Here is a 57,335-nt window from a genome sequence, read left to right as displayed (position 1 = left end):
AACAAAATGTGATGCAAATTAGAATCAGAATAATTCTAGTGGAATCTATCTCAGATAGTTCCTACCTGTGGAATCTCCCGACTTCCCACAGGAATGGACGAACCAATGTACGTCAAACAGATATCCGGATTATTCGCCGCAGGCCTGCTGCTTTCGATGACGGGGCAGGCGGTGGCCGAGACACGCCCCACCATGACCCAAGACAGCGGGGCACCGGTCGGCGACAACCAGAACTCCAAGACCGCCGGCGCGTTCGGTGGTGTGTTGCTCGAGGACTTTCATCTGATCGAAAAGCTCGCGCGCTTTGACCGGGAGCGCATTCCCGAGCGGGTGGTGCATGCCCGCGGCATCGGCGCGCACGGTGAGTTCGTCGCCAGTCGCGACTTCTCGGAATTCACCAAGGCTTCCCTCTTCGAAGAAGGCAAGACCACGCCGGTCTTTGTCCGCTTCTCAACCGTGATTCATCCCAAAGGTTCGCCCGAGGCCTTGCGGGATCCGCGCGGTTTCGCAGTGAAGTTCTACACCGATGAGGGCAACTGGGATCTGGTGGGCAACAACCTGCCCGTCTTCTTCATCCGCGATGCCATCAAGTTTCCCGACATGGTGCATTCCCTGAAGCCGTCTCCGGTGCGCAACGTCCAGGACCCGAACCGCTTCTTCGACTTCTTCTCCCATATCCCCGAATCGACACACATGCTGACGCTGGTCTATTCGGACCTGGGCACGCCGGCTTCACTGCGCGAAATGGACGGTCACGGCGTACATGCTTTGCGGCTGGTCAACGCCGGAGGAGAAACGGTCTTCGCGAAGTTCAAGTGGACCAGCCTTCAGGGTGTACGGACGCTGAATGCGCAAGAAGCCGCGGCTGCCGAATTCAACTACGCGACCAGGGATCTCTACGAAAACATTACGGCAGGCAACTTCCCCAAGTGGGAGCTTTCCGCCCAGATCCTGCGGCCGGAAGATATCGCGGAGCTGGACTTCAACCCCTTCGACGCCACCAAGATCTGGCCCGGAATTGAAGAAATCAAGCTCGGCACCATGACCTTGAACCGCGTGCCCGACAACTTCTTCCAGGCCACCGAACTGTCCGCTTTTGCGCCGGGTGTCATGGTCCCGGGCATTGAGGCCTCGCCGGACCGCCTTCTGCAGGGCCGCCTGTTCTCTTACGCCGATACCCAGCGCTACCGCATCGGCGGGAACTACCAATCCCTGCCGATCAATGCGCCAAAGGTAGAGGTCAGAAACCATACCCAGGACGGCAAGATGAGCTTCGTGCCCCAATCGGGCGAGATTAACTTCCAGCCGTCACGTGCGCAGAACGACAATGTCTTCGTCGATGACAACAGCAAGCGTCAAAGCCGGTACCCGCTTGAAGGCCTGACCCAGCAACTTGCGATCAAGAAGCCGCAACCCTTCAAGCAGGCGGGAGAGGCCTATCGCGCCTTCACGCCGGAACAGCAAGGCAATCTGATTTCGAACCTGGCCGGCGACCTGGGTCAGGTGGTCAATCAGGAGGTCAGGGAGATCATGGTCGGCCACTTCTATGCGGCGGACAGTGACTTCGGCGAACGTCTCGCCAAGGCCGTCGATGTCGACATCGAGCGGGTGCGGCAGGCAAGACTTCAATAGAGCTGACGGGACGCCGGCCGGGCCCGGACAGTAGTGCTTCCGGGCCCGGCGGTTTCTTCACCAATGCCGACACGACACTCCAATCAAACTCAAAGGTCTCTTGCCATGCCGTATTTCAAATCAGTCTTCGCCGTTTTTACCCTGCTGCTGTTCATGGTTCCGGCGGGTGCGAGAGCCGAGAGCCGGAGCTTCACGGCAGAAGAGATTTCGGCGATCTACTTCGATGCGGCACGCAGTGGCCGGACCGATATCCTGAATGACCTGCTGGACGCGGGCGCTGAAATTGAAGCGCGCAACAGTGCCGGCTTCACGGCCTTCGTACTCGCTGCCTACAGCGGTCACATCGAGACGGTCGATTTCCTGTCCGAACGTGGCGCAGACGCCTGCGCGTCGGACCATCAGGGTAACACCGCTCAGATGGGTGCGGCCTTCAGGGGCGACGACACCATGGCGGCCCGTTTGCTGGAAACCGCCTGTGACGTGAATGCGACCAACGCCTCGGGGCAAACGGCCCTCATGATGGCGGCACTCTTCAACCGGACCGTTCAGGTCGATCTCCTGCTGGCCCAAGGCGCCGATCCTGATGTTCAGGACGCCGCCGGCAACACCGCGCGGAGCCTGGCCGAGCAACAGGGAAATGCGCAGATGGCGTCAAGGCTTGCGAAAGACGCGAACTGACCGGAGAGCTTCAAGGTCAGCTGGCGGCGGAGACGGGAATGATACGCGCTGTTGACGCACGCGGTAGACCGGAAGCAGTGAAGCGAAACGTATGAACGGGTTTGTGTGCCATCTGAGTCATGGTTGAATTTTTATCACATAAACGAATCTTTTAGGTTGAACTATCTGCTCCGTTGAGTCACTGTCGATTTAAGAACAAAAAGTGAACATTAGGTGTGGTGAAATGGCAGATCAGAGAACACAGGATGCGATCAGACGTAAAGCACGCTCCGAGAGCCTGCTTGAGGCACAGGGTCTGCCGGTCAACCGGGCTCTGCCTTTGATTGGCGTTGATGACGGCGAGAGACCGCGCCAGGTCGAAGAGATCGCTTACCGGGCTTTGTGCCTTTTACCGATCTCGGGACGCGGTTGCGGACTGGAGCCGGAGGACGAAGCCTGGATGATTCAAAATCACGGCCTGACGGCGCATTTTACGCCGGCGGAACAGGCCTACATTAAAGATTCATCGCCTCCGGACCCGGTCCGGGTCCAGTTTTGCTGGCATTTCGAATCCGCCTGGGTGCTGCTTTGGGCGCTGGGTTATGTCGAGGAGGGACTATCTCCGCCAAAGGAGGTTTGCGACGTGCACCGCGCTTATCAGATGGCTGCGGACCGGCCCGGGGGCGACTTCCTGGCTGAAGCCAAGCCGGTCGCTTTCACGGAGATATTGGATCAGGCTGATCTTGCATATCGTATGCACTGGGCAGTGCGCCAATCCTGGATAACCGGCGAGGACCTGCCCGATGACATCAACCCGAGCATTGTCTACGAGCGGAACTATGCCCTCAACTGGTTGATTGAACCTGACGTCAATTGGGACGAGGTCGAGACCGATACCTAGATCAGGCTTGCAGGGGCGATATATCACCCTCGGCAATGCCATCTAAACGTGAGTTGATCTTCTGCAGATCAGCGGCAGGCGGACCCGGTTCTTGGTCTCGGCGGGCTGCGTGAGTTCGATCCGGTCTCGAGCGAACGCAGTTTCCCGCCACGACAGGACTGGTTTGGAAGCTTCTTCCATCCCCGGCCTTTCTGCACGGCGATGCCCGGCCGCGCTCTAGGGGCAAAACCGCGCTTCCGACCGGCCTGGTATTCGATTCAGTTATCTAATTTTCTATGTATCACGGTGCTTTACTGCCCCTGCCTTGGGTTGGGCCGGGCAAACCTGCGGTGCCAGACCGCCCCGCCATTTTTTATTGAACCAATCCGGCGAACCTCCCGACAGATCTGCAACCGCCCGGTTTACTTATACCGCGCGCTCTATGAACAGAACTATGGAGTACGCTATGTCCGATCGGACCAGCCCAGGCGCTCAGCGCCTTCATCAGCCCTTGCCAACCCCCTGTCATACGCACACCGCGTGGCGCCGCGGTCTGTGTGCGGCGACCGCCGTCGGCGCAGTCTTTGCAATGACCGGGTCCGCGGTCGCGGACCATGCGGATGCGTTCGTCACGCAATTGAACGCTCCGCCGATCGTCGTGCAAAGTCAAGGATCGGCGTATACCCAAGTCTCGTCCCCGGCGATCCCTATAGAAGGCACGATTAGTCTTGAGGTCGATGCCGGAGTGTCCGGCCGGGTCAAGCGCTGGAAAGCCTGGCCCATGCTGGTTTTGCCAGACGGTGTTTCCAGATTGGATTTCAGGGATGCCGGGGGGGCCATGAACTACCAGAGACCCTACCCGAAGGCTGTCGATAGGGATCAGGACTTCGTTATTTCAAAGACGGACTATAGCTCCACAATGGCAACAGCCTGTATCCGGCATTCCGAGCGACTGAGGGCGCAGGGCCTGAGCAATACCCAGATCTTTGGCCAGGACCGGCAGGTTGAAGTGGCCGTTAAAGGTATCGTTGAGTATGAGACGACGGGTATTGTGGGGGCTCCAGTCCCGCCTGAAGTCCGGCCCGCCGACCCAACGGTTACGGTAAACTGCAAGGGTCACGAGCCGGTTGAAACGTCAAGCCTTGAGGTTGTCGAACAAGCTTTTATCGCTGGTGTCTGCAGGTTGCGTCTTAACGGTCGCATCGTCACCACGCGGCCGAATGAGGAGGTCAGTTTCCGCTACGCCGATGAAGTGGGTAATCAGAGTTCGGTCATCACGGTCCGGACGAATGGCACCAGGTTTGCGACGTTCAGTCATACCGACAAGCTGCCGAGTGGTCCCAACAGCGGCCGAGTCCGCATCATCGGCGTCAGTTCCGTCTTCAATACGCCCTGGCAGGACTATAACCTGGACTGTAACCAGGCCACAGGCATCACAACGGTCATGCCGCAGGCTGTTCCCCAACCCCCGGAAGCCTCGGTAGCGGGCTCGGTAGTGAGCGAGAGAGTCTTTCAGGGCTTCGTCTGCCCGGACCGGATTAGCATTGACGGCACGATCACCGCGCGTGGCTTGATGGCTACGGGCAGTGCCGCCATCTTGCTGGACAATCGCCACAAGTTACGGCAGGACTTCAGCGTTTCCGAGGATGGCACCGAGACGGTGAGGTATCTTGACAGTCTGACCTGGGGAAATCCCAGTGGTGGTCTCACGCTCGGTGCCGGCAGCAACACGGAGCCGCCGAAGAAGAGCGTCATGATGCATTTCAAGATCACTGATGCTCAGGGGCGTATCATCGATACGGCCTTTCGCAGGCACAGCTTCGCCTGCCGTCCGTCAACCCAATCGGGACAGATCGCCGGCAACCGTCTTGTGACGCCTCAGCAGGGAAGCGGTCATCAAATGGTCCGGCCGGGCGGCACGGCCAACGCCCAGCTTGCGCGTCCGGGAGCTGCGGTATCAGGCTTCGCGATCCAGGCGCCCCAGGGCCGGGTGCGAAAGGGTGAGATTCGTCTTTCCGGCGGCCAGGCCAATGCGAACTATAGCTTGCGCTTCTACCGCAAGACCGGCGGCAGCTTTCAGCCTGTCCGCTCGGCTCAACTGCCGGGACGGATGAGAGGCACGCGGGCCAACTTCGATCTGGGGGCGCTGAGCGGCAGCCGGGTCTGGCGAATTGAAATCTGTCCGGCGGGATCCACGGGCATCGCGAACGCCCAGAGCTGCAAGACGTCGGATTTCCGCCTGCCGAGAATGGGTGGAGCACGCTCGGGTGCCGATGCCCCGGTCAAGGAAGGCAAGACCCGGCGTCTTGCGCCACGCAACGCAAACTGAGGCCTGCGTGGATAAAGCCAGGAATGCGTTCACTGCGCATTCCTGGTTCAGCGCATCAAATGCGAAATCCAGACCGGCCGGCGGGTGGCGAGACCCAGGGCACCAATCCCCAGGAGTAACAGCGCCAGTCCGGATCCGCCGCCAAGATCCGCGGAGCGTGGATCCGGATAGGGCGTAACCTTGGGGGCATAGTAATCGGCCAGGGTGCCGCAGATGATAACTCCGGCCTTTCGCTGGGGCAGCCAGCCCCGGGAAAAGGCGCAGGGATCGCTGCTGACGTACTGCGGGCGCGATGGCGTTTTGAGGGGATAAAGCTCACGCAATGTGAAGCTGTCCTGTCCTCCAATTCCCATCTGTCTTCTTTCCCGGGTCACCAGCTCAGGACGCAGAAGCTCATTGTCAAAATGCTGCACGGGGATCGCGTCTGCCGGGCGGGACCCGGCTCCAAGTGAAAAACAGACAAGGAGAGCAGCGGCAAAGAGAGGACGTATCGGCAACGGCGGGCCTTCAGGGAAGCGGAGAAGATGGCAATTCCTGTGCCGGAGCCCGGCAACAGGGAACGATTAGAACCATGTTCCAGCGTGCCGAAGAAGTTGGGAGATTCCCGTATTCGCTTCAGAAGCCGTGACCAGATTGAGGTCTTAAAGTTTTTCTATGCTGTGCCTACGCGTGCAAGCTTGTCCGGATTGCGCACGATATAAATCCGGGAGGCTTTCAAGTCTTTATCGTAATCGAAGGACACGACGGCGACCGTCCGGCCTGCCTCTCTCGCGACCAGCGCACGGCGGGCATTCAGCTCGCTCGTAAAGACTTCTAGGTTTTGCCAGGCAGGGGAGAGAACTCTCGCGATGAAGGAGAGGACAGCGTCCGCACCTTCAAGCGTCTGCCGGATTGCGGTGACCTTGCCGCCGCTGTCGGCGCTCAGGGTTGCATCGCTGGCGAGCAGATCCGTCAGCTGGGCGACGGAGCCCTCCACGATCGCCGTTTTAAAGGCGGTTACCAGCTCATCCTGCCGATCAAGGGGCACGCTGTGCGCGCTCTGGCTTTTGCGAAGGTTCGCGCGAGCGCGCGAAACCAGTTTACGGCAGGCCGCTTCGGAGATCCGAAGGCCTTCGGCGAGCTCGGCATAGTCCATGGCGAAGACGTCGCGCAGCAGGAAGGCGGCCCGCTCCTTGGGCGCGAGACGTTCCAGCACCAGCAGAAACGCAGTGGTCACATTCTGCGACAACGCCAGCTCACTCTCCGGTGTCTCAAGAACCCGGGTATGGATCGGTTCAGGCAACCAGGTCCCGACGTAATTCGTGCGGGCGTGGTGTGCCGAGCGCAGGCTGTCTATGGCTTTGCGCGTGCAGACCGTCGCCAGCCAGCTGGATGGCCGCTCTATGCCGCTTCGCGCAGCCGCCATCCAGCTTAAGTAAGTATCCTGTACGACGTCTTCGGCCTCGGCCATCGACCCGAGGATCCGGTAGGCCAGACCCGTCAGCATAGGTCTGGCCGCCTCGAAGGCATCGTTGCTTCTGGTGAACTGCACCATCAGTGGTTCGAAATCTGGATGCGGTTCCAGAGGTTGATCATGGCGACGATCGACGTCAGGCTCGCAATCTCATGCTCGGAAAAGTGTTTTTTCAGCTCGCCGCGCAGAGCGTCGAGATCCGGTACCTTATGCAGCTCCGTGAGGGCTTCGGTCCAGGCGAAGGCGGCTTTCTCGCGTGCCGTAAAGTCGTTCACGCACTTCCAGACAATCAAATGATCCAGGCGCCTGTCGGTTTCACCGGCTTCTCTGGCATCGCTGGTATGCATCCTGACGCAGAAGGCGCAGCCATTGATCTGCGACGCGCGCAGCAGAACCAGGTGGTGCAGGGACGGCTCTATGCCGCGCTTCGCGATGACGCCTTCGACGTTCTCTAGGGCGCCGAGCACATCGGCGGATTCTTCGAGATAATTAATGGTATTTGCACTCGTCACGTTTCGTTCCTTCATTGACGTTTGTTTCGCTGTCAAAAAGGAGACGTTTGAGGCGCGCGTTTTGTGACACCTCTGCTGAAATTAATTTCATGAAATTAATTTCCTGTATGGGGTTTGCCGATGCCGGTATCGAGATAGGCCTTCAGGCTATCGGCAAAGAAGAAATCCCAACCCTGCCGGCAGATGTCGTAGCAGAGCAGTTCCGGCTTGAGGCCGATATGCTCCAGGGCGATCTCGGTCCTGTCACCTTCCCGCCAGATCTGCCAGATGACCTTGGTGCCGAGCCATTCCTGTTCGATTTCGCGCGGCTGGCCTTCGTGCAGGTGCAGGGCTTCGACGCACTTCATTTCCACCCGTTCGCCCGGGATAAGCGTCACCGCCTCGAAGGTCCAGTAGGACTTTCCGGGAGGAAAGGTGAATTTCGCACGGTCGCCGACCTTGGCAATGGGGTGGTCCGGCTTGGTCCACCACTGCGCAATGCCTTGCGTCAAAGCGTGATAGGCCGCCTCGGGGTTTGCGCTGACCGAGATGCATTCACTGTAGTTTTCCATCGTCATGTTTTTGCTCCTACTCTTCCTTTGCAAGGCACCAGTTGTCATGAAGACCGCACAGCCTTTCCAGGAGAGGTGCATATTTGGCGCGCAGGCCGTCGGCCTTGGGCGTCGGCAGCATGAACATCATGTAGCCGTGCGGGCCGCTGTCTCTGCCGCCATGGTTGAGAACAAAGGGGCCGCCGTTCATTGGCGTATCGTTGCCCAGTTGCGCCGGTGTGACATAGGGGGCATAGGGCATGTAGTGCGGCATGCTGACTGTGATCATCTCGTCAGAGGCTTCCGGCGCCATGTAGGCGCGATGGATCGGCGCAAGCATATAGGAGAGCCCGCCCTTCACCGGCGCCTTGTAGAAACCGTCGCGAAAATCCCGCTGAAGTCTTGTCTTGGCGTCTTTTGCGGATACGCCCTCAGCCCGCATTTTCGCGATAGCGAACCAGGGCCGCATGTGATGTTCGATGCCGACGCTGTCGAATGCCATCGGAATCAGCTGATCGGCGGGGTAGCTGTACGGCCATGCCGCGCTGTAAAAGCGTATGCTGGTGCGTGCCACGAAGGTCGCGAAGCCGTTCTTTCCCTCGCGGTGGAGCACATAGCCCTTTGACGGATCCAGCCTGTAGACGGTCGAGTCCGCCTGCAGGCGTTCCGGCAACGCACTTAGAGCCAGCTCGATCTCCAGATCCTGTGGCAGGTCGATCATGTCCTCAGCTGACGCTGCGGACGGCATTCCCATCGCGGAGAGAGTGAAGAGTGAGAGAAACACGGCGCATAGATCGCTGCGGGTTCGGGATACTCTCATTTTTGGCCTCTCGGGTTTTGTCATGCGGCGGGCTGCGCCTTCCAATGCGCGGGAAGGGTTTTTTCGAAGCCGGGAACTGCGGCAATGCGGTCCATCCAGGCGGCGAGTTTCGGATAGCTGAAGGGCAGGTTTGCAAATCCGATCGCCGACATCAGGGCCTGCCGGATCTCAATGCCGCGCTGTATGAGCCGGATTTCGGGAAACGCCACCGCGTCCGCGGCGCTTGGCCGCTCGCCCGCCAGGAAGGCTTGATCGCCAAGCAGACCTTCCAGAGCGCGGCATTCCGCGTGCAGACTGGCCGCTGCCTCCGAGAGCGCGGTCATCTCGTGGCTGCCGTCCACCGGCACGCTGCCGTCGCTGTTAAAGACGACGGAGAGCACGTCATGGATCGCGTCCCGCAGGTAGTGACAGGATTCCGATGTGCTTTGCCAGATCCTGGTGGCTTCTTCCGGTGTCTCGCCGAAGATGGGCTTCTCGGGATGCTGTCGTTCGAGCCAGGTCAGGATTGCCAGCGACTCCCGCAGGACGATGTCACCGCCGACCGCAAGAACGGGGACCTTGCCCCTGGGGTTCAGGGCAAGAAATTCCGCGGAGCGCTGCTCCTGTGCCGATGCCTGCAGATAGCGAATATCATAGTCCAGGCCCTTGAAGGTCAGGGCGAGCAGAATCCGCCAGCCGCGCGGGGCACCGCTGATCGTGTGAACTGTGAGTGTCATGTCTTTCCCTTCCGGCTCTTGGCAAACGCGGGAGGGCCTATGCCGTCCCGCAATCAGACTGCGGGAAAGGTGATCTTCTTGGTTTGTTTTCACAAGAAGGCAGAATTTTCGTAGATAGTATGCTTTTCAATACTATTGTGGGAAAACCGCCATAAATTTCTTCCCATGAAATTCGATGAGATCGCGCACTCCAGATCCAACCGGAGTCGTTTCTTGTGGCCGTCGGTTGATATTTGCCTTCCCAGCGGTTTCATGTCGTTATAGAACAAAGAAAGAACATTTGATTGTCTGCTGAGGGTGCTATGAAAATCGATTATGTGGAAATGCCGTCGTCGGATTTTGCCGCGACCAAGGCCTTTTATACTTCCGCTTTTGGCTGGGAGTTTGAGGAGTGGGGCGAGGAATATCTCGCCTTCTCCAACGCCGGTCTCGAGGGTGGATTCCGCAGGGCCGAGGGGCCGCCGCCGCGTGGCGGCAGTCTAATCATTCTCCTGGCGGAGGACCTGGGTGCGGCGGAGAAAGCCGTCACCGGTGCGGGAGGCGAAATTATCGAGCGGCACGAATTTCCCGGTGGCAAACGCTTTCATTTTACCGACCCATCCGGAAATGAACTGGCGGTCTGGACCAAGCTGCCTCTTTGAGGGGAAGGTCATTCAGGCTCCGGGCCGCTTCATCTCGGGGCGGCCTGGAGGGCCGGGTCGATATAGTCCCAGGGCTGGGCGGCTTGCTCGTAAACAACGAACTTCGGTTCGAAACGCGAGGGGTCGTCGAGCGTCGCGACATGAAGATAGAGGCGGTCCGGAAAGCGGACTGTCCTACTGAAAATCGGCGAACCGCATTTGGGGCAGAACCCGCTGTAGGTTGCCGCACCGTTGTCCGCCATCTGCTCGAACTCCCTTACCTCGCCGGTCAGTTCAATGTCATCGCGATGCAGAGCAAAGGCCGACGCATGCCCGCTGCCTGTGATGCGCTGACACTTGCGGCAATGGCAATGAAAAGCGAACTCGGTTTTGCCGCTGGCTTCGTAGCGCACGGCCCCGCAGGCGCAGCCGCCTGATTGTTTATTCATTATGCTGTCCCTTTATCAAGATGATGCCTATGCAGACTGATCCGCAAAAAAGTCTTCGAGGCATTCCAGTCCGCCACCCCACCCGCGGGTCAGGGCATCCCGGGCCATATCCGAAATCAGCTTCTCGTGGGTGACCGTGACCTTGGTACCCTCGGGGCAGGGCGTGAATTCGACCGTGACCACCGTCGGCGCGTTCTTCTCGTCACGCCAACCCTCCACCTGTTCTTCCGATGCCCAGGTGAAGACCAGTTTGCGCGGCGGCGTCACTTCTACGAACTGGCCGAAGTGGTGGTAGCTCTCACCCTCGACACTTCTCATGTTAAAGCGCCAGGTGCCGCCGACCCGGGGGTCGTGGGTCAGGATCCTGGCCGTGAAGCCGGGCGGACCAAACCAACGCGTCAGTGAATCAGGATTGATCCAGGCATCGAACGCGGTTTCGGGAGATACCCGGTAGGTACGTTCCACGAAAACACGCCGAGGATTACCGCCGCTTGCCCAAAGTGAGTCGTCAGACATCCTTGCCCTCCAGAAATTCGCCGAGTGCGTCGAGAGTCTGATCCCAGAAGGCCTGATAACCGGCAAGCCACGAGGTGGCCTCGCGCAGCGGCTGGGCGTTGAGGCGGCAGCGGATCCTTTTGCCTTCTCTCACCCGGCTCATGAGGCCGGCATCCGCCAGCACGTGAATGTGTCTGGAGACCGCGGCAAGCGACATGTCGTGGGGTTCGGAGAGCTCGCTGACGGTCGCGTCACCCTGAGACAGGCGCGCCAGGATCGCCCGGCGCGTGGGATCTGCCAGTGCTCCGAAGACGGAATCCATATCTGACCTCGATTGACGGACCATGCCGCGTTTGTCCTCGGTTGTCATTTAACAATTTTGTTGAATATAGCAAATCCTCAGATTCATTCAACAAAATTGTTAAATGAAAGAAAGGACCATGGAGTGCGATGAAACGCCGGCGCCCGGGGGGCATCCTTAGCGCGGGAGAGTGGCTCAGGAAGAAGTGCCGTTACTTGAAGGCGTAGGGAATGATGTTGCGCAGGTTCGGATCGACTTCCAGGCTGCGCTTCAGCGGTGGGACCGCGCGCTGGTGGCAGCTGCGCCGCTCGCAGATCCGGCAGGAAATGCCGATGGGCTCGAAGGCCTGGTCGCGCTCCAGATCGAGGTCCTCGGCGTAGATCAATTCCTTGGCGTGCTTGATCTCGCAGCCCAAGGCCAGGGCGTAGCGCTGGGTCGGATCGCTGTAACCGCCGCCGCGTTTGGTCACTGCCATGGCAAGACAGAGGTAACGGGCGCCGTCCGGGGTTTCCGCCAGTTGTCTGATAATGCGGGTCGGGGTTTCGAAAGCGCGGTGCACGTTCCAGAGCGGACAGGCCGAACCGAAACGCGCGAACTGCAGCTTCGTGGCGCTGTGGCGTTTGGTGATGGTGCCGGCCTGATCGACCCGCGCAAAGAAAAAAGGCACGCCCTTCTGTCCCGGCCGCTGCAGGGTGCTGAGCCGATGGGCCACCTGTTCGTGGCTCGCCCCGAAGCGATCGCCCAGCAAGTCCAGATCGTGTTTGAGTTCGCGCGCGGTCGCCGCGAAGCTCTCGTAGGGCAGCAGGGCGCTGCCTGCGAAGTAGTTGGCCAGGCCGATCCGGCAGACCGGCGCGGCATCCTGGGAGCGGAAATCGGCGGCTTCGGCGATGGCGTCGATGGCACGGCCGTGCTCCAGGATCGCGATCTGGTGGGCGATCTGAAAGGCATGGGTGGAGGGCTCAACTTTGGGGTTGAGCGTCAGCACCCGCCCGGTCGGATCGTAATGGCGGATCGCGCCCGGTGTCTCGGCATCGTTGCCGATCACGACCCGCACCCGGTGACGGCGCTCGATGTAGTCCGCCAGCACCCGCACCCGGTTGCGCGATCCGCTGGCCAGTCCCTTGGCCAGGTCTTCCGCTGCCAGATCGAGATCGTGGATGTAGTTGTCCTGGTAATGGAAGAAATCCCGGACCTCTTCATAAGGCGTCGGCTCGTTGAGCGCGCCGGAGCGCTCCAGGGTTTCGTCCAACTCGGCCAGCTGTTCCCCCGCGCGGCGCAGCGCCTGATGCATGGAGAGAAAGGCCCGGGCCATGGTGGGCGCGTTCTGGACAGTGACCTTCAGGTCCTGCTTGCTGGGTTGCTGCCCGCCGAGCAGGGGGTCGGCCACCGCTTCGGCCAGATCCGCGATCAGGCGGTCGTCGTCGTTCTCCGAAAGGCTGGCGATGTCGACCGAAAAGGCCTCCGCCAGGCCCAGGAGAACAGGGGCCGTCACATGCCGCTGGTTGTTTTCCAGCTGGTTCAGATAACTCGTGGAAATCTCCAGCCGCTCGGCGAAGGCCGCCTGGGTCAGGGCGTGGGCCTGACGGATCTCCCGGATTTTGCGGCCGACAAAGAGCTTTCTCGCGCGCATTACACAATTTTGCAAAATAAAAGTTGCAACATTATAGTTTTAACATTGCTACGCTTTCAAGCGTGAACTCCCCGGGGTTAAGGGTGTATAGAAAGATCTTCAGTTTTAGGATCTGGAGGGATCAAATGACACTGCATGCCGCGCTTTCGAGAAATTTCGACCATTCCCTGCTGCGCAATATCATCATTGTGGCCGCTGCCTCGCTGCTTATTACGCTCTCGGCGAAGGTCTCGATCCCTTTCTATCCGGTGCCAATGACCATGCAAACCTTCGTGGTGATCGGTCTTGGCCTGGCACTCGGTCCACGTCTGGGTTTGGCGGCTGTCGCCTTTTATCTTGCGCAGGGTGCGCTGGGTCTGCCGGTCTTCACAGGCACGCCGGAAAAGGGCATCGGCTGGGCCTACATGATGGGTCCGACCGGCGGTTATCTCCTGGGCTTCCTGATTGCCGTTTATGTATCGGGTATGCTGGCTGAACGCGGCTGGGACCGGAATATCTTCACGGCCTTTGCCGTGGCGGTGATTGGAACGGCGATCCTTATGCTCCCTGGTGTGCTGTGGCTTGGTGTTCTTTTCGGGTGGGATAAGCCGATCCTGGAATGGGGGCTCTATCCCTTCATCCTGGGTGGCTTCGCGAAAGCGGCATTGGCTGCTGCCGTATTCCCCGCTGCCTGGCGCTTCCTGAAGGCGCGAGGGCTCGGCTGATGCAGGAGATTCTCGAGCAGCTCGAGGAACGCCGCGTCCAGGCCCGCCTCGGTGGCGGGCAGCGCCGGATCGATGCTCAGCACGCCAAGGGCAAGCTGACCGCGCGCGAGCGGATTGAGGTGCTTCTCGATGAGGGCTCCTTCGAAGAATACGATATGTACAAGACCCACCGCTGCGTCGATTTCGGCATGGATAAGGTCGAAGTCCCCGGCGACGGCGTGGTTACCGGCTGGGGTACGATCAACGGCCGCCCGGTTTACGTCTTCAGCCAGGACTTCACGGTTCTGGGCGGTTCTCTCTCGGAAACCCATGCCGAAAAGATCTGTAAGGTCATGGATCTCGCCGTCCAGAACGGGGCACCCATCATTGGCCTGAATGATTCCGGCGGCGCACGGATTCAGGAGGGCGTTGCGTCGCTCGGCGGCTATGCCGAGGTCTTCTACCGCAACGTCCAGGCCTCGGGCGTGGTGCCTCAGATCTCCGTGATCATGGGGCCCTGTGCCGGTGGCGCCGTGTACTCGCCGGCCATGACCGATTTCATCTATATGGTGAAGGACAGCAGCTATATGTTCGTCACCGGTCCCGATGTGGTCAAGACCGTTACCAACGAAATCGTCACGGCGGAGGAATTGGGCGGGGCCTCGACCCACACCAAGAAGTCCTCGGTCGCCGACGGCGCCTTCGAGAACGACCTGGAAGCGCTGCTGGAAATCCGGCGGCTCTTCGATTTCCTGCCCCTGTCTTTCAAGGAAAAACCGCCGGTCCTGCCGACTGCGGACGATCCCGAGCGGGTCGAGATGTCGCTGGACACGATCGTGCCGGAGAACCCCAACAAGCCCTATGACATGCGTGAGGTGATCACAAAGATTGCCGACGAGGGGGAGTTCTTCGAGGTTCAGGAGGCGCACGCCGGTAACATTCTCTGCGGGTATATCCGCCTGAACGGCTCGACCGTCGGGGTTGTAGCTAATCAGCCCATGGTGCTGGCGGGGTGTCTGGACATCGACAGTTCAAGAAAGGCCGGCCGCTTCGTTCGTTTTTGCGATTCTTTCAACATCCCGCTGCTGACGCTTGTCGACGTTCCGGGCTTTCTGCCAGGTGTCGGGCAGGAATACAGCGGCATCATCAAGCACGGCGCCAAGCTGTTGTTTGCCTATGCCGAGGCCACCGTGCCCAAGGTCACGGTGATTACCCGCAAAGCCTATGGCGGCGCCTATGTCGTTATGTCGTCGCAGCACATCCGCGCCGATGTCAACTATGCCTGGCCGACGGCGCAGATCGCGGTGATGGGTGCCAAGGGCGCGACCGAAATTCTCCATCGGTCCGAGCTGGACGATGTTGAGAAGACCGCGCAGCGCACCAAAGAATATGAAGACCGCTTTGCGAATCCCTTCATCGCGGCGCAACGCGGCTTTATTGATGATGTGATCATGCCGCATTCGACGCGCCGCCGCGTCCTGCGTGCCTTTGAAGCCTTAAAAACCAAAAATCAACGCCTGCCTGAAAAGCGGCATAGCAATATTCCGCTTTAAGCAGAGATTGGGGAGCGCGTATGTTCAAGAAAATACTGGTCGCCAATCGCGGGGAAATCGCTTGCCGGGTCTTTAAGACCGCCAAGCGCCTGGGCATCGGCACTGTCGCAGTCTACTCCGATGCGGACAAGTCGGCCCTGCATGTGGAGATGGCCGATGAAGCGGTGCATATCGGACCCGCTGCCGCCGCCGAAAGCTACCTGATCATCGACAAGATCATCGATGCCTGCAAAGAGACCGGCGCCGACGCGGTTCATCCGGGCTATGGTTTCCTCTCCGAGCGCCGCGAGTTCGCCGAGCGCCTGAAAGCCGAGGGCATCACCTTTATCGGCCCGCCGCCCAATGCCATCGAAGCCATGGGCGACAAGATCACTTCGAAGAAGATCGCCGCCGAAGCTGATGTTTCGACCGTGCCCGGGCATATGGGCCTGATCGATGACGCCGAACACGCGATTAAGATCGCTTCAGAGATCGGCTATCCGGTGATGATCAAGGCCTCTGCCGGCGGCGGCGGCAAGGGCATGCGGATCGCCTGGAACGATGATGAAGCCCGCGAAGGCTTCGAACGTTCCAAGTCCGAGGCGGCCTCCAGCTTTGGCGACGATCGGATCTTTATCGAGAAGTTCGTCACCGAACCCCGGCATATCGAGATCCAGGTCCTGGCCGATCAGCACGGCAACTGCCTCTACGTCGGCGAGCGCGAGTGTTCGATCCAGCGGCGGAACCAGAAGGTGGTGGAGGAGGCGCCATCCCCCTTCCTCGACGAGGCCACGCGTAGGGCCATGGGCGAGCAGTCCGTCGCTCTGGCCAAGGCGGTTGGCTATCACTCCGCCGGAACCGTGGAATTCATCGCCGACAAGGACCGGAACTTTTATTTTCTGGAGATGAATACCCGCCTGCAGGTCGAGCATCCGGTGAGCGAGCTGATCACCGGTATCGATCTTGTGGAGCAGATGATCCGCGTGGCGGCGGGCGAGAAACTGGCCTTGCGCCAGGATGACATCAAGTTGAACGGCTGGGCCGTCGAAAGCCGGCTCTATGCCGAGGACCCTTATCGAAACTTCCTGCCTTCGATCGGCCGCCTGACGGGTTATCAGCCGCCGGAGGAGGAAGCGACAGAGACGCTCGCAATCCGGAACGATACGGGTGTGGTCGAGGGTTCAGAGATTTCCATGTTCTACGATCCGATGATCGCAAAGCTCTGCACCTGGGCGCCGACCCGGATCGAAGCGGTAGATGCCATGTCCGATGCGCTGGATCAGTTCGTGGTGGAGGGTGTCGGGAACAACCTGCCATTCCTCTCCGCGCTGATGGATCATCCGCGCTGGCGGGAGGGACGTCTGACCACGGGCTTCATCGCGGAGGAGTATCCCGAGGGTTTTGAAGGCGTCACGCCTGATGCGGGGACCGAAGCGCGGCTGAGCGCCTGCGTGACAGTGCTGGATCACATCGTGGCGAAACGTCGTGCCCAGATCTCCGGCGCCCGTTTCCAAAGGGGACTCGAGGGCGATAGCGCCAGACGCGTTGTCTGCTTCGATGAAAAGCGCACCTCGGTGGAGCTTGAGGAAAGCGCCGGCGGTTATCGGGTCTCTCTCGCGGCTGGACCTGAACTTTCCGTTGAAACCGAGTGGCGGCCGGGTCTGCCGGTCGCGGAGATGATGATCGATGGCAAAGCCTTCTGGTTCAAGGTTGCACCGATCCCTGGCGGCTACCGGCTGCGCCACCGCGGCGTGGATTGCAGGCTTCAGGTGCTGACGCCGCGTCTGGCCGAACTGATGGATCGCATGCCGCGCAAGGAGGCGCCGGATACGTCGAATCTGCTGCTCTGCCCCATGCCGGGCCTGGTGATAAATCTCCAGGTCAGCGAGGGGGACAAGGTCGAGGAAGGGCAACCCCTGGCCATTGTCGAAGCCATGAAGATGGAAAACGTCCTGCGGGCGGAAAAGTCGGCGGTGGTTGAGAAAATTCTGGTGAGCGTCGGTGACAGTCTCGCTGTTGACGCGGTCATGATGGAGTTTGCGGCATGAGCAAGAACCTTGAGGACTGGAAAACGCTGGCGTCGAAGGAACTCAAGGGCGGCGACCCTGCGTCGCTCGAGAAAAAGACACCGGACGGCCTGCTGCGGAAACCGCTCTACACCGCCGCCGATGTGCCGGGCGACGCCGCGGCCGAAATGCCCGGTGTCGCGCCCTTTACGCGGGGCGTGAAAGCAACGATGTACGCGGGACGGCCCTGGACCATCCGTCAATACGCCGGCTTTTCCACCGCGGAGGAATCCAACGCTTTTTACCGTAAGAATCTGGCCGCGGGACAGAAGGGGCTTTCCGTTGCCTTCGATCTGGCAACCCACCGGGGCTATGACTCCGATCATCCGCGCGTGGTTGGAGATGTGGGCAAGGCCGGGGTTGCGATCGATAGCGTCGAGGACATGAAAATCCTCTTCGACGGCATTCCCCTGGACCAGATGTCGGTCTCCATGACCATGAACGGCGCCGTGATCCCGGTTCTGGCCATGTTCATCGTCGCGGGCGAGGAACAGGGCGTGGACCGCTCCCAGCTTTCGGGCACCATCCAGAACGATATCCTGAAAGAGTTCATGGTGCGGAACACCTACATCTATCCGCCCGCGCCCTCCATGCGCATTATCTCCGATATTATCGTCTATACCGCGCAGGAGATGCCGAAGTTCAACTCCATCTCGATCTCCGGTTACCATATGCAGGAGGCGGGCTCGACCCTGGCGCAGGAGCTGGCCTTTACGCTCGCCGACGGCATGGAATATGTCCGCGCCGCCATGTCGCGCGGACTGGATGTGGATGCCTTTGCCGGTCGGTTGTCCTTCTTCTTCTGCATCGGTATGGATTTCTTCATGGAGGTCGCCAAGCTGCGGGCCGCGCGCCAGCTCTGGGCAAAGATCATGACCGACTTCGGGGCCAAGTCGGAGCGCTCGAAAATGCTGCGCACGCATTGTCAGACTTCGGGTGTGTCCCTGACCGAACAGGATCCCTACAACAACGTCGTGCGCACGGCCTTTGAGGCCATGGCAGCGGTTCTGGGCGGCACCCAGTCCCTCCACACCAATTCCTTCGATGAGGCCATTGCCCTGCCGACCGAGTTTTCGGCGCGCATCGCCCGCAACACCCAGCTTATTCTGCAGCATGAGACCGGCGTGACAGACGTGGTCGATCCGCTCGGCGGTTCCTACTATATCGAGCGACTGACCCAGGATCTCGTCGACGAAGCCTGGTCCATGATCCAGGAGGTCGAGGCGCTGGGCGGTATGACAAAGGCCGTGGAGCAGGGCCTGCCGAAAATGCGCATCGAGGAGGCCGCTGCCAAGCGGCAGGCCAGTGTCGATCAGCGCGAGACCGTCGTGGTCGGGGTGAATAAGTACACGCTGGAGAACGAACCGCCGGTCGATATTCTCGACATCGATAACGTCAAGGTGCGCGACGCGCAGATCGCCCGTCTGGAGAAGATCAAAAAGACCCGGAACCCTGCCGCCTGTAAGGCAGCGCTGGATGCTTTGGAGGCCGCCGCCGAATCCGGCGAGGGCAACCTGCTGGAGTTCGCCGTCACGGCAGCCAAGGCGCGCGCGACTTTGGGCGAAATCTCCAGCGCCATGGAACGCGCCTTTGAGCGCCACAAAGCCACAACACGAGTGATCGCCGGCGTGTACAACGATGCCTATTCCGGCGATGTCGAGTATGAGGCCCTTCAGCGCCGGATCCTGGACTATGCCGAGAGCCTGGGCCGCAAGCCCCACATTCTGCTCGCGAAAATGGGCCAGGACGGACATGACCGGGGCGCCAAGGTGATCGCCACCGCCTTCGCGGACATGGGCTTTACGGTAGATCTCTCGGATATGTTCGAGACTCCGCAAGAGGTGGCCAACCGGGCTATTGAACTGAAGGCGGACGTTGTCGGCGTCTCGTCGCTGGCCGCGGGACACAAGACGCTGATTCCCGAACTGATCGGGGATCTGAAGGCGAAGGGCGCCGAAGACATCACCGTGGTCTGCGGGGGAGTGATCCCTGAGCAGGATTATGACTTCCTGCGCGCAGCGGGTGTCGCTGATATCTTTGGTCCCGGCACCAATGTAATTGAGGCCGCCAACGCAGTCCTGGGCTGCTTGACGGGCGAAAGACGAAATCGCTGATCAAAGCCTGTGCGGTTGCGCTTACGCGTGCCGGGCTTTGAGCGGTGAAAAAAAGGGAGGGTCGAATGACGAATAGATCGAAGTACCAGGAAACCTACGCCAGCTGGAAGTCCGACCCGGAGGCCTTCTGGGAAGCCTGCGCGAAGGAACTCGACTGGTTCGAGCCCTGGAGCCGTGCATTCGATCCTGAAGCTGCGGTCTATGGTCAATGGTTCCCGGATGCGACCTGCAACACCTGCCACAACGCCGTTGACCGACATGTTCAGTCCGGCCGGGCAGACCAGCTCGCGATCGTCCACGACAGCGCCATGACCGGGAGCAAACGCAGCGTCACCTACGCGGAACTGCAGGCCGAGGTCGAGGCGCTCGCCGCTGTGCTCAAGGACCGGGACGTCGGCAAAGGCGACCGCGTCATCATTTACATGCCCATGGTGCTGGAAGCGGCGGTGGCCATGCTCGCCTGCGCGCGCCTGGGAGCCGTGCATTCGGTTGTCTTCGGCGGCTTCGCGGCCAACGAACTTGCGACCCGGATCGAGGACTGCACGCCAAAAGCCATCATCTCCGCCTCTTGCGGTCTGGAACCCGGACGAACTGTCGCCTACAAGCCGCTACTGGATGCCGCTATTGACATGGTCGAGCAAAAGCCGGGCTCTTGCATTGTTCTGCAGCGCGAGCAACTGGTTTGCGAGCTGATCGAGGGACGGGACCTGGATTATAAGACCGCCGTCGAAGCGCATAAGGCCAGCGGCACTAAGGTACCCTGTACCCCGGTCAAAGCGACCGATCCGCTTTACATCCTCTACACCTCCGGCACGACCGGTCAGCCCAAGGGGGTGGTCCGCGACAACGGCGGGCATATGGTGGCCCTGCACTGGACGATGAACGCCATCTACGGCGTCGACGCGGGCGAGGTCTTCTGGGCGGCTTCGGATGTGGGTTGGGTGGTCGGGCATTCCTACATCGTTTACGCGCCGCTGCTGAAGGGCTGCACCAGCATTCTCTTCGAGGGCAAGCCGGTCGGCACACCGGACGCCGGCACCTTCTGGCGCGTGATCGACGAGCATAAGGTTGCGGCCCTTTTCACGGCGCCGACAGCCTTTCGGGCGATCAAGAAAGAAGATCCCTCGGGTAGCCTGATCGCCAACTATGACATTTCGACCCTGCGCACGCTGTTCCTGGCGGGTGAACGCGCCGACCCCGACACCATCGAGTGGGCGCAGGAGAAACTGCAGGTGCCGGTCATCGATCACTGGTGGCAGACGGAAACCGGCTGGACCATCGCGGGCAATCCGGTGGGACTGGGCGCGTTGCCGGTCAAACTGGGTTCGCCGACCGTGCCCATGCCCGGCTATGACGTGCAGGTACTCGACGACGAGGGCCATCCGGTGCCGACCGGAACCCTCGGCAACATCGTGGTCAGGCTGCCCCTGCCGCCTTCCTGCCTGCCGACGCTCTGGAACGCGGACGACCGCTTCAAGGACGCGTACTTGAGCGAGTTCCCCGGCTACTACAAGACCGCCGACGCGGGCATGATGGACGAAGACGGTTATCTCTTCATCATGTCCCGCACCGACGACATCATTAACGTGGCCGGGCACCGGCTTTCGACCGGCGGCATCGAAGAAGCCATTGCCGGGCACCCCGCGGTTGCAGAATGCGCCGTGGTCGGTGTGGAAGATGCTCTGAAAGGACAGATTCCGGTCGGATTTCTGATCCTGAGCGCCGATGTCGACCGCGATACGGCAGATATTGAAAAAGAGGTGGTTCAGCGGGTGCGCGAGGTCATCGGTCCGGTGGCGGCGTTCAAGCTGGCGATTTGCGTGGAGCGTCTGCCGAAAACCCGTTCCGGAAAGATTCTGCGTGGTACCATGCAGAAGATCGCCGACGGCGCGGAGTGGAAGATGCCGGCCACCATCGACGACCCCACGGTGCTTTCCGAGATTTCCGAGACGCTCAAGGCGCGCGGGATCGGGTCCTTCGCACCCTGACCAGAGTTTGTCAGGCGTCGGTTTTTCTACGCCGTGTTTTTGGAGAATGAGGGAAGGTGAAGGCCTTCAGTCTTGAGCGCTGTTGCGCATCGTTCCTGGCCGCATGGCGACCGCGAAGAAACCCGAGGCCGCTGGCGGGACGGCTATGAATAGCGTCGCCGCGATGCAGACCAGGAGCCGGAACAACCTTTTTCGCGGCCGCGCTATCGGCTGAAAGTCGGCAAGGATCGTGGCTGCCTGTTCAGCCTGAGAGGCAGGGACTTGTATTTCGATCCCGCCGAAGGCGTGCGTTTTGCTCCAGGTTACACAGACGGTGTGCCAGGGGTGTCTGGTAACCAGGATACCGGCGGACTCGAGAAGCGCGGCGGCCATGGCGGCTTCCGGTACGCCGTAGGCATAGCCGACCGTCGTCAGATTGGGTCTTCTCACTTGCCGGGGAGTCCTACTCGAAATCTGGCGAGGTAAGGTCTTTTTGCTGAGGCGAAGATAGCCTTGGACAAAGCCACTGTCGATAGAACCTTGCGCCGTGATCTCCCGGATCGATCGCTTTGGGCGCAGAGTTCTCTCTTTCGATGGACGCGGTGGCCTCCAGTAATTAGTTTGTGCTCCTCGATAGCATTTTACAGCAGCAAACATCAGGGGCAGTATGGTACTCGGTGACAGTGAGCTTGCCGGGATCGGTCTGATCGGTCTCGGCACCATGGGGGCGAGTCTCGCTCTCAATATCGCGGAAAAAGGCTTCAAAATAGCCGTCTTCAACCGCACGACGGAGACCACCCGGAAGTTCCACGCCGAAGCCGGAGACCTGGCCGCACAGGTCGTGCCCTGCGAGAGCCTTGAAGACTTCGTCGCGGCCATCAAACCCCCGCGTTCCGTCATCATCATGCTGCCGGCCGGCGACATCCTGGATCAGCAGATTGGCGTTCTGCGCGGCATGCTGGACGCCGATGATCTGATCATCGATGCAGGCAACGCCAACTTCCATGACACCAACCGCCGAACCAAAGAGGCCAAGGCGGCGGGCGTGCCCTATCTCGGCATCGGCGTCTCCGGTGGTGAAGAGGGTGCCCGCCATGGTCCTTCCATCATGGGCGGCGGCGCACGCAGCGCCTGGGACCGGGTTTCGCATATCCTGGAAGCGATCTCCGCCAAACACGAAGGGCAGGCCTGCGCCCAGTGGATGGGCGAGGGCGGCTCCGGGCACTTCGTGAAATCGGTGCACAACGGTATCGAATATGCCGACATGCAGATGATCGCCGAGGTCTACGGCATCATGCGCGACGGGTTCGGCATGGAGGCGGCGCAGATCGGCGAGGTTTTCGCGCGCTGGAACGAAGGACCGCTGAAATCCTATCTGATTGAAATCTCCGCCGAGGTGTCGCGCTGCAGCGATGCCAAGAGCGGCAGGCCGCTGCTCGATATCATCCTGGACCGGGCCGGTCAGAAGGGTACCGGGCGCTGGACCGCGGTTGAAGCCCTGCATCTGGCGGCACCGGCAACGGTGATCGAGGCTGCGGTTGCCGCGCGCAATCTGTCCTCCAGGCTCGATGAGCGCAAAGCAGGCGAGAGCCTTTTCGGGGCGGCACCAACGGCGCTGGATCTGGACGCGCTCAGGATCGACGCGCTCGAGCAGGCCCTGATCGCGGGCAAGATCGTCTGCTATGCACAGGGCTTCGGGCTGCTCTCCTCTGCTTCGGAAGCCTATGATTGGTCGCTGCCCCTGCCCGATGTTGCGCGGGTCTGGCGCGCAGGCTGCATCATCCGCTCGACCATGCTGAACGACATGGCCGATGCCTTGACGCAGAACCCGGCGCTGAACCTCATGTTCTCGGATTTCTTTGCCGCGCTCCTGCGGGACAACGAAAAGGCCCTGCGCGAAGTGGTGGCTGTTTCGGCCAAGTCGGGTTTGCCTGCGCCCGCGCTCTCGGCGGCACTTGCCTATTTTGACATGATGCGCACAGGCCGTTCGACGGCCAATATGATCCAGGCCCAGCGGGACTTTTTCGGCGCACACAGTTTTGAGCGTTTTGACGAGCCCGGGGCGCATCACGGGCCCTGGCACAAGAGCTGATCCTTGCCGAAAACCTGATCCGGCGCGGTCCTTGCGACGTATGTTTTATGACGTCTGAAAATGAAGGTGCCGCTATGTTCAAAAGACCCCTGCGTGTCGTGCCGGGACCAGGTCAGGAATCTGTTTGGGATTACCCGCGGCCGCCGCGGATCGAAAAGGTGACGGACCGGCTCATTGTTACCTTTGCCGGGCAGACTGTCGCGGAGACCACCGAGGGTTACAGGGTGCTCGAAACCAGCCATCCGCCGGTCTACTATTTCCCGCCGGATAATGTGCGCGAGGATTTTCTGGTGCCGGAAGCGGGGCGTTCCTTCTGTGAATTCAAAGGGCCGGCCAACTATTGGTCGCTTGAGGTTGGCGAGGCGCGCTCTCAACAGGCGGCCTGGAACTATCCGGAGACCACTCAGCCCTTCCGCAAAATCCAGGGCTTTTATGCTTTCTATGCCTCGCGTGTCGAAGCCTGCTGGGTCGGCGACGAGCAGGTCCAGTCCCAGGAAGGCGATTTCTACGGCGGCTGGATTACCGGCAACATCGTCGGCCCCTTCAAAGGCGCGCCGGGTACCCGGGGATGGTGATGCTCGGTAACACGCTACTGCGCGGCGCCGGGAAACTCGGTCTGGCATTCGGCCTTCTGCTTGCGGTCCTGCCCCGTGACGCCGCCGTGGCCGACGACGAAGCCCTCCTGCGGTCCGTGGCTGCGGAGGGGCATATCGTGATCATGCGCCACGCCCTGGCGCCGGGAACCGGGGACCCCGGCAATTTCGCGCTGCGGGACTGCAGCACGCAAAGAAATCTCAGTGACACGGGCCGGGCACAGGCCGAACGGATCGGTGCGCGCCTGCGCGACGCAGGCCTCGGCTCCGCGCGGGTGCTCTCAAGTCAGTGGTGCCGCTGTCTGGAGACTGCCGAGCTTTTGGGGTTGGGACCGGTGGAAGAGCTGGAGCCCCTCAATTCCTTCTTCCGCCAGCGCGAGAAACAACCTGCTGCAACACAGGCGCTCAAAGACTGGCTGGCCGCTCAGCCCTCCGGGGAACCGCTGGTTCTCGTGACGCATCAGGTCAACATCACCGCGCTGACCAGCGTCTTTCCCCAATCGGGAGAGATGATCGTCCTGGAGCAGTCCGATGTGGGCGGTGGCCTTTCTGTCGTTGGGAGAGTTCAGACGGACTGAGCTGTTCGCTTCCTTGCCGGAAAGCTGTGATATTGAATGCTGACGCTACTTGATTGGCGTTTACTTCCGGCGTCTTAAGACGCAAAGTGCCACCAGGCAAAACACCAGGGCTGAGATACCGAAGCCGCTACCTGTTCTGTAGAAACTGGCGTAACCAAGAATGTTCATCAAGTCTAACGCTGCCGCAAAAAATAAAATTGGCAGCAGCACTTTCAACACCCAGGAAGTCCTCTCACGCTCCACCGCGTCACGACTGTCACGTTCTCGCCTGAACTCCTCAATGACCTTATCCATTTTTGATGAGCCTGTGCCCTGTTGTTCCTCGGGAGCGCCGGACGCACTTTTCCGGGATTTTTCTCTTGGATTTGATGTGTCCATGCGGCGATAGGCTCATGCTTGATATAGGTTAGAAACAACCTAAAGATTTATTTTTAACAAGATATAAACTACCTCGAGGTTCTCTTGCGGGAGAGATTGGCCCCGCCTCGAGAGTCTTGCGCTCCGGGACGCCGGCTTAAGATCCCTGAGTTTTTCATCTCCATAAGTTGAACTGCGAGATCTCGATGCACAGACCAAGCCTGAGGGTCATTTTACTCTCTCTCCTGCTCGTCATGTCATTGGTGCTGGTCCTGATGCCGGCGCGGGACGACAGGCCGGAAAGGGTCGTTGTCGACTGCGGCGGCGCTTCTGGTCTCTGCGGTTACGTGCTGCACAGAAGCAAGACAGAGGTGATCCCGCAGCGCTATGAGCGCGCAATGCCGTTCAGCGAAGGTCTCGCTGCGGTCCTTGTCGACGGCCGTTTCGGCTACATCGATCTCAATGGCGAGATGGTTTTAGAGCCTAGGTTTGATCTTGCCGGTGCGTTTGAGCACGGCCTCGCCGAAGTTCTCATGGGAGAGCATACCGGCGTCATCAACCGTAAGGGCGAGGTCGTCGTCGCGCCGAAATTCGCGCGCTCTATACCCTTCACGGAAGATGTTGTGCTTGTTCGCGAGGGAGAGTGGGCAGACAGCAGGGCGCCGGCCAAAGCCGTGCTGAAGAGAGATGCGCTCCTAAGCGGCAACATGGGTTTGTATCGCACTGGGGAATACCAAGAGGAAGGCTGGATTACGAAGCCGCACTTTACCTTCAGTTTTTTTGCCCATGCCGGAGAAGGTTACGGGCTGATTTGGGCCCAGGTTAGTAATACACGCGGTGCCCTGTTCGGCCTCATGCGCGCCGACGGCAGTTGGCAAGTCGAACCGGCTTATACGATGGTGCAGAGGCTGAATGCTGGACGCGCTGTGGTCAGAATGGGACCTTGGCCCTCCAAAGAGCGCTATAGAGCTGCAGGTACGAAGTTACATCTGATGGCGGGCTATGCAGGCGCGGTGGATGAAAACGGCGTCCTGGTTGTTCCAACCGAATACGAATCACTTTCCTATTTCCACACTGGTGGATATGGCTTGGTCCAGCGCGGCGAGCAGTATGGATTTCTGGACCGCTCGGGCCGTCTTCTCGGAGGAAAGTATTTCGACGAAGTTGAACGTCCGACCTATCGACGCCCTCCCAGGGGGCGGATTAACGGAGTCTGGTACGATCTGGAGTCGACGGATGAACCGACCACCTCAGTTGCACAATCTCGGATGACCAAGGTGACGCACGAACTGGTGCCGGCATCTGCGAGCATCGATACAGCCGGCAGCAGGAGAGAGGGGCCGCCGTCAAGCAGCCTCGATTGCCCGGGAGGCGGTAAGATTTTTCGAAGTGGCGAATTCTGGGGGTTCAAGGATCCATCGGGCGAAGAGACCATTGCTGCGACATACCCGGCGATGAATTGCTTTTATGGCGAGAGGGCCTGGGTCCCGATCGAGAGCCGGCAACGCTGGTGCCAGATCGGTTCAGACGGTGCGCTGCTTGAGCAATCCGAATGCCGTGCCGAGCACTATCCCTTTACAGCCCCGCAGCATGTGCCTGAGCGTTTTGACCCCGATCCCTACACCAACAGCGTTCTCTGGACGCGCGCGTTTCTCGAACACGGTGAGGACAATCGAAAGCGGCCACCAAGGGTTATTGGAAAAGGGTCCGACGGCAGCAGGGTGGAAATATCAATCCGTTGCCGGTCCGGATCCCGATGCGATTGATTGAACGCGAGAGCCGCACCAGATACCTTTGATCGAGGTGCAAATGACCGAATCAGGATGACGGTCGAAGACAAGAGAGTACAGGAAATGACACGTCGCGACTGGTTCGGTCTTGCAGGATTTTTTCTGCTGTCGTTTGCCGTATCAGGCGTCGGTGGCGCGATCACGGCGACGTCCGTGGGCAACTGGTATCAGACGCTCGAGAGATCGGTGTTCAGTCCGCCCGACTGGGTTTTCGGGCCGGTCTGGACGACGCTCTTTATCTTCATGGCGATTGCGGCCTGGCGGGTCTGGCGTCAGGAGGCGTCACAGGCACGGAGCCGGGCGCTTGCCGTCTATGGCGTTCAGTTGGCTCTGAATCTCTTGTGGTCGGCTCTGTTTTTCGGGCTGCAGCAGATCGGCTGGTCGCTGGTGGAGATCGTGATCCTGCTGCTCGTCATCGTCGTCAACACAGTGCTTTTCTGGCGCCTGGACCGTTTGGCGGGACTGCTGTTCGTGCCTTACGCCGCATGGGTCGCTTTCGCGACGCTTCTGACCGGTTCTTTGTGGGTGCTGAACAGTCCCTAGAGTATCCGTTTTACTCAAGTGTTTTAAGTTTCCAGTTTCTGTTGGCTCTGATGAGAGCGTTAGCGGTAATGATGAGTTTTCTCATGATGGCTGTTATGGCGAGCTTAGGAGGTTTTCCAGCTTTAATGAGCTGCTGGTATTTCGCTTTGAGGTCGGGATTGAATCTGGTTGCGACGAGAGCGGGCATATAGAGGGTCTGTCTGAGGATTGCGCGTCCGCCCTGAATGTAGGCTTTTCCGCGCCATGCGCCTGATTGGCGTGTGACGGGGGCGAGGCCTGCGAGGCTTGCGGCCTGCTTCTGGTTCAGGGTTCCGAGTTCGGGCATATGAATGAGCATGGCATGCGCGGTTAGCTTTGCGATGCCTGGGATGCTGACCAGGATGTCCCGGCGTTTGGTGCATTCGGGATCGGCGGTGATGATGTCATCGATTGCCTGATCGATCTCGGCTAGGTCTTTGTGGATCTGTTCGAGGCGTGCCTTACACTGCTGCTTGAGGAGGAGAGCCGCGAGGTTTTTTTGCCGGTTCCGGGCTGCGGTTCTGTCTTTGATAAGAGCAGCGCGTGCGGTCTGGAGTTCCTTGAGTTTGGCCAGGGTTTTGTCTGTCGCGGGCTGAGGCTGCAGTTTCAAGGCTTCTCCCATCTGTGCCAATGTGGCGGCGTCAGCCCGGTCGGTTTTGGCCAGCTTTCCGATGGCCTCGGCAAAGCGCCTCGCGCGGCGTGGATTGACCTTGACCAGAGGCAGGCCGGCCTCGCCCAGACGGCTCTCAAGCTGTCCATGGTAGCGGCCCGTAGGTTCGTAGACGATACGGGCAAGCGGCGTATCTGCGAGCCACTTGATGAGGGCCTTGTGGCCGGCTTTGCAGTTGGCGAACTGCCTGGTGGTGCCATCAGCCAGGCGGTGGGTATCGAGATGGTCTTTGGAAATGTCGATGCCGATGGTAGTCTGTATCATCTTTTCCATGTCCTATGCTTGTCATTCGGGCCGAATTGCCCGGGTATCCGTTCAGGCCTGATGGAAAAGACGGGGGAGATCATACTCTAAGACGGCCCGTTAAACGGCCTGCAGATCTCCGATCCAACCCCCGCCGCTGAGAGAGGGCGGCAACCCTCTCCCAGCGGGACATAATGGCCTGAAAAACGATAAAAAGCATAAGACAAGCAGATCCGGTTTAGATGGAATCGCCTTCGGCGATCCTTCGTACCGGTGAATCTGCTCTTATTATATGATGTAGAGCGGGTTCACATTTTTTAGCGAAAACACAGAGCGTTTCCGTTAAAACATGACGCGCTCTAGCGCGCGTCGCGTTCAACCGGATAAGCCCATTCTATGGCAGATCCGAGGCAGTGTTTGCAGAGCACAACGCGTTCGGATGGGCCAGAGAATGCGATTAAACGCGACATGCGTTAACGGTAAAACGCGATCTCGCTCACGGCGAGGTCGGCAGTAAAAGCCCGGCCGATGGCCACCAGCCCGATCCTTCGGAGCCTGGAGGTCACCAGGGGCGCTTCCAGCCTGTGGGGCGTGAAGGAGGCGAAGGGCAGTTCGAGCGTTTCCCACTCCGGTCCTGCAACGAACTGTGCCCGGTAGGACTGCCAGGGCCGGGTGTTGTCGGCGCTGCGCAGATGCAGCCCGTACTCTTCACCGTTGCCGCGGACCGTAAGGCGTAACCCGGTAAAGCCGGAGGCGTCGTACATCCCCCGGTCCGGCGAGAGATCGAGGGCCGCCTGAACGAAGCCGCCGTTGTTTTCCAGGCGCACGTCCCCGCGCAGCCGCATCGCCCAGCGTCCGTCGAGCTGTTCGCGCGTGACGGAGGCCTGCGAGACGCCGCCCATGACCCGATCGCTGAAACCCCGCCAGGTGGTGCCCAGTTTTGAGGTCAGGTCCGAATCGCTAAAGTCGTCAATTAGCATGTTTTCGATCTGCGCAGTGCTGTTGCCGGAACGCAACAAGATAGGGCCGATCAGGCCCGCGGCCAGAAATAATTTGCACCAGGACCGCCTTGTCAGAGTCACGTGAGGCTGCACCTTTCCGGCATGACTATCCGCTGTCCCCGCCGCGGAAGGCCCATCCGACGAAGCGCCGCTCGACCAGCACAAAGACCACATACATGCCCACACCCATGGCGGCGATCACCAGCAGACCCGCGAAGACCAGAGGCACGCGGAAGCTGGAGGACGCGGTGAGCATGAGATGTCCCATGCCGGCGTTTCCGGCCACCGTCTCGGAGATCACCGTGCCCACGAAAGCAAGGGTGACCGCGACCTTCAACGAAGCGAAGAAGTAAGGCATGGAGCGGGGCACGCCGACCTTGAGCAGGATATCGATCTTGCGCGCGCCGAGGGATCGCAGGACGTCTTTCAGTTCCGGCTCAAGCGTCGCGAGGCCGGTGGCGACGTTCACGACGATGGGAAAGAAGGAAATGGTGAAGGCGGTGAGGATAGCCGGGATTGTGCCGATGCCGAACCAGACCACGAGCACCGGTACGATGGCGACCTTCGGGATGGAATTAAAGCCGACCAGCAGGGGATAGATGGCTGAATAGACCACCGCCGAGGCGCCGGTGACCAGGCCCAGGGCCAGTCCGAAAACCACGGCCAGCGCAAAACCGACCATAGTCACCCAGAAGGTGTAGAAGGCGTTCTGCCAGATCGCGGGCCAGTATTCGATCATTGCGGCAATGGACGCGCTGGGCGTGGGCAGGATGAATTCAGGCACCGAGAAAAGCCGGCAGACGACTTCCCAGAACACGAAAAGACCGATGGTGGCGAGCCAGGGTGCGAGTTTGTTTTTCGAAATCATGATGCGCGCACCTCGCCGATGTGATCGCGCAGCTTATGCACCAGATCGACGAAATCCTGGTCGAAGGTGGACTCCAAGGTGCGGGGCCGGGCCAGGGGGATGGGCCGCTTATAGACAATCCGGCCCGGGCGTTTGCTGACCACGTAAACCCGGTCGGCCAGGTAGACCGCCTCGCGCAGATCGTGGGTCACCAGGATGACCGTGAATTTCCGCTGCATCCAGAGATCCTGCAGCACGCCCCAGAGCTCCTCGCGGGTGAAGGCGTCGAGGGCGGCGAAAGGCTCGTCGAGCAGCAGAAGATCCGGCGCATGGATCAGCGCCCGGCAGAGCGACGCGCGCTGCTGCATACCGCCGGAAAGCTCATAAGGGGCATGATCCTCGTAGCCTTCAAGCCCGACCGTCTTGAGAAGCGCTCTGGCGGTCTCCAGATGCTCGGCCTTCTTGCGCCGGAAGCTGCCCCGGTGTGTCCGGCTGACCTCCAGCGGCAGCAAGACGTTCTCCAGGGTTGTCCGCCAGGGCAGGAGGGTGGCGTTTTGAAAGGCCATCCCCACCATGGTCAGCGGCCGGGTCACGGGTTCCCCGGCGACACGGGTGATGCCTTTGTCCGCAGGCATCAGGCCGGAGACGATCTTCAAAAGAGAAGATTTCCCGCAGCCCGAGGGACCGACCATGGCGACGAACTCGCCCTGTTTGATGGTCAGAGAAGCGTCGGCGACCGCCGGTACCGTGCCGGTGCCGGGGCCGCCATAGGTCATGGTGACCTGCTCGAGTTCAACGAAGGCCGTCACAAAAAGTACCGCTCACAGAAAACGAAAGGAATGGGGAAAGGATCAGCGGCTCAGCATCCGGTCCTTCGCCGGCGGCAGAAACTCCGAGGTCCAGACAGCGGCGGGTTCCGGCGTGGACTCCAGGCCGTAGGCTATGGCGAGCTGCGCGATGGAATTGCGCAGGCGGGCCTCGTCCACATCGCCGATGCCGCTCTCGAGCACTTTCGGGGTCAGGACATTGACATCCAGGGCCAGTTGCAGCCGCTCCAGTTCCAGTTTCTTCTCGATCAGCGGATCGCTCTTGGCGACGATTTCGATGGCGCCTTCGGGGTCGGCAATCACGTCCTGCCAGCCGCGGACGGTGGCGCGGATGAAGCCGGCGACCGCCTCGGGCTGTTCGCTGATGAACTTGCCGGACGCAATCACGGCATTGCCGTAGAAATCCATCCCGAAATCGGCATAGAGGAAATACTTGATGTCTTCCTCCGAGACGCCCTTGGACTTCAGATCCAGCATCGAGGAGAAGAAGTGACCGGAGATGAAATCCACGTCGCCCCGCACCAGCATGGCTTCGCGCAGAGCCGGGTCCATGTTGACCCGCTCAACGGCTTTTTCGTCGATGCCTGTTTCATGGGCAAAGGCGGGAAAGAGCTTGTAGGAGGCGTCGAAGACCGGCGCGCCCAGCTTCCGGCCGACCAGGTCCTCGGCCTTGGCGATGTTGTTTTTCTTCAGGGTAAAGAGCGAGAAGGGCGGCGCGTCATAAGCCATCATCACGGCCTTGACCGACTGGCCGGGGTTTTTGGCGTTGAAATCGACCAGCGCGTTGATATCCGCGAAGCCCATCTGATAGGCGCCGCCTGCCACGCGGGTGACCGCGCCGGCGGAGCCGTTGCCGCTGTCGATCGAGACATCAAGGCCTTCTTCGGCGTAGAAGCCTTTATCGGCGGCCACCAAGAAGGCTGCCGTAGGTCCCTGGAATTTCCAGTCCAGCGTGAATTTGATGTCGACTTCGGCCGAGGCCTGGGTCGAGAAGCCGGCAAAAGCGGCAACCAGCGCGACGGCGCGCAGGGCTTTGACGTCAAACATTATCAGTTATCTCCCCGTTTTCTCGTGCGATTGAGTCAGGATCACGCACTGCAAACCCTATGCCATCTGTCAAGCTCTCGCCTGGAAACCCTTTACCGCTTTCCAGGTCGGAAAACCGCCCATAATCTGGGCAGTCCGGGATCAGGCCGATTGTTTTTGCCTGTTATTCGCCCGTTTTGCCTGTCAGGTTGGCACACTCTGTTCTCTTGCGAGCCTAATGCGGTGACGAGGCTTCGTCGAGGGGCATTGTCCTTTGCGCTTGCCGGAGGCCTTGCAGGGCGCTCAGAGAAGACGTTCGCTCAGCCTGACGCCCTCGATCACCCGGTCGCTGGGATAGAGCACGACCCGGTCGCCCTCGCTGAGGCCCTCCAGGATCTGCGCTTCCAGGTCCGTGCGCTGTCCGAGTTCGACCGATTGCAGGCGGGCCCGGCCCTCGCGCTCGACAAAGACCGTCCAGTCGCCGCCGTTTCGAAACAGCGCCGTGAGGGGTATTTTCAGCACGGACGGGTCCTCCCAAAGCACCACCTGCAGCTCGACCCGGTAGCCGTGGCCGAGGCGCAGCCACTTTTCGGGCGGATCGGTGAAATCGATGATGACGTTGACCCGCTGTTCCTCGATCCCCAGTGCGGAGACCTTGGTGAAACCGGTCGGCTCGATCCGACGGACCCGGCCGCTGAGATCCTCCGGGCCACCCCAATCCTCGATCACGACCCGCTGGTTGGCCTCGACCTTTACGGCATCTTCCGACAGCAGATCGACGACGATCTCCAACTGGCGGGGATTGCCGATGTCGATCAAGGCCTGGCCGGACTGGACCACGCCCGCGCTTTCCTGATGAATCTTCAGTACCTGTCCGCTGACCGGTGTCGTGAGCACGACACAGTCGCAGGCATCGTACTGGCGCTGCGCGGTGGCCGGAGATACCAGCTGCGCGCGGGCCTGCGTCAATTCCGACTCGCGCATGCGCAGGCCGGCGCGGGCTGTATCCAGGCTCGCTTTCTTGGTCCGGAAGACCCGTTCGGCGTCGTCCAGCGCCCGCTGAGAGATGGTGTCGGTGGTGATCAGCCTGCGCGCGCGCTTGACCTCGGCGTCCGCGAAGTCCAGTTCCGCCTCTGCCACATCGACCTCGGCCAATGCCAGACTGCGGGCCGCCTCGGCGGTTTCGATGGCGGCCTGGGCCTGGGCCGCGCTGCGCACATCCAGGAAGGTCGGGTCGATCGGCTCGATCCTCGCGACCTCGGTGATCTCGGCACGCAGGAGGTCACCGACGTCCAGATCGATCCGCCGCATATGTCCGGTGACCGGCGCGGACAGCACGAAGACGTCGCGCACGCGGGTCTCACCTTCTTCGGCGACCGTGACCACCAGCGGCCCCTGGGCCGCCGTGACGAAATCAACCGGGATCGGCCGGGGCCAGAAGGCGTAGGCCAAACCTGCCGCGAGAACCGCGCCGAGACAGCCCCAAAGTACCAAACGGCGTCCTTTCACCTGCATGTTGGCGTACTCCCCTCTTTCATTCGCGGGTCTTGAGAACAGAGATCAGATCGAGTTTGTCGAGCCGCTCCCGCACGATAAATCCCGACACCACAGCGGCCAGCAGCGCGATCAGGACTCCTACGCCGTAGGTCGAGGGTTCGATGATCATCGGAATGCGGTAGAGCTCGGATTCGAAGGCTGTGGTCATGAGCCAGGCCAGACCCAGGCCTGCAAGGCAACCGAGCGGCAGGCCGAAGAGAACCGTCAGGCCGACTTCACCGAGCAGTATGTAGGAGATTTCCCAACGGGAGAATCCGAGCACTCTGAGCGTTGCGAGCTCGCGTCCGCGTTCCGAAAGGGCGATCCGCGCGGTGTTGTAGACGACCCCGAAGGCCAGGGTGCAGGAGAAGGCGACAAAAAAGGAAATATAGACCAACAGGGTCTTGGCCAGGGTCTCGTAGAACTCGTCGACCGCCGCGCGGCGCAGCATCACGGCGGCGATACTCGGCAGTTCCTTCAACTCGGCGAAAAGCTCCGCCTGCTCCCGCTCATCGACCAGCAGATCGAGAAATTCGACACGCCGGGGCTCCAGAAGCAGACGGTTCATGGCCGACTTATCGATGTAAGCCGGCATACCGATGAAGGTCCCGAAGAGGCTGACCACAGGCAGCTCAAGTGTGGGGCGGCGTCCTTCCAAGACTTCGACCAGCACTGTATCGCCCGGGCCGACGGCCAGTTTCTCCGCCAGCTTGGTCGAAAGCACCAGCCCGCCCGGCGGAACCGCCACGACCCGGCCGGCATTGTCGTAGATCGGTTGCAGTCTGGCGTCCGGCTCAATACCGTTGAGGGAGCCTCTGTGCAGCCGCGTTCCCGAGCGGAAGTTCGCCGTGACGATCCGCTGGGATTCAACAGAGAGCACGCCCGGCAGATTGGCGAACTCGCGCACGACGCTCTCCTGCTCCGCCTCGACCAGACCGACCATGATGTCCTGATGCTGCGCCTGGAAAAAGTGGGTGTCGGCCATGTGGTCGATGGAATCGAGCCACTGCAGCGAGGAGATCAGAACCGCCACCGAGAGGGCGATCCCCGATGCGGTCAGGAAGGCCCGCAGGGGCCAGCGGATGATCTGCCGCAGGATCATGCGGCTGGGCTGGTCCAGCAGAACCGCCAGGGCCGAGTCCATCAGACCGCCCTTATGAAAGACAGGCGGTGCCGGGGGCCGCATGGACTCGGCAGGAGAAAGCGCGACCGAACTCCGCACGGCGCCTGCCGCGCCGATCAGGGCCGCGGCCATGCTGACGATGGCCGCGATGGAGAAGGAAGTGGGACCGGGGCGGAACAGAAGGAAGGGAAAGCGGAACTGATCCGCGTAGATGTGCGTGCTCCACTGCCCCAGGCCATAGCCGACGCCCCAGCCGATGACGATACCCAGCCCGGTCATAGCCATCACCATCTTGGCGTAATGCCAGCCGACCGCCAGATTGCTGTAGCCGAAGGCCTTGAGCAGGCCGATCTCGGTTCGCTCGATGGCGATGAGGCGCGCAAGCACCATGTTTGTCAGAAAACCCGCCACGGCCAGGAAGATCGTCGGCATGATCGTCGACATGCTCCGCAGCTGTTCCAGCTCGTTCATGAGGAACCAGTTGGAGATCTGGTCCTTGCGGGCGTAGGCGCCGACGCCGCCGTAATCCTCGAGCAGGTTGTCGAGCCGCTCGATCACGCCCTTGGGTTCGACACCGCGCAGCAGGGAGACCGCGACGCCGTTGAAGGAATCTTCCAGGTCATAGGCCGCCGCCAGGGCATCCCGGCCCATCCAGAAGATGCCGAAGCGCAGATCGTCGGGCATCAGTGCGCCCGGACCGATGGAGTAGACGAACTCCGGCGAGAGGGCCGTACCGACGATGGTCAGGGTTCGTTTATTGCCCTTGAGCACGGCCTGAAACTTATCGCCTGGTTTGAAACCATGGGCCTCTGCAAAGGGTTCGCCGAGGATGACTTCATCGACCCGGCCAGGCGTGACCCAGCGGCCGCTGCGCAGGACCAGTTGGTTCAGGTTCGGCTGTCCGCGTTCCGGGATAGAGACCAATTGGGCGATAACCGGCTCGCCGAAGCCCGCGATGTCGACGACCGCAAACTGAGCGATCCGCGTGTCGACCGCTTGAACCCCGGGCAGTTCCGCGATTTTCTTTTCCAGCGACCGGGGTGCGCGTTTGACCTCCGCGAAGACCTGCGCGAAGCGGTAGCGCTCATAGTAGGCATTGGCGGTTTCCTCCAGGGCCTCGAGCGAGCTCAGGGACATGATCAGAACGCCGACGCCGGAAGCCACGATCAGCGCGATGGCGATGACCTGGCCGCGCAGGCGCCAGAGGTCGCGGAAGAGCTTTTTGTCGAGGGGGTTCATGACCGTTACCAGGTCATTTCACTGACCCGGCGTTTGTCCTTATTGACGCGGGTCTCGTGAATTTTGCCGTCGGCGAAAATAATCACCCGGTCCGCCATATCGGCGATCACGGCGTTATGGGTGATCAGGGCTGTCGTGGTGCCGAGCTCCTGGTTGACCCTCTGGATCGCTTCCAGGACGATCACGCCGCTGGCGCTGTCCAGCGCGCCGGTGGGCTCGTCGCACAGCAGGATCCGCGGCTGTTTGGCGATGGCCCGGGCGATGGCGACCCGCTGCTGTTCGCCGCCCGAAAGCTGGGCGGGAAAATGATCCAGGCGTTCGCCGAGCCCGACCATTTCCAACGCTTCGGCCGGTGCCATGGGGGCCGGCGCGATTTCGGTCACCAGGGCCACGTTCTCGCGGGCGGTCAGGCTGGGGATGAGATTGTAGAACTGGAACACGAAGCCGACGTTATCGCGCCTGAAACGGGTCAGTGCCGACTCGTTGAAGGCCGTCAGTTCCGCGTCGCCAAAAAAGACCTTGCCGTGCGTCGGCCGGTCCAGGCCGCCCAGGATATTCAGAAGCGTCGATTTGCCGCTGCCTGATGCCCCCAACAGGACAACCAGTTCAGATTGGTAAAGCGTCAGATCGACGCCGTTCAGCGCACGCACCTCAACTTCGCCCGTTCGGTAAATCTTGGTCAGGCCACGGGTCCGGATCGAGGGCGTTTGCGGCTCGGTCTCTGGTAGAGTGTTTGCCTGAGAAACCACGCAGAATCTCCGCTCACGCAATGAGGTTTGCCATGAGGCTTCAAAATAGCGAAGGGAGTGGGCGCAGACCTTGACACAGATCAGATCTGGCCCGGTCAGATCTCGCCCTGTCGCCGCTGGCGCACGCGATCGACATCGCTGTGAAGAAGGTTTGACCTAACTCAAGTGCCTCATGCCAAGATTTGGATAGGTTCGGTGGAACCTCGAGTGAGGACACAAAATCCGAAAGGTAAGAAAACATCATGGCCGATATCATCACGCTGCACGGCGTTGAGCCCGCGGAGATCTTCCAAAGCGGATTGGAACACGCCGATGAGATTCAGGCTGTGGCCACCAGTATTCTCTGGAAAGACGGGCATATCACGGCGGGTTGGTCCAATCTGGATACCGCGATGCTGGCCCGGATGATCCTGGTGCTGGACGAGCGCCAGCGCCGCGCGACCCTGACCGACCAGGATCTGGATCTGTAACGCTGGTCCCAGGCGGTCCGGCGACGTTGCTTCGAATCACTGCTTGGAATCACTCGAGCGGCCCGCACGCAGGGACGCGGGCTGAAGCGTCGCGATCTATCCTGTCTTGGGGCCGATGCTTCCTCAGGCCCTCTTCTTCTTTAGGCCCGGATTCCTTAAGCCCGGCGCGTCGATTGCCGGGGACGGCCGCCGTTTGCGATCTGACGCATGGCCGGGACATCGATCATGAAAACCTGGTCGGCCGTCGGGATTGCGATGCGTTTTTCCTGCTCGAGCTTGCGGATCGCCCGGCTGACGGTCTCGGCTTTGACCCCGATGTAGTCGGCGATGTCGATCCGCATGATCGGAATATGCACGGTATCCCCGTCCCGTGATCTCTTTTGCCGCCCGGGCCAGCGCTTGAATTCGAACAACAGGGATGCGAGCCGTTCGAACGGCGTCTTGCAGGACAGGTCTGTGACGTGATCGCGCATCCGCGCGAAATGTGCGCCCTGTTGCGTGATGAAAGCACCGGCGATATCGCTGTGTTGCGCGATGCAGGCATCGATCTGATCTTGATCCAGCATCAGAAATTCCGAGTCCTTCAACGCAATCAGCTTGCCCTGGCGAATCCGTTCACTGCGGCGCACATCAACCAGGTCGCCTTCGTGGAACAGGCTGCAGAGAACTCTGCGTCCGTCGGACAGTTCTCGCTGAACGGCGAAGGCGCCCGAGATCACGATGCCGACATCCGAGCGCACTTCATCGCCGCGCGATAGATTTGCCGGAGTCGCAGTGTCCAGAAGGTCACACAGGCTCGCTGCCGACAGTCGATTCCAGGGCGAATAGTCGGGAAGACACGGTGTATCTATAGATAGAACGCGTGGAACCTTGTCCATTGCATACCCCCAAGGTTTGTTCCGCTGCTAGGTAACGACTCCCGGGACACACGACGTTGATCTGTATCAAATCGCGCTGCATCAGCGAAAAAAACTTTGGTGGTTTTATTGGCGTTACTACAACCTTTAGATCAAGATGTGTAACAAATCTTTGTTTTGACGTTTGATTTATTAAGCATCTCTGCAGTTTAGCAGATCAACTATAACGAGAACTGTAATATTTAACATGTTTTGTGACCCCGATTGATTTCAATCAATTACAGCCGGGAGGGCGTTCTATCTAGTTCCCGCTTCGAGCCGCGATCATCTTTTGCGGCTGTGTTTCGGGGAGATTGTCAATGAGACTGATGCTAACTCTCGCCTGTACTGTGCTGGCCGGATGCTCCGCGCTTGCGCAAGATTCAGGTAAGCTTAAGCCGATGGAGGTCAAGCCCGAATTGGCCGAGCTCGGTAAGCGGATGTTCTATGATACGAGACTATCGGGGGATACAACGCTGTCTTGTTCCAGCTGCCATCAGCCGGACAAGGCCTTTACGGACGGCGAAGCGCTCTCAGCCGCCTACACGGGCGCTGCTCACTTCCGCAATTCGCCGACCCTGGCCAATGTGGGATACCGCGCGGCCTGGTTTCACGACGGCCGGTTGGGCACCAACCTGAACGACGTCAGCCGTGAGATGATCACGGAAACCTACATGATGAATATGGATATGCGGATCATGCAGGAACGCATGAAGCAGGATCCTGTTTACGTGGAGATGTTCAAGAAGGCCGGTATGAGCGAGCCTTCGAACGGTGGAGCGCGGAACGCGCTGCAAGCCTTTATGAAGACCATTGTGTCGCGCAAGGCACCGATCGACGAGGGTACGCTCTCTGATTCGGCGAAGCGGGGCCAGGACGTCTTCAACGGCAAGGGTGGCTGTGTCGCCTGCCATTCCGGCACGCGCTACACCGACGATGCGACGCATAACACCGGTGTTCCGAACAATCCCGACATCTGGAGCGATCCGGAACGGCATTCGGCCTTCGTCACCTATGCCAAGTTTATGGGTGTCGAGAACTACATGAATCTTCGCCAGGATATGGGCGCCTGGGTCCGGACGCGTATTGCCGGCACCGAACGCAGCTTCCTGACGCCGACTCTGCGCGAACTGACCTGGACCGCGCCTTACATGCATAACGGCACCATGGCCACCCTGGAGGACGTTGTTGATTTCTACAACGCCGGCGGCGGCGATGACCCGCTCAAGGATGCGCGTCTGAAACCACTCGATCTGAGTGCGGATGAGAAGGCCGATCTGGTCGCCTTTCTGCAGTCTCTGAGCGGCGAGACTTTCGATACGGACGAATACGTCTGGCGGGCTGATGACTACGGTTATGAGCTGATCGAAAACTGGCGCGAGACGAAGAATTAATGGAGGCGACAATGACCTTATCCAGGACACTCACTGCCGCCATGCTTGCTTCGTGCCTAACGGTGCCGGCATTGGCGGACGGCCATCGACCAGAAGGCTTGGCGGCCCTTGGCCCGCCGCCGATTCCGGCCGACAATCCCATGACGGACGCAAAGATCGAGCTCGGCAAAATGCTGTTCTTCGATCCGATCCTCTCGGGCAACTACGGTATGCCTTGTTCCGCGTGCCATCTGCCCGAGGCAGGCTGGGCCGTTCAGGCGCCGATCAGCTTCGGTTATCCCGGAACGACGCACTGGCGCAACAGCCAGACCATCATTAACTCGGCCTACTACAACAACCTCTTCCTGGCCGGGGCCTCGAAGTCTCTTGAGGCACAGGCACGTTCGGCTGCCCGCGGCGGTGTCGCAGGCAACGGCGAAGACGATATGATGGAGGCGCGCCTCGCGTTCGTCCCGGAGTATCGCGAGCGCTTCGCCGATGTGTTCGGTGATGACTGGCCCAACGTCCGGCACGCTTACATGGCGATCGCCGCGTTCCAACGCACGCTCGTGCAGACGGACACGCCCTTCGACAACTATATGCGTGGCGACGACGCAGCGCTCACCGATCAGCAGAAACGCGGCCTCGAGGTCTTCACCGGCCAGGGTAACTGCGTCGCCTGCCATAATGGGCCGCTGCTATCCGATCAGCAGTACCACAATCTCGGGGTGCCGCCTTATTCCGGCTGGGAAGAAGACGAACTTGCGCAGATCACTTTCCGTTTCCAACTCTATTCCAAGGGTTCGAACGAAGAGCTGTACCGCAACACCAAAGACGACCCGGGCCTGTACTTCCGCAGCAAGGATGCGCAGCACAAGGGCAAGTTCCGTACCCCGAGCCTGCGCTACACAAAGTACACTTTCCCCTTCATGCACAACGGCATGATCGAGACTTTGCGCGATGTCGTGGTCTTCTATAACGAGGGCGGCGGTACGAACGAGTTTGCCAAAACCAAGAGCCCGCTGATCAAACCGCTTGGTCTCAGCGATAGCCAAATCGACGATCTGGTCGCGTTTCTCGAGTCACTCTCGGGCGATGAGATTCTGATGGATGAGCCGGAGCTTCCGGTAATGGAACCGCTGCCCACAGCGGCTCAAAACTAAGAGGAGAGGGACGAGATGACGATCGATCCCCGTGTAGCCGCCGCGATCAACGGCGAGAACGGCGAAGCCGAGAAAGCCGGCACCCGGTCCTGTCTGATGAACCGGCGCAGTTTCCTGCTTTCAGGCGGTATTGCGACCACCGTTGTGATGGTCGGTATTCCAGGTCTGGTACAATCGCAAACGCCGGCAGTGGTTGCGACCTATCCCAGGAAGTTCATCACCAAGCTTTCGAGCCTGGAGGTCGATGAACCTTTCGATTTCGAGTATCCCGATGAGGGGCTTTACGCGGAATCGATCCTGGTCAAACTCGGCAAGGAAGCCGGTGGCGGGCTTGGACCCGACAAGGATGTGGTTGCGTTCAACTACACCTGCACCCATCAGGGCGGCCCTCTGCAGGGCACTTACCAGGCGGCGGATAAGGCGCTGGGACCCTGTCCCCTGCACCTGACCACCTTCGACCTCACGCGTCACGGCATCTTTATTTCCGGCCAGGCTTATCAATCCTTGCCTCAGGTGCTTTTGGAGCTCGAGGGCGACGACATCTACGCCGTCGGCATGTTTGGCCTGATCTACGGCCGTTTCGATAATCTTCAGGGCTAAGGAGGCGAACCCATGTCCACCCCATATTATGTCCCCGAGGAATCGATTCCCCTGCCGCCGCCCGACGCGGACGTTATTTCCACGGCGTGCGACTACTGCGTCGTGGCCTGCGGCTACAAGGTTTACCGCTGGCCGGTCCGTGGCGGAAAGGTCGGCGGTCCCGCCGCCGATCAGAACGCCTTCGGCGAGGATTTTCCCGTCGAACCGCTCGGTGCCTGGGTCGCGCCGACTCAGCACAATATCGTGCTGCACAACGGCGAGCCCCACCATGTGGTGATCATTCCCGACAAGGATACGAAGCACGTTAACCCGCGGGGCAACTCTTCGATCCGCGGCGGTGCCATCGCGCAGAAGGTCTACAATCCGCAGACCCCGACGCGTGACCGTTTGAAGTCCCCCATGGTGCGCATGTTCGGCGTTCTCATGCCGGTGACCTGGGACTTTGCCCTGGATATCGCTGCCGAGGTCGGCAAGCACGTGCTCGAAAAGCACGGCACCAATGCCTACGGCGTGAAGACCTTCTCCTACGGTTACATGGAGAATACCTACGCCATCACCAAGTATGCGCTGCGGAATATCTCCACCGCCAACTTCACCTTCCACGACACGCCCTCCGACGTGACCTCCACGCCGGGTTTCCGCGATGCCGGTTTCGATAACTTCGGACCCAGTTACGAGGACTGGCGTGACGCCGATACGCTGCTGATGTGCGGTACGGACCCTTACGAGTCCAAGACGATCCTCTTCACGGACTGGATCATGCCGGGTATCCAGAACGGACAGAAGACCATCTTCCTTCTGCCGCGCCGGACCGCCGGTGTCGCCTATGCCGAGAAGAACGGCGGCATGCTGATCGATATCCAGCCGGGCACCGATCTGCCCGTGGTTCTGGCGATTGCCCGTGTGATCGTCGAGAAGGGCTGGGAAGACGCGGAGTGGATCCAGAACTGGGTCAACTCCAAGTGGGAAAGTTCGTCGGGTTTCGGACAGGGCACCCGTAACACGCCCTGGCAATGGCGCACGACCTGGGGCAAGTTCCAGACCGACGGTTTCGAGGACTGGAAGAAATGGCTGCTCGAACAGGACTATGCCGTGCCTGAAAAAGCCGCCGAGATTGCCCAGATCGATGTCGAGAAGATCTATACAGCCGCCGAATGGATGGCGAAGCCGAAAGCGGACGGAACGCGGCCCAAGACCTCGATCATGATCGAGAAGGGCTTCTACTGGTCCAACAACACCGGCAACACCAATGCCATCTCGTCGCTCGGCATCATCTGCGGCTGTGGCGGCCGTCCCGGACAGGTGATCGGCCGTGCGGGCGGGCACCAGCGTGGCGGTTTGCGTGGCGGTTCCTATCCGCGCAACAAGAGCCCCGAAAAACTGCCGGGACGCCGCCGGCGCGCCATGGACACCGACCGCTACCTCATGTCGGGCCACACGCGTCTGGCCCACGTTATCGGCACCACCTGGGTTCAGGCCATGCTTGGCTCGCAGTCTCTGCAGTCCAAGTTCGATGAACTGACCACCCGGAACCCGCATCAGGTCCAATCCTACGACAAGGCCGAGATTATCGAGACCTTGAAGAAGCGCGCGGACTCCGGCGGCATGGTGGTGTGGGACCAGGATATCTATCTGGTGGATCCCATCGGGGCCCGCTACGCGGATATCGTGTTCCCGGCGTCGGGCTGGGGCGAGGAAACCTTCACCCGTGCCAACGGCGAGCGGCGGATCCGGCTCTATCCGAAGTTCTACGATGCGCCGGGCGAAGCCAAGCCGGACTGGTGGATCATCGCTCAGCTCTCCAAGAAGATGGGCTTCGAGGGCTTCGACTGGAAGGACTCCAACGAGGTCCTCGAGGAAGGTTCCCGCCGGTCACGCGGATCGCGCAAGGACTTCCATCCGGTCAAGGTTGCCGCGCATCGGGAAGGTAAGACCCTTCACGAAAAGCTCGGTGAGTTCGGCACCAACGGCATTCAGGGCCCGGTCCTGATGCTGGCCGACGGTTCGCTGGAGGAAACCAAACGCCTGCATGACGTCAATCGCGTCCTGCCGGAGAATGGCCCTGCCGGTCCCACGGTCTTCAACAAGAAGCTGACGCATTTCAACACCCAGACCGGCAAGTGCAATCTTCAGAAAGCGCCCTGGAGTCTCTTCTCCAGTTACTGGGAGTGGCTGAAACCGCGTGAAGGTGAGATCTGGATGACGTCAGGCCGGATCAACGAGCGTTGGCAGTCCGGTTACGATGACCGCCGCCGCCCGTACATCGTCCAGCGCTGGCCGGAAAACTGGATCGAGCTGCATCCCGAAGATGCCGAGATGTACGGTGTCGAATCAGGGGACTACGTCATGCTCTACTCCGACCGGATCCCGGTTCAGAAAGATACGATCATCGGCATCGAGGGGGATGACTTCGACTTCGCCTCCTTGCTGGAGAATGGTCATATCGAGTTGACCGAAGCGGCGATTACGGCGGTTGCCATGGTGACGCCGGCGGTGAAGAAGGGGGTCGGCTACATGGACTTCCTGCACACCAGCCAGCCGGCAAATGCTCTGGCCGGTCGGGTCGTCGACTGGATCAGCGGCAACTATAACTACAAGATGGGTATCGGCCAGGTGCGGCGTATGGGTGAGAGCCCCTACAAGAAGCAGCTCCGCTCGATGTCCTTCGCGCGTCGCGATATTGCCTGATTTGTATCCGGGGGCGGTCTTTCCTGATCTTCGGATTATGAGAGACCGCCCTTTGTTTCCACGAAGACTGAGTTAAGGCCGAGACGGTGTTTTCGCCGCGTTGTGAAATGCGATCTGCTCTTGCAGTGCGATTATTCTTGCCAAGGTCCGTCAAGATCACGGATCGCTCTGCCAGATAAAAATAATGAGGCTGATCGTTCTTGCCACGAGAGGCAGGAACCTGAACGAGCCGCCCTCTAGCAAGTATGATGAGGAGGAGTCCGCTGTGATGATCGCCGAAAACCTGCCACCGAAAGTTTCTTCCGCAGCTGTCGAGATCATTCTGCGCCGGTTGAAAGCGGAAGACGAGGTGGTGCGTTGCGCGGCCGCACGCGCACTTGCAGCGCTCGGCGATGCTGCCGCGGCTCCTCATCTGGTCGAGGCGCTCCTCGATGAGGACCCCGACGTGCGGACGGATGCGATGTATGCGCTGGTCCGCTGCGCCCGGCCCGAGGATGCCGACGCCTTGCGCAGGTCCCTGCTCGGCGACCCTGTGAAGGAAGTCAAAATCCTGGCGATTGAAGCCTTGGCCGCCGTGAAGGATGCCGCTTCCCTGCCGCTCCTGATGGCCTTGTCCAAAGACCGCTGCGACCACGATGTCGCCTGGGAAGACGAGGCCGGCATGTGGGACGACTGGCTCGACGTCCAGCTTGCCGCGATCGCCGCTCTGGGGGAGATGGCCGCGCAAGAGGCGGTCCAGGACATGCTGCTGGCCCGCGACGACGAGATGGGCCAGGAGCTCGATGATGTGGTTTTCGCGGCACTGGCCAAAATTCCCGAGAGCGGGATTACCACACTTCTCAGCCTGCTTCGCGACAGCAATCCGCGGGTTCGGGAGCAGGCGCTCATCGCCCTGAGCAAAGCCAACAGTGACGTCCTGATAACACAGGTCGAGCTCCTGGTTCAGGATTCCAGTCCTCAGGTGCGCCGCCTGGCGCTGAGTTGCCTGGACTCCGAGAGCTCCTGGGTCGGGCGCCTTCTGCGGGATGATCCGAGTGACCTCGTGCGCCAGGCCCTGGTGGAGACCTTCGCCGAGACGCGCCGTGATATCGCTTTGATGGCTCTCGAGGATCGCAGTGAGGGGGTTCGGTCTGCCGCGCTGGAGGTGGTGCTCTCCAGGCCGGAGTTTCAAATCTCCGAAGATTTGGCTGCCAATATGCAGGCCTGGATGATGATGTCGGGTCAGACGCTGGCGGCGACCTGCGCCAAGTTTCTTCCGCGCGCCTGTGGCACCGCGGCCCATGCGCCGCTGTGTGAAGTTGTTTGCGACCCGGAGCGGGCACTGGAGGTCCGTATTGCCGCCCTGCGTGCGCTCAAGGATCTGCCGCTGGATGCGGTCATCGCGGTACTGAAAACCTGCGTCAGCGATCCCACCAGACAGATCCGCGCCTCGGCGCTCAGCTCGCTGGCCACCCTCTCCAAAGCGGAGGACGATGCCGTTGCGCAGTCCGCGCGCGCGGCTCTGGTGGGCGCGATATCCGGGCAGTTTGCGACTGAAGAAGCAGCGAAACCTGTCCGGGCCGAGAGCGAAGAAAGCCCGGTCGAAGCCTCTAAGGTCGAGGACATTGCATCCCATCGGGTCACGATCTCGCAGGACGGCGATATTCTCTCCGAAGACGAAGTCCAGGCTCGGAAAGCGCGGGGTGAAGCGATCGAATGTGACCCGGCCCAGGAGAAGCCCGAAGACCGGGAAAGTGCAGGAGACCGGGAACGGGCGGAAGACGGCGAGAGTAACGTCATCGACGTGACCTTTCCCAAGTCGACCCTCGCGGCGATCCAGACAATCTCTACGGACGCCGGCGACCGGATCGTCAGTCCGCGTTCCGGTGATGCGCCGCAGGCTTCTTCGAAAAAGGGGGGCAAGGGTAAGCGCCGGGTGCCGGTCGACGGCCCGGACAGCTTCGCCATGGATTTGCGTCTGGTGGCCCTGCGCGTTTCTGCCGACTGCCACGGCGAAGATCTCGAGCAGGCCTTTTGCGACGCTGCCGAGGCGACCGATCTGACTCTTCGGATCGCAGCTTATGCGACTCTCGTGCAGCGCTCTGAAGTCCTGCCGCTCTCGGAGAGTCTGCTCCCGGCACTGATCAAGGGCCTGGGTGATGAAAACCCGCTGATCCGGGGCTATGCGGCTCAGGCGATTGGCAAATGCCTGCCGCACGGCGAAAAGGAACTGGAAGCCCTGCTCGACGATGCCGATGCCCTGGTGCGCGCCACCGCTTTACGCGCCATTGCCTCCTTGCCCGGGGAGCGTGTTCTTCTGGCTTTGCGCGATGACTCTTCTTTCGTGCGTCAGGCGGCCATGGAGCGGGTCCTGGCGGGCGGGTCCCCCAAAGAACTGACGCAGAGCATTGCGATCCTGTTGGAGGAAGGCTTCTCCAGTAATCTGGCAGAGGTCTGCCGCCAGAGTGCCGAGGCTCAGAAGTATCTGATCACGGCGCTTGCCGCTGAGGACCTGGCCCGGAAACCCACGCTCGCCGGTCTGGAAGCCATCGCTTCGGCTTGAACCGGATGAAGTTCTCTTTGTTGGAGGCCAGCTCTCGCGCTGGGAGGCTGTTTTTCAGCGCCCGGGCAGCACCAACACGGTTGGTTGCCGGGGCAGTGTGGTCAGCGAGATCTCGATGGTTGCGTCCTTCGCCATATCGAGCTCGAAATCCGAGAGCATGCCGGCCAGGAACAGCCGGAGCGAGCTGTCACTGAAGGAGTGCATGGGGATCACGAGACTGGCGCGGAGCTCCTTCAGCAGTTCGATCATTGTCGGCAGATCCAGGGTATAGCTGCCGTCGACCGGCGCGAAGACCACGTCCAGGCGCCCGATCATGGCCAGCTGCTCCGGCGTGGGTTTGTGATGCAGGTGACCCAGATGGCCGATGCAGAGATCGGCGACTTCAAAGATAAAGATCGAATTGCCGTCACGCTCGGCACCGCCGTCCCAGCGGCGGATATCGGTGGGCACATTCCGGATCAGAACGTCTTCCACCGTCAGGTTGTGTTTTGCCGGCCCGCCCTGCGGGTTCCAGCCGCGCAGCACGTGCCGGATCGCCGGATCGGGGAATGCGGTGTAGTGGGTCTCGTGGGCGTGGTTCATGGTGACCACCGTCGGCACCACTCCGGCCCCGGCAAAACCTGCATAATCGGTGGCGATGACCACGCCCTCCGGCGTTTCCAGGCGGAAGGTCGAGTGGGTGACGTAGGTGATCTGCACCGAAGGCGCCAGCTGAGCGGCGGAGAAAGCGGCGGGAATGAAGCCCGGCGCCGATGAAGGTGACGGCTGGAACTCGGGCACTTGTTCGACGTAGGCGAAACATTTGCTGGCCTGCGCTGTATTTGGGGTGAGCACAGCCGCGAGCGTGAAGGCGAGGCCGGCCAGCACTCCGACCGGTAATCCGACCAGAAATCCAACCGGTAATCCGAAACGAAACATGATCACGTCATTTCCCCTCGAAGCTCAAAGGTGGCCCGCTGCGGGCATGGTCTTTTCTTAATCTGTAATACCGGTCCCGGTTATCCACCTTAGGTTGGCAATAAATCTCCGATCGCGCCTGCGCGCCGCCGTGTCCGAGGCTGCCGCAAAGCCTAGCCGTTTTTCCGTGATCTCTTCAAGCGAGCGATGCCTAAGACGCGGCTTCAAAAGCGCATTCGACGGAAAAGCCGTTGAATTCATTTGTAAATCCGGCGCTCTGGGTTTTCAGTTTCCTCCGGGTTTTAAGGTGGAATATGCCCCCAGCCAGGCCCAAATCCATCGATTGACACCGCCTGCCATAATCATGAACATGCCCTTGGGCGTGGGGTTCAGGTCGAAGACTCCCTCGGTCGAGACCTCAAATTCTCTCTCAAAAGACGAACAGATAGTATGGCGATTATCGGCATTGATTTGGGCACGACGAACTCTGCCTGCGGCGTGTGGCAGGAGGGTGCGGCCAGGCTGATCGAGAACCGCCACGGCGATCTGCTGACGCCGTCAGTGGTCGGGCTGGATGGCGGGAAGAACATTATTGTCGGCAAAACCGCAAAACACCGGCTTATGACGCACCCCGACGCCACAGTCGCGGTCTTCAAGCGGCTGATGGGCACGAAACATGAAGTTGAGCTCGATGACCGGCGTTTCTCGGCAACGGAACTCAGTGCGTTTGTCCTGAAGTCCCTGAAGGAAGACGCCGAGACCTATCTGGGGGAGACCGTCGAGGAAGCGATTATCAGCGTTCCGGCCTATTTCAACGACAACCAGCGCCACGCCACCAAACAGGCCGGCGAGATCGCCGGACTGAAGGTGCGGCGGCTGATCAATGAACCGACCGCCGCGGCGCTGGCTTACGGACTGCATGAGCGCAAGGAAGGGATCTTTGCCGTCCTCGATATGGGCGGCGGCACCTTCGACGTTTCGGTGATCGAGTACTTCGAGGGTGTCATGGAAGTCCATGCCAGCGCAGGGGACAACTACCTGGGTGGCGAAGACTTCCTCGAGGCTCTGGTCGGCGACGTCCTGGCAAAAAATGACCTGGAGCGGGAGCAGCTTACCAAACAGGAGCTTCAACAGCTCTTCGAGGCGCTTGAGGAGGTCAAATGCAATATCAATGCGCCTTGGCCGAAGCGTCTGGCCTTGACTCTGGCAGGCGGTGAGATCGAATTCGAAGCCTCGGGTGAATGGTTTAAAACCTGTGTTACGCCGCTCCTTTTGCGCGTCCGCAATCCGATCGAGCAAGCATTACGGGATGCGCGCATTCCCCTTGCGGATATCGAGGAAGTGCTGCTGGTCGGTGGTGCGACGCGCATGGCGATCTTCCGGAATGCGGTCGGCAAGCTCTTCAGCCGGATCCCTTCCAGTCATCTGGACCCGGATCTCGCTATCGCGATGGGCGCGACGGTGCAGGCGGGTCTGAAGGCGAAGGACCAGTCTCTCGACGACGTCGTCCTGACCGACGTTTGCCCTTACACCCTCGGCACCGAAGTGGTCGATCCCGGCGGTTCGGGCCGTGCGGGTTATTTCCTGCCCATCATCGAGCGGAACTCAGTCGTCCCGGCCAGCCGGGTCGAGACTCTGCAGACCGTCGAAAACAATCAGAAACAGCTCCAGGTCAACGTCTATCAGGGCGAACACAGGCTGGTGGAAAAGAATGTCTTTCTGGGCGCGATCGATGTGAAGGTGCCACCCAACAAAGCGGGCGAGGAGACCTTCGATCTGCGTTTTAGCTATGACATGAACGGATTGCTGGAAGTCGACGTTAAGGTCAATTCCACCGGCACACTCATCAATCATGTCATCGAACAGTCGCCCGGCACCCTGAGCGCCGAAGAGCTGGAAAGGTCGAAAGAGAGACTGGCGGCGCTGAAGTTTCACCCGCGCGAACAGGAAGAGAATAGAGAGCTGCTGTCCCGGGGCGAGCATCTCTACAGCCTTTATCTCGGTAACGAACGGACCATGCTGGGTGAGCTCCTCGCGAACTTTGAACGCGTCCTGGACGCTCAGAACGCGACTGAAATCACGAAGGCTCGCCAGCAACTCAAGGAACTGCTTGATGCCATGGAAGCGGGGCCGTTGCAGTGACGGCGCCCTGGTCGGTTTTGGAGATTGCGCCCACGGACGACAAGCGCGAGGTCAAGCGCGCTTATGCCCGCAAGCTGAAGCAGACCCGGCCTGACGAGGATTCTGTCGCGTTTCAGCAGCTCCACGAGGCCTACAAGTTTGCGTGCTATCTGGTGGAAAACGATCTCGCAGTTCAGGATGACACTAAGGATGAAGCGCTTTCCAGCGCCGGTCCCGGGGTGTCCGAGGCGTCACACTCCGAGCCGGAGTCGGGCGATCGGGATCCGCAGAGCGAGAGCCTGCAGGACGAAACACCGGCCGAAAGCACAGCGCCGCCCGACTTTCAGTATCTTCTGGACCACATGGACGCGCTTCTTGCCTCGAAGAACGATCATTACTTCGTTGAGAACTGGAAAGCCTTCGAGCAGGACGAACATCTTCTGACCGAGGACTTCCGCACCTCCCTCGGCGATGCTGTGTTTGCGCGTGTGATTGCGCACTGGAAAGCCTGCGAAGAGCAACGGAACGAACCGGCAATGCTGCGGTCTGCTGTCCTGCATTACCTGGACAGCATCTTCGGGTGGAGCAACCGTTACTACGACCTGCTTTACGGTTATGATTACAGCGCGGAAGATCTTGAGTTTCTCAATGATTTGAAGGATTACGTGCCACAACAGGCATCGAAAAAATTCGGTGTGAAAGGGGGCGCCGCGCTCCACATTGAAGAAGAAAGGAAAACGGGGGCTGCCCTCTTCGATGGTGAGGCGGAGTCTTTGCCTTTCGTCAGGGGACTCGCGTTTTTGGCTGATGTGGTCCTGCTTGCCCTGATCGTATATCCGCTGGATCTTCTTTTCGGCCTCTCAGCGCAATATGACTGGCCCACCGTGATTTTTACGCTCTATGTGGTTCTGGCGCCTCCCTGCGAGGCTTCAATCTGGCGCGCCACACCGGGCAAAAGGCTCCTGGGTCTGCAAGCGCTCGACAAACACCGGCAACGCCTCTCTCTGACACACGCTTACCTCCGCGCCGCGGTGCTCTGGGCGATGGTGGGCGGCGTTACCTACATCGACAGCCTGATGCCGATCGATTCGCTAACCATACTCTTCGCTGTCGGAGTGTTCGGAGTGTATCTGCAGAAAAGCAAAGGCAGGTTCTTGAACGACGCCGCGTCCTTCTCACTCGTGTCCTTCGCCAGAAAGCCGGGCATCTAACCGACGTTGGCCGCTGGGGGGTGAGTCATACGGACCCCATCACAACCTCCGGACCAACAGCACGTTGAACTCTGATGCGGCCTTGAAGTCGCCGGGCGGCCAGGAGCCGTCGATCGCCCAGGCCGTGCCCGCGCCCTGGTCGTGGGCGCCTCAGAGCCAGTAGGTCCTGTTGGATGCTCGAACCAGGTCAAAAAAATCGCCCGCGCGCAATCCAGATGGATCGGCACGCGGGCGATCTTCAAGGCTTCTCTATGGAAGCGGATGGTCCGGGCGGTCGGTTCCGCCCGGACTACGATGATCAGGCCGCCAGATCGAACCTGTCGGCGTTCATGACCTTCGTCCATGCGGCGACGAAATCACGCACGAACTTCTCCTGGTTATCGTCCTGCGCGTAGACTTCCGCGTAGGACCGAAGGATCGAGTTCGAGCCGAAGACCAGATCCGCGCTGGTTGCGGTCCACTTGACTTCGCCCGACTTCCGGTCGCGGACTTCGTAAGTGCCGCCCTCGGCCGGGTGCCAGCTGTAGGCCATGTCGGTCAGATTGACGAAGAAGTCATTGCTGAGCGTGCCTTCCCGATCCGTGAAGACGCCGTGCTTGGAGCCCTCGTGGTTGGCCCCGAGCGTCCGCAGACCGCCGAGCAGAACCGTCATCTCCTGCGCCGTCAGGCCCATGAGCTGCGCGCGGTCCAGCAGCATCTCTTCGGCAGAGACCACATATTCGGTTTTCTGCCAGTTGCGGAAGCCGTCAGCCAACGGTTCGAGTGGCTCAAAGGACTCTGCGTCGGTCTGCGCATCGGTCGCGTCACCGCGGCCGGCCGCGAAGGGAACCTCGACGTTGACGCCCGCGCTCTTGACCGCCTGTTCCAGACCGACGTTGCCCGCCAGCACGATCACGTCCGCGACGGATGCGCCCGTTTCCGCGGCGATGGGCTCAAGAATGCCCAGGACCTTCGCAAGACGCTCCGGCTCATTGCCTTCCCAGTCCTTCTGAGGGGCCAGGCGGATCCGCGCGCCGTTGGCGCCGCCACGCTTGTCGGAACCCCGGAAGGTCCGGGCGCTGTCCCATGCCGTTGCAATGAGCTCGGCTGCGGAGAGGCCGCTTTCCGCGATCTTCGCCTTCACGGCGGCAACGTCGTAGTTGCTGTTGCCGGCCGGAATCGGATCCTGCCAGATCAGGTCTTCTGCCGGTACATCGGGGCCGATATAGCAGGCTTTCGGACCCATATCGCGATGGGTCAGCTTGAACCAGGCGCGGGCGAAGGTATCCTTGAAGTAGTCTGGATCGGCCATGAACTTCTGGCAGATCGCGTTGTAGGCCGGATCGACCTTCATGGCCATGTCGGCATCGGTCATGATCGGGTTATGGCGGATCGAGGGGTCGCTGGCATCGACCGGCTTGTCCTCTTCCTTGATGTCGATCGGCTCCCACTGCTGGGCGCCCGCCGGGGACTTTTTCAGTTCCCACTCATAACCGAACAGCAGGTCGAAATAGCCCATGTCGAACTTGGTCGGGTCCGAGGTCCAGGCACCTTCGATGCCGGAGGTGACGGCCTCGTTGGCTTTGCCTTTCTGGTTGGGGTTGCTCCAGCCCATGCCCTGTTCCTCGATGCCCGCGCCTTCCGGCTCGGCGCCCAACGCGTCGGCGTCACCGTTGCCGTGCGCCTTGCCGATGGTGTGGCCGCCGCAGGTCAGGGCCGCGGTTTCCTCGTCGTTCATGGCCATGCGGGCAAAGGTCTCACGCACATGCTGTGCGGTCCGTGCCGGGTCGGGCTGGCCGTTCACGCCTTCCGGGTTCACGTAGATCAGACCCATCTGGACCGCGGAAAGCGGGTTTTCCATGGTCGAGGCATTTGAGATGTCGCCGTAGCGCTCGTCACTCGGCGCCAGCCACTCCTTCTCCGAACCCCAGTAGATGTCGGTTTCGGGGGCCCAGATGTCCTCGCGGCCGAAGCCGAAGCCGAAGGTTTTGAAGCCCATCGACTCATACGCGATGTTGCCGGCCAGGATCATCAGGTCGGCCCAGGACAGCCTGTTGCCGTATTTCTTCTTGATCGGCCAGAGCAGGCGGCGGGCCTTGTCGAGGCTCGCGTTGTCGGGCCAGGAGTTGAGCGGCGCGAAGCGCTGGTTGCCGGTCGCGGCGCCGCCACGGCCATCCTGCAGCCGGTAGGTCCCGGCGGCGTGCCAGGCCATGCGCACCATCAGGCCGCCATAGTGGCCCCAGTCGGCCGGCCACCAGTCCTGGCTGTCGGTCATCAGCGCATGCATGTCCGCCTTGAGCGCGTCATAGTCGAGCTTCTTGACTTCGCTGCGATAGTTGAAGTCCGCGTCCATCGGATTGGTCCGCGCGCCGTGCTGGTGCAGGATCTCCAGATTCAGTGTGCTCGGCCACCACTTCGTGACCGGTTTGCTCATTGAGGTATTGCCGCCATGCATAACCGGGCATTTGCCTACGGTACTTCCGTCCATCGTTCTCTCCTTTATTGGCCTACGCCGAGATCCAAGAAATCAAGGGGTTGGTCGTTGAGCGCACTCACCTCTGATAGGTAAGGGATGCGTCTGCTCTTTAGTCTTAGAATAATTCTAATCACTATGGGACATTTAGAGAAGTTGAAAGAATTTACCGGTGTGATAAAAAATACTTATGATTGGATTGACCATGAAGCACCTGCGCTATTTCGATGCCCTCGCGCGTGCGGGGCATTTCGGCCGGGCGGCCGAAGCCTGCGCCATCACCCAGCCGGCACTTTCCATACAAATCAAGGAGTTGGAGACGATGCTCGGCGCGCCTCTGGTGGAACGCGCCGTGCGGAATATACATCTGACCCCGCTCGGGGAAGACTTTGCGCGGCGCGCCACTGAGATCCTCCGCGCCGTAGACGAACTTCAAGACCTGGCGCGCGCGGCCCAGGGGCCGCTGGCCGGACGTCTGCGTGTCGGCGTCATTCCCACGGTCGCCCCTTATCTGTTGCCCGAGATGATCAAGCTCATTATGAGCCGCTTTCCCGAACTCGACCTGCGCCTGCGCGAGGCGATGACCGAGGTTGTGATCGAGGACCTGCTGGAATCGCGCCTGGACATGGCGATCGTCGCCCTGCCGATCTCCGAACCCGCGTTGCGCGAGTTCGCGCTCTTCAGCGAGGATTTCGTTCTGGTGCGCCCGGAGGCGGATGCCGACAAACCTGTCCCCAGTCCCAAACAGCTCCTGGAGATGCGCCTTCTGCTGCTGGAGGAAGGGCATTGCTTCCGCGATCAGGCTCTGTCTTTCTGTGAGGCAAGCGGGTCGGAGCCCCAGAACCTCATGGAGGGCTCTTCGCTCTCGACGCTCGTGCAGATGGTCGGCGCGGGCCTGGGTGTGACCCTCATCCCGGAGATGGCCCTGCCGCTCGAAATCCGCTCCGCCGCGATCTCGGTTGCCCGCTTTCCCGACCCGCGTCCCTCGCGCAGCATCGGCATGGTCTGGCGCAAGACCAACCCCTTGCAGGATCAGCTGACCGAGATCGGCGGCGTCGTGCGCGCTGCCGGCAGTGCGCTCGGCACCCTGCCGGATCCCAAGGCTGAGTGATCTTCCACTGCTCTAGCTAAGGGCATAGGGCTGTGTGATCCTCTTGTTGAGGCAGACAACGACAAGGCCGCCGATGTTTCCTGACGCGGTCGGGAAGGGGCAGACCAGCTGGTATTCCTGCCCGTCCATCGCGATCAGTTTGTAGTTCGCCAGATAGAGGCGATGGCCGAGGTCGGTCAGTTCGCAGATCCCGTTGGAGAAGAGGAAGCTGCGCACGAGGGTCTCGCTGAGCATGTTGCTTTCCGGATCCGGCCAGTAGCCGCTCGCTTTGCCGTCATAGCTGATTGTAAAGCCGAAGGTGTTGTCCAACTCAAAGATCGCGGCTCCGGGGTTGGAGGGTGTGGGCCTCGAATCCCATTCTTCGAGCAAGGAGAGGATTTCGTCGTCGCAATGCGCTTGCGGGTCGATCTGTACCGCGCCTTGGAAGACGATCTCCGGTACGGAGTTATCGCTTTGGGTGAACTGGTTCATGTCCGCTCCCTCGCCTCTGTTGTCAGTTATTGTCTTGCTGTTCGCACGCGTTGCAGAGCATTCCACTGCACGACGTGAGGAGAGCGCCGACGGAATCAATGCAGCCTTTGATAGAATTCTGCCTTGGTTCCGCCGGGCCCCGAATCTTGCCTTAGCTCCGCTCCGCCATGAACTGGTGGATCGAGCTGATACAGACGGAGCCTTCGCCCACACCCGAAGCAACCCGCTTGACCGAGCTGGCACGTACGTCGCCGACAGCGAAGATGCCCTCGATCGAGGTGGCGAAGGGTGAGCGAGGCGCACCGGACCCGCTGGCCTGTCCCGTTTTAACGAAGCCGTGATCGTCAAGTTCGACACAGTCGCCAAGCCACTTCGTATTGGGGACGGCCCCGATCATCACAAAGACGTTGTGCACGTCGCGGGTCGAGGTTTCTCCGCTCTTGCGGTTCTTCCAGGTCACCTGGTTCAGGAGCCGCTCACCATGCAGCTCCGAGATTTCGCTATTGGTATGGAGCGTGATCTTCGAGGACTGTTCGATCCGCCGCACCAGGTAGTCCGACATGCTGGCGGCCAGGCCGTCCTGGCGCACCAGTACGTGCACATGGGCCGCGAAGCCGGACAGAAAGACCGCGGCCTGTCCCGCCGAATTGCCGCCGCCGACCACGATCACCTCCTCATCGCCGCAGAGCTGGCCTTCGATGGCCGTCGCCGCGTAGTGGATACCCTGACCTTCGTACTTCTCGTAGTTCTCCAGCGAGAGTTTCCGGTAGGTCGCGCCGCAGGCCAGGACCACCGCACGCGAACGCACCCGGGCGCCGCCTGCGATGGCGATCTCGAAGCTGTCGCCTTGCTTGCGAATCGCCTCGGCAGCACGCGCGATGGCGAATTGGGCGCCGAACTTCTGACCTTGAATCCAGGCCCGGCCCGCCAGCGCCTGACCGGAGATGCCGGTCGGGAAGCCGAGGTAGTTCTCGATCTTCGAGCTGGTGCCCGCCTGACCGCCGGGCGCTTCCTCTTCAATGACGATGGTGTCCAGGTTTTCCGAGGCAGCATACACCGCAGCGGAGAGGCCTGATGGCCCTGCGCCCACGACCGCAAGATCGAAAATGTGATCCTCATCGATATCTTCGGTGAGCCCGAGCTCGTCCGCCAGTTCCGCCGTCGAAGGGTTCTGAAGCACTTTGTCGCCGGGCACCACCACAGCCGGCAGGTTGTTCATATCCACGCGACAGCCCTCGATGACTTTCCGCCGCGCGGCATCGTCATCGTTCAGCACGCGGACCGGATAACCGTTGCGCACCAGGAAGCGCTGGATCCGCAGGCAGTTAAAGGTGTTGCCGTGGTCGACCAGCGTCACGCCCGCCTGATTGTGCAGCAGGAAGGCCGAGCGGCGCAGGATGAAGGCGCGCATGATGATCTCGCCGATATCCTGTTCCGTACTGGACATGCGGTTGAAGTCGGCGCGGGTGAGGCGAACGAGCTTGCTGTCTTCGCCGGTGCGGCCGCCGACCAGAATCTTGCGGTCGTTGAAGAGATCGAGCTCGCCGGTGAACTGGTGTTTCCGATGGACCGTGATGGTCTCGGTCCTGCCGTTGCCGAGCTCCTCGTAGATTTCAATGCTGCCCTCGAGCAGCAGGAAAAAGTCGGCGCCCCTGTCGCCGCGGGAAAAGAGGACGGTGCCTTTCTCGAGTTCTTCCGTCTTTCCGTAATCCGCGAGCCGCGCAATCTGGTCGTCGTTCAGGACCGGGAAGGTCTGCGCTTCCCTGGCGTAGGGATCGGAGGCGTTCAGGGGATCGACGGAGGTTTGGGCGGCTTCTTGCGCGGGGGAAGTCGTCGTCATGGGTGGGGTCACTCGTTTTCCGGTGGGCGATGGCCGTGCCAAAGTCAATATAGGTCCGGAAAAGGAATTATCACCTGGGTTGTTTTATGAAGCTTTCATTGCAGCCGAAAGATCGGAACTGCAATGGGTGCACCAACACTTCAGGCGTGAGCTGCCGGCATGCATACCCGTACGCAAAGCGCAGGCTTACTGATACTTCGCCGCGGTGATGAACTCGTTAAAGGCCTCGCACCAGACAAGCACGGTGGAGTAAGCGCTGACGTCCACGCCCGCCGGAACCTCGAGCAAAAAGCCGTCGAAGGTTTTCACGTCACCGATGACCTGCGCTTCGCTCTTCACCCGCAGAAACTCTTCTTCGTTCTCGACGAAGTCTTTCACCAGGTAGAGTTTGTAGTCGGGGCCGGGTGCGAGGTTTCCCTGATGCACAACGTTCTGCGCGGAAATGCTCACGCTGCCTTCCCCCCAGTGCAGAAAGTCGCTGCCCTTGAGCTCACGGCTGAAGCTCGTCTCGAAGAGGGCGCCTTCCGCCGTGCTGGCCAGCATGGCATCGTCCAGGCTTTCAGGCGCGGTCAGGACCGGCAGAAAATAAACCCCGAGCGCAAAACCGATCGCGAGCACGGCAAGATGGGTGGCCGACAGAATAATCCAGCGCATAGCTAACTCTCAATTCCGCGAAAGGGGCAGTGGCAGACGCTAACACTCGAACCTTTGGACCGCAACTCCCGCTCAACCTAGTCCTTTGAGTGATTCAAAGGACTAGGGTCGGGACTCAATTGATCCACCAAGTGATGGAAGCGGCGAGGCATATGGCCGCGAGGAAGGTGTCGGCACGCTTGTCGTAGCGGGTCGCTATCCTCCTGAAATCCTTGAGCCTGCAGAACA

Annotated in this window: 50 protein-coding genes and 1 pseudogene; 24 read left to right on the top strand and 27 right to left on the bottom strand. The window is 60.5% G+C overall.

Annotated elements, in window-relative coordinates; all coding sequences use genetic code 11:
• Positions 1–105: 105 nt before the first annotated feature.
• The 4 genes from FKG95_RS27745 to FKG95_RS27730 all read left to right on the top strand — a co-directional run bounded on the left by FKG95_RS27745 (position 106) and on the right by FKG95_RS27730 (position 5,498).
• The gene (locus tag FKG95_RS27745; protein ID WP_281281512.1) at positions 106–1,632 is read left to right on the top strand and encodes a catalase; all 1,527 of its coding nucleotides are present in this window, start codon (positions 106–108) and stop codon (positions 1,630–1,632) included.
• Positions 1,633–1,737: 105 nt separating this feature from the next.
• The gene (locus FKG95_RS27740; protein WP_142899722.1) at positions 1,738–2,310 is read left to right on the top strand and encodes an ankyrin repeat domain-containing protein; all 573 of its coding nucleotides are present in this window, start codon (positions 1,738–1,740) and stop codon (positions 2,308–2,310) included.
• 223 nt (positions 2,311–2,533) lie between these two features.
• A complete protein-coding gene (locus FKG95_RS27735; RefSeq protein ID WP_142899721.1) occupies positions 2,534–3,190 on the top strand; it encodes a DUF4272 domain-containing protein in 657 nt (218 codons plus the stop codon).
• 445 nt (positions 3,191–3,635) lie between these two features.
• Entirely contained in the window at positions 3,636–5,498 is a 1,863-nt protein-coding gene (locus FKG95_RS27730; protein ID WP_142899720.1) for a hypothetical protein, read from the top strand.
• Positions 5,499–5,545: 47 nt separating this feature from the next.
• On the opposite strand, the gene FKG95_RS27725 is transcribed toward FKG95_RS27730, so the two are convergent.
• The 6 genes from FKG95_RS27725 to FKG95_RS27700 form a co-directional block, all read right to left on the bottom strand.
• On the bottom strand, positions 5,546–5,851 hold the full coding sequence (locus FKG95_RS27725) for a hypothetical protein (RefSeq protein WP_142899719.1): 306 nt from the start codon (positions 5,849–5,851) through the stop codon (positions 5,546–5,548).
• A 299-nt stretch (positions 5,852–6,150) separates the two neighbouring features.
• Positions 6,151–7,032, bottom strand: a complete 882-nt coding sequence (sigJ, locus tag FKG95_RS27720) for an RNA polymerase sigma factor SigJ (RefSeq protein ID WP_142899718.1) — start codon at positions 7,030–7,032, stop codon at positions 6,151–6,153.
• Complete coding sequence (locus tag FKG95_RS27715; RefSeq protein ID WP_218940394.1) at positions 7,032–7,463, bottom strand: carboxymuconolactone decarboxylase family protein; 432 nt, start codon at positions 7,461–7,463, stop codon at positions 7,032–7,034. The genes sigJ and FKG95_RS27715 overlap by 1 nt, the downstream gene beginning before the upstream one ends.
• 95 nt (positions 7,464–7,558) lie before the next feature.
• Positions 7,559–8,020 carry an SRPBCC family protein gene (locus FKG95_RS27710; protein WP_179954309.1) on the bottom strand — a complete coding sequence of 154 codons (462 nt, stop codon included), beginning with the start codon at positions 8,018–8,020 and terminating at the stop codon, positions 7,559–7,561.
• A gap of 10 nt (positions 8,021–8,030) precedes the next feature.
• Positions 8,031–8,813 carry a hypothetical protein gene (locus FKG95_RS27705; RefSeq protein WP_142899715.1) on the bottom strand — a complete coding sequence of 261 codons (783 nt, stop codon included), beginning with the start codon at positions 8,811–8,813 and terminating at the stop codon, positions 8,031–8,033.
• 20 nt (positions 8,814–8,833) lie between these two features.
• Positions 8,834–9,529, bottom strand: coding sequence for a glutathione S-transferase family protein (locus tag FKG95_RS27700; RefSeq protein WP_142899714.1), 696 nt, complete (start codon positions 9,527–9,529; stop codon positions 8,834–8,836).
• A 302-nt stretch (positions 9,530–9,831) separates the two neighbouring features.
• Between FKG95_RS27700 and FKG95_RS27695 the strand changes: the two genes are divergently transcribed.
• Complete coding sequence (locus tag FKG95_RS27695) at positions 9,832–10,170, top strand: VOC family protein (protein ID WP_142899713.1); 339 nt, start codon at positions 9,832–9,834, stop codon at positions 10,168–10,170.
• A 29-nt stretch (positions 10,171–10,199) separates the two neighbouring features.
• Here FKG95_RS27695 and FKG95_RS27690 read toward each other — a convergent pair whose 3' ends face one another.
• The 4 genes from FKG95_RS27690 to FKG95_RS27675 form a co-directional block, all read right to left on the bottom strand.
• Positions 10,200–10,598, bottom strand: a complete 399-nt coding sequence (locus tag FKG95_RS27690; RefSeq protein WP_142899712.1) for a GFA family protein — start codon at positions 10,596–10,598, stop codon at positions 10,200–10,202.
• A gap of 27 nt (positions 10,599–10,625) precedes the next feature.
• A complete protein-coding gene (locus FKG95_RS27685; RefSeq protein ID WP_142899711.1) occupies positions 10,626–11,114 on the bottom strand; it encodes an SRPBCC family protein in 489 nt (162 codons plus the stop codon).
• On the bottom strand, positions 11,107–11,463 hold the full coding sequence (locus FKG95_RS27680; protein ID WP_246116924.1) for an ArsR/SmtB family transcription factor: 357 nt from the start codon (positions 11,461–11,463) through the stop codon (positions 11,107–11,109). The genes FKG95_RS27685 and FKG95_RS27680 overlap by 8 nt, the downstream gene beginning before the upstream one ends.
• 142 nt (positions 11,464–11,605) lie before the next feature.
• Positions 11,606–13,024: a helix-turn-helix domain-containing protein gene (locus FKG95_RS27675; RefSeq protein WP_142899710.1), complete on the bottom strand. Its 1,419-nt coding sequence runs from the start codon at positions 13,022–13,024 to the stop codon at positions 11,606–11,608.
• A gap of 125 nt (positions 13,025–13,149) precedes the next feature.
• Between FKG95_RS27675 and FKG95_RS27670 the strand changes: the two genes are divergently transcribed.
• The 5 genes from FKG95_RS27670 (at position 13,150) to FKG95_RS27650 (ending at position 21,407) form a co-directional block, all read left to right on the top strand.
• Positions 13,150–13,728: a biotin transporter BioY gene (locus tag FKG95_RS27670; RefSeq protein WP_142899709.1), complete on the top strand. Its 579-nt coding sequence runs from the start codon at positions 13,150–13,152 to the stop codon at positions 13,726–13,728.
• The gene (locus tag FKG95_RS27665) at positions 13,728–15,260 is read left to right on the top strand and encodes an acyl-CoA carboxylase subunit beta (RefSeq protein WP_142899708.1); all 1,533 of its coding nucleotides are present in this window, start codon (positions 13,728–13,730) and stop codon (positions 15,258–15,260) included. The genes FKG95_RS27670 and FKG95_RS27665 overlap by 1 nt, the downstream gene beginning before the upstream one ends.
• Before the next feature lie 20 nt (positions 15,261–15,280).
• The gene (locus FKG95_RS27660; RefSeq protein ID WP_142899707.1) at positions 15,281–17,287 is read left to right on the top strand and encodes an acetyl-CoA carboxylase biotin carboxylase subunit; all 2,007 of its coding nucleotides are present in this window, start codon (positions 15,281–15,283) and stop codon (positions 17,285–17,287) included.
• Positions 17,284–19,419, top strand: coding sequence for a methylmalonyl-CoA mutase (gene scpA, locus FKG95_RS27655; RefSeq protein WP_142899706.1), 2,136 nt, complete (start codon positions 17,284–17,286; stop codon positions 19,417–19,419). Before FKG95_RS27660 ends, scpA begins: the two co-directional genes overlap by 4 nt.
• A gap of 65 nt (positions 19,420–19,484) precedes the next feature.
• Entirely contained in the window at positions 19,485–21,407 is a 1,923-nt protein-coding gene (locus tag FKG95_RS27650) for a propionyl-CoA synthetase (RefSeq protein ID WP_142899705.1), read from the top strand.
• A 66-nt stretch (positions 21,408–21,473) separates the two neighbouring features.
• On the opposite strand, the gene FKG95_RS27645 is transcribed toward FKG95_RS27650, so the two are convergent.
• A complete protein-coding gene (locus tag FKG95_RS27645) occupies positions 21,474–21,836 on the bottom strand; it encodes a hypothetical protein (protein ID WP_142899704.1) in 363 nt (120 codons plus the stop codon).
• Positions 21,837–22,053: 217 nt separating this feature from the next.
• Between FKG95_RS27645 and gndA the strand changes: the two genes are divergently transcribed.
• The 3 genes from gndA (at position 22,054) to FKG95_RS27630 (ending at position 24,649) form a co-directional block, all read left to right on the top strand.
• Complete coding sequence (gene gndA / locus FKG95_RS27640; protein ID WP_142899703.1) at positions 22,054–23,478, top strand: NADP-dependent phosphogluconate dehydrogenase; 1,425 nt, start codon at positions 22,054–22,056, stop codon at positions 23,476–23,478.
• Positions 23,479–23,552: 74 nt separating this feature from the next.
• Positions 23,553–24,053 carry a DUF427 domain-containing protein gene (locus tag FKG95_RS27635; protein WP_142899702.1) on the top strand — a complete coding sequence of 167 codons (501 nt, stop codon included), beginning with the start codon at positions 23,553–23,555 and terminating at the stop codon, positions 24,051–24,053.
• Positions 24,053–24,649: a histidine phosphatase family protein gene (locus FKG95_RS27630; protein WP_142899701.1), complete on the top strand. Its 597-nt coding sequence runs from the start codon at positions 24,053–24,055 to the stop codon at positions 24,647–24,649. Before FKG95_RS27635 ends, FKG95_RS27630 begins: the two co-directional genes overlap by 1 nt.
• Before the next feature lie 60 nt (positions 24,650–24,709).
• On the opposite strand, the gene FKG95_RS27625 is transcribed toward FKG95_RS27630, so the two are convergent.
• Positions 24,710–25,027, bottom strand: a complete 318-nt coding sequence (locus FKG95_RS27625; protein WP_142899700.1) for a hypothetical protein — start codon at positions 25,025–25,027, stop codon at positions 24,710–24,712.
• Positions 25,028–25,212: 185 nt separating this feature from the next.
• On the opposite strand from FKG95_RS27625, the gene FKG95_RS27620 reads away from it, so the two are divergent.
• Complete coding sequence (locus FKG95_RS27620) at positions 25,213–26,772, top strand: WG repeat-containing protein (RefSeq protein ID WP_142899699.1); 1,560 nt, start codon at positions 25,213–25,215, stop codon at positions 26,770–26,772.
• An 87-nt stretch (positions 26,773–26,859) separates the two neighbouring features.
• Positions 26,860–27,339, top strand: a complete 480-nt coding sequence (locus FKG95_RS27615) for a TspO/MBR family protein (RefSeq protein WP_142899698.1) — start codon at positions 26,860–26,862, stop codon at positions 27,337–27,339.
• A 10-nt stretch (positions 27,340–27,349) separates the two neighbouring features.
• On the opposite strand, the gene FKG95_RS27610 is transcribed toward FKG95_RS27615, so the two are convergent.
• From FKG95_RS27610 to FKG95_RS27575, 8 genes are all read right to left on the bottom strand, one after another.
• A complete protein-coding gene (locus FKG95_RS27610; RefSeq protein ID WP_142899697.1) occupies positions 27,350–28,291 on the bottom strand; it encodes an IS110 family RNA-guided transposase in 942 nt (313 codons plus the stop codon).
• Positions 28,292–28,743: 452 nt separating this feature from the next.
• On the bottom strand, positions 28,744–29,250 hold the full coding sequence (locus FKG95_RS27605; protein WP_142899696.1) for a CIA30 family protein: 507 nt from the start codon (positions 29,248–29,250) through the stop codon (positions 28,744–28,746).
• Between the two features lie 127 nt (positions 29,251–29,377).
• Positions 29,378–30,139: an ABC transporter permease gene (locus FKG95_RS27600; RefSeq protein WP_142899695.1), complete on the bottom strand. Its 762-nt coding sequence runs from the start codon at positions 30,137–30,139 to the stop codon at positions 29,378–29,380.
• The gene (locus FKG95_RS27595; protein WP_218940393.1) at positions 30,136–30,927 is read right to left on the bottom strand and encodes an ABC transporter ATP-binding protein; all 792 of its coding nucleotides are present in this window, start codon (positions 30,925–30,927) and stop codon (positions 30,136–30,138) included. Before FKG95_RS27595 ends, FKG95_RS27600 begins: the two co-directional genes overlap by 4 nt.
• Positions 30,928–30,969: 42 nt before the next feature.
• Positions 30,970–31,992: an ABC transporter substrate-binding protein gene (locus tag FKG95_RS27590; protein WP_142899694.1), complete on the bottom strand. Its 1,023-nt coding sequence runs from the start codon at positions 31,990–31,992 to the stop codon at positions 30,970–30,972.
• Between the two features lie 282 nt (positions 31,993–32,274).
• A complete protein-coding gene (locus tag FKG95_RS27585; RefSeq protein ID WP_142899693.1) occupies positions 32,275–33,486 on the bottom strand; it encodes an efflux RND transporter periplasmic adaptor subunit in 1,212 nt (403 codons plus the stop codon).
• Between the two features lie 19 nt (positions 33,487–33,505).
• Complete coding sequence (locus tag FKG95_RS27580; RefSeq protein WP_142899692.1) at positions 33,506–35,869, bottom strand: ABC transporter permease; 2,364 nt, start codon at positions 35,867–35,869, stop codon at positions 33,506–33,508.
• A 5-nt stretch (positions 35,870–35,874) separates the two neighbouring features.
• Positions 35,875–36,618: an ABC transporter ATP-binding protein gene (locus FKG95_RS27575; protein ID WP_142899691.1), complete on the bottom strand. Its 744-nt coding sequence runs from the start codon at positions 36,616–36,618 to the stop codon at positions 35,875–35,877.
• Positions 36,619–36,860: 242 nt separating this feature from the next.
• Here FKG95_RS27575 and FKG95_RS27570 point away from each other — a divergent pair, with 242 nt between their 5' ends.
• Positions 36,861–37,088 carry a hypothetical protein gene (locus tag FKG95_RS27570; RefSeq protein ID WP_142899690.1) on the top strand — a complete coding sequence of 76 codons (228 nt, stop codon included), beginning with the start codon at positions 36,861–36,863 and terminating at the stop codon, positions 37,086–37,088.
• A 155-nt stretch (positions 37,089–37,243) separates the two neighbouring features.
• Here FKG95_RS27570 and FKG95_RS27565 read toward each other — a convergent pair whose 3' ends face one another.
• Entirely contained in the window at positions 37,244–37,966 is a 723-nt protein-coding gene (locus FKG95_RS27565; RefSeq protein WP_142899689.1) for a Crp/Fnr family transcriptional regulator, read from the bottom strand.
• Between the two features lie 338 nt (positions 37,967–38,304).
• On the opposite strand from FKG95_RS27565, the gene FKG95_RS27560 reads away from it, so the two are divergent.
• From FKG95_RS27560 to FKG95_RS27540, 5 genes are all read left to right on the top strand, one after another.
• The gene (locus FKG95_RS27560) at positions 38,305–39,378 is read left to right on the top strand and encodes a cytochrome-c peroxidase (RefSeq protein ID WP_142899688.1); all 1,074 of its coding nucleotides are present in this window, start codon (positions 38,305–38,307) and stop codon (positions 39,376–39,378) included.
• A gap of 11 nt (positions 39,379–39,389) precedes the next feature.
• On the top strand, positions 39,390–40,520 hold the full coding sequence (locus tag FKG95_RS27555) for a cytochrome-c peroxidase (RefSeq protein ID WP_142899687.1): 1,131 nt from the start codon (positions 39,390–39,392) through the stop codon (positions 40,518–40,520).
• Positions 40,521–40,535: 15 nt separating this feature from the next.
• On the top strand, positions 40,536–41,120 hold the full coding sequence (locus FKG95_RS27550; protein ID WP_142899686.1) for an arsenate reductase (azurin) small subunit: 585 nt from the start codon (positions 40,536–40,538) through the stop codon (positions 41,118–41,120).
• Positions 41,121–41,132: 12 nt separating this feature from the next.
• Positions 41,133–43,808, top strand: a complete 2,676-nt coding sequence (locus FKG95_RS27545) for an arsenate reductase (azurin) large subunit (protein WP_142899685.1) — start codon at positions 41,133–41,135, stop codon at positions 43,806–43,808.
• Between the two features lie 268 nt (positions 43,809–44,076).
• Complete coding sequence (locus tag FKG95_RS27540; RefSeq protein WP_179954308.1) at positions 44,077–46,350, top strand: HEAT repeat domain-containing protein; 2,274 nt, start codon at positions 44,077–44,079, stop codon at positions 46,348–46,350.
• Between the two features lie 54 nt (positions 46,351–46,404).
• Here the strand turns inward: FKG95_RS27540 and FKG95_RS27535 are convergent, their stop codons facing one another.
• A complete protein-coding gene (locus FKG95_RS27535; protein WP_142899683.1) occupies positions 46,405–47,268 on the bottom strand; it encodes an MBL fold metallo-hydrolase in 864 nt (287 codons plus the stop codon).
• Positions 47,269–47,697: 429 nt separating this feature from the next.
• Between FKG95_RS27535 and FKG95_RS27530 the strand changes: the two genes are divergently transcribed.
• Positions 47,698–49,389, top strand: a complete 1,692-nt coding sequence (locus FKG95_RS27530) for a molecular chaperone HscC (protein ID WP_142899682.1) — start codon at positions 47,698–47,700, stop codon at positions 49,387–49,389.
• The gene (locus FKG95_RS27525; protein WP_142899681.1) at positions 49,386–50,579 is read left to right on the top strand and encodes an RDD family protein; all 1,194 of its coding nucleotides are present in this window, start codon (positions 49,386–49,388) and stop codon (positions 50,577–50,579) included. Before FKG95_RS27530 ends, FKG95_RS27525 begins: the two co-directional genes overlap by 4 nt.
• 298 nt (positions 50,580–50,877) lie before the next feature.
• Here the strand turns inward: FKG95_RS27525 and katG are convergent, their stop codons facing one another.
• Entirely contained in the window at positions 50,878–53,046 is a 2,169-nt protein-coding gene (katG, locus tag FKG95_RS27520; RefSeq protein WP_142899680.1) for a catalase/peroxidase HPI, read from the bottom strand.
• A 175-nt stretch (positions 53,047–53,221) separates the two neighbouring features.
• On the opposite strand from katG, the gene FKG95_RS27515 reads away from it, so the two are divergent.
• Positions 53,222–54,142, top strand: coding sequence for a hydrogen peroxide-inducible genes activator (locus FKG95_RS27515; protein WP_142899679.1), 921 nt, complete (start codon positions 53,222–53,224; stop codon positions 54,140–54,142).
• A 12-nt stretch (positions 54,143–54,154) separates the two neighbouring features.
• Here FKG95_RS27515 and FKG95_RS27510 read toward each other — a convergent pair whose 3' ends face one another.
• The 4 genes and pseudogenes from FKG95_RS27510 to FKG95_RS27495 form a co-directional block, all read right to left on the bottom strand.
• Positions 54,155–54,613, bottom strand: a complete 459-nt coding sequence (locus tag FKG95_RS27510) for a hypothetical protein (protein WP_142899678.1) — start codon at positions 54,611–54,613, stop codon at positions 54,155–54,157.
• A gap of 151 nt (positions 54,614–54,764) precedes the next feature.
• Positions 54,765–56,453 (bottom strand): FAD-dependent oxidoreductase, encoded by a 1,689-nt coding sequence (locus FKG95_RS27505; RefSeq protein ID WP_142899677.1) that lies wholly within the window; start codon positions 56,451–56,453, stop codon positions 54,765–54,767.
• Between the two features lie 186 nt (positions 56,454–56,639).
• Positions 56,640–57,107, bottom strand: coding sequence for a DM13 domain-containing protein (locus FKG95_RS27500; RefSeq protein ID WP_142899676.1), 468 nt, complete (start codon positions 57,105–57,107; stop codon positions 56,640–56,642).
• Between the two features lie 115 nt (positions 57,108–57,222).
• Positions 57,223–57,335 (bottom strand): annotated as a pseudogene (locus tag FKG95_RS27495) (IS5/IS1182 family transposase); the annotation flags it as partial.

The sequence above is a fragment of the Denitrobaculum tricleocarpae genome (genome assembly GCF_007004665.1).
Taxonomy (GTDB): domain Bacteria; phylum Pseudomonadota; class Alphaproteobacteria; order Kiloniellales; family Kiloniellaceae; genus Denitrobaculum; species Denitrobaculum tricleocarpae.
Note: the sequence above shows the minus strand (reverse complement) of the source record. Positions and strands in the feature narration are given on the sequence as shown.

Excerpts from the sequence above, each read along its gene's own strand:
- FKG95_RS27745 (WP_281281512.1), top strand. The coding sequence starts at position 106 with ATGTACGTCAAACAGATATCCGGATTATTCGCCGCAGGCCTGCTGCTT.
- FKG95_RS27740 (WP_142899722.1), top strand. The coding sequence starts at position 1,738 with ATGCCGTATTTCAAATCAGTCTTCGCCGTTTTTACCCTGCTGCTGTTC.
- FKG95_RS27735 (WP_142899721.1), top strand. The coding sequence starts at position 2,534 with ATGGCAGATCAGAGAACACAGGATGCGATCAGACGTAAAGCACGCTCC.
- FKG95_RS27730 (WP_142899720.1), top strand. The coding sequence starts at position 3,636 with ATGTCCGATCGGACCAGCCCAGGCGCTCAGCGCCTTCATCAGCCCTTG.
- FKG95_RS27725 (WP_142899719.1), bottom strand. The coding sequence starts at position 5,851 with ATGGGAATTGGAGGACAGGACAGCTTCACATTGCGTGAGCTTTATCCC.
- sigJ (WP_142899718.1), bottom strand. The coding sequence starts at position 7,032 with ATGGTGCAGTTCACCAGAAGCAACGATGCCTTCGAGGCGGCCAGACCT.
- FKG95_RS27710 (WP_179954309.1), bottom strand. The coding sequence starts at position 8,020 with ATGACGATGGAAAACTACAGTGAATGCATCTCGGTCAGCGCAAACCCC.
- FKG95_RS27705 (WP_142899715.1), bottom strand. The coding sequence starts at position 8,813 with ATGAGAGTATCCCGAACCCGCAGCGATCTATGCGCCGTGTTTCTCTCA.
- FKG95_RS27700 (WP_142899714.1), bottom strand. The coding sequence starts at position 9,529 with ATGACACTCACAGTTCACACGATCAGCGGTGCCCCGCGCGGCTGGCGG.
- FKG95_RS27695 (WP_142899713.1), top strand. The coding sequence starts at position 9,832 with ATGAAAATCGATTATGTGGAAATGCCGTCGTCGGATTTTGCCGCGACC.
- FKG95_RS27690 (WP_142899712.1), bottom strand. The coding sequence starts at position 10,598 with ATGAATAAACAATCAGGCGGCTGCGCCTGCGGGGCCGTGCGCTACGAA.
- FKG95_RS27685 (WP_142899711.1), bottom strand. The coding sequence starts at position 11,114 with ATGTCTGACGACTCACTTTGGGCAAGCGGCGGTAATCCTCGGCGTGTT.
- FKG95_RS27680 (WP_246116924.1), bottom strand. The coding sequence starts at position 11,463 with ATGACAACCGAGGACAAACGCGGCATGGTCCGTCAATCGAGGTCAGAT.
- FKG95_RS27675 (WP_142899710.1), bottom strand. The coding sequence starts at position 13,024 with ATGCGCGCGAGAAAGCTCTTTGTCGGCCGCAAAATCCGGGAGATCCGT.
- FKG95_RS27670 (WP_142899709.1), top strand. The coding sequence starts at position 13,150 with ATGACACTGCATGCCGCGCTTTCGAGAAATTTCGACCATTCCCTGCTG.
- FKG95_RS27665 (WP_142899708.1), top strand. The coding sequence starts at position 13,728 with ATGCAGGAGATTCTCGAGCAGCTCGAGGAACGCCGCGTCCAGGCCCGC.
- FKG95_RS27660 (WP_142899707.1), top strand. The coding sequence starts at position 15,281 with ATGTTCAAGAAAATACTGGTCGCCAATCGCGGGGAAATCGCTTGCCGG.
- scpA (WP_142899706.1), top strand. The coding sequence starts at position 17,284 with ATGAGCAAGAACCTTGAGGACTGGAAAACGCTGGCGTCGAAGGAACTC.
- FKG95_RS27650 (WP_142899705.1), top strand. The coding sequence starts at position 19,485 with ATGACGAATAGATCGAAGTACCAGGAAACCTACGCCAGCTGGAAGTCC.
- gndA (WP_142899703.1), top strand. The coding sequence starts at position 22,054 with ATGGTACTCGGTGACAGTGAGCTTGCCGGGATCGGTCTGATCGGTCTC.
- FKG95_RS27635 (WP_142899702.1), top strand. The coding sequence starts at position 23,553 with ATGTTCAAAAGACCCCTGCGTGTCGTGCCGGGACCAGGTCAGGAATCT.
- FKG95_RS27630 (WP_142899701.1), top strand. The coding sequence starts at position 24,053 with ATGCTCGGTAACACGCTACTGCGCGGCGCCGGGAAACTCGGTCTGGCA.
- FKG95_RS27625 (WP_142899700.1), bottom strand. The coding sequence starts at position 25,027 with ATGGACACATCAAATCCAAGAGAAAAATCCCGGAAAAGTGCGTCCGGC.
- FKG95_RS27620 (WP_142899699.1), top strand. The coding sequence starts at position 25,213 with ATGCACAGACCAAGCCTGAGGGTCATTTTACTCTCTCTCCTGCTCGTC.
- FKG95_RS27615 (WP_142899698.1), top strand. The coding sequence starts at position 26,860 with ATGACACGTCGCGACTGGTTCGGTCTTGCAGGATTTTTTCTGCTGTCG.
- FKG95_RS27610 (WP_142899697.1), bottom strand. The coding sequence starts at position 28,291 with ATGATACAGACTACCATCGGCATCGACATTTCCAAAGACCATCTCGAT.
- FKG95_RS27605 (WP_142899696.1), bottom strand. The coding sequence starts at position 29,250 with ATGCTAATTGACGACTTTAGCGATTCGGACCTGACCTCAAAACTGGGC.
- FKG95_RS27600 (WP_142899695.1), bottom strand. The coding sequence starts at position 30,139 with ATGATTTCGAAAAACAAACTCGCACCCTGGCTCGCCACCATCGGTCTT.
- FKG95_RS27590 (WP_142899694.1), bottom strand. The coding sequence starts at position 31,992 with ATGTTTGACGTCAAAGCCCTGCGCGCCGTCGCGCTGGTTGCCGCTTTT.
- FKG95_RS27585 (WP_142899693.1), bottom strand. The coding sequence starts at position 33,486 with ATGCAGGTGAAAGGACGCCGTTTGGTACTTTGGGGCTGTCTCGGCGCG.
- FKG95_RS27580 (WP_142899692.1), bottom strand. The coding sequence starts at position 35,869 with ATGAACCCCCTCGACAAAAAGCTCTTCCGCGACCTCTGGCGCCTGCGC.
- FKG95_RS27570 (WP_142899690.1), top strand. The coding sequence starts at position 36,861 with ATGGCCGATATCATCACGCTGCACGGCGTTGAGCCCGCGGAGATCTTC.
- FKG95_RS27565 (WP_142899689.1), bottom strand. The coding sequence starts at position 37,966 with ATGGACAAGGTTCCACGCGTTCTATCTATAGATACACCGTGTCTTCCC.
- FKG95_RS27560 (WP_142899688.1), top strand. The coding sequence starts at position 38,305 with ATGAGACTGATGCTAACTCTCGCCTGTACTGTGCTGGCCGGATGCTCC.
- FKG95_RS27555 (WP_142899687.1), top strand. The coding sequence starts at position 39,390 with ATGACCTTATCCAGGACACTCACTGCCGCCATGCTTGCTTCGTGCCTA.
- FKG95_RS27550 (WP_142899686.1), top strand. The coding sequence starts at position 40,536 with ATGACGATCGATCCCCGTGTAGCCGCCGCGATCAACGGCGAGAACGGC.
- FKG95_RS27545 (WP_142899685.1), top strand. The coding sequence starts at position 41,133 with ATGTCCACCCCATATTATGTCCCCGAGGAATCGATTCCCCTGCCGCCG.
- FKG95_RS27540 (WP_179954308.1), top strand. The coding sequence starts at position 44,077 with ATGATCGCCGAAAACCTGCCACCGAAAGTTTCTTCCGCAGCTGTCGAG.
- FKG95_RS27535 (WP_142899683.1), bottom strand. The coding sequence starts at position 47,268 with ATGTTTCGTTTCGGATTACCGGTTGGATTTCTGGTCGGATTACCGGTC.
- FKG95_RS27530 (WP_142899682.1), top strand. The coding sequence starts at position 47,698 with ATGGCGATTATCGGCATTGATTTGGGCACGACGAACTCTGCCTGCGGC.
- katG (WP_142899680.1), bottom strand. The coding sequence starts at position 53,046 with ATGGACGGAAGTACCGTAGGCAAATGCCCGGTTATGCATGGCGGCAAT.
- FKG95_RS27515 (WP_142899679.1), top strand. The coding sequence starts at position 53,222 with ATGATTGGATTGACCATGAAGCACCTGCGCTATTTCGATGCCCTCGCG.
- FKG95_RS27510 (WP_142899678.1), bottom strand. The coding sequence starts at position 54,613 with ATGAACCAGTTCACCCAAAGCGATAACTCCGTACCGGAGATCGTCTTC.
- FKG95_RS27505 (WP_142899677.1), bottom strand. The coding sequence starts at position 56,453 with ATGACGACGACTTCCCCCGCGCAAGAAGCCGCCCAAACCTCCGTCGAT.
- FKG95_RS27500 (WP_142899676.1), bottom strand. The coding sequence starts at position 57,107 with ATGCGCTGGATTATTCTGTCGGCCACCCATCTTGCCGTGCTCGCGATC.